Source organism: Vagococcus lutrae (assembly GCF_023299185.1).
Classification (GTDB): Bacteria; Bacillota; Bacilli; order Lactobacillales; family Vagococcaceae; genus Vagococcus_A; species Vagococcus_A lutrae.
This window is the reverse complement of the sequence record NZ_CP097017.1, coordinates 917501-975171: the sequence shown is the minus strand read 5'-3', so window position 1 is coordinate 975171 and position 57671 is coordinate 917501. Positions and strand designations below refer to the sequence as shown.

The 57671-nt window shown below is 38.4% G+C and carries 53 protein-coding genes, 1 rRNA gene and 1 pseudogene (1 of these 55 cut by a window edge); 28 read left to right on the top strand and 27 right to left on the bottom strand.

The window, feature by feature from the left end:
• Positions 1–34 precede the first annotated feature (34 nt).
• Entirely contained in the window at positions 35–304 is a 270-nt protein-coding gene (gene rpsN / locus M2919_RS04665; RefSeq protein WP_023606561.1) for a 30S ribosomal protein S14, read from the top strand.
• Positions 305–318: 14 nt separating this feature from the next.
• Positions 319–450: a putative metal homeostasis protein gene (locus tag M2919_RS04660; RefSeq protein WP_222317209.1), complete on the top strand. Its 132-nt coding sequence runs from the start codon at positions 319–321 to the stop codon at positions 448–450.
• 43 nt (positions 451–493) lie between these two features.
• On the opposite strand, the gene M2919_RS04655 is transcribed toward M2919_RS04660, so the two are convergent.
• Positions 494–1540, bottom strand: coding sequence for an MATE family efflux transporter (locus M2919_RS04655; RefSeq protein WP_222317210.1), 1047 nt, complete (start codon positions 1538–1540; stop codon positions 494–496).
• A gap of 341 nt (positions 1541–1881) precedes the next feature.
• Here M2919_RS04655 and M2919_RS04650 point away from each other — a divergent pair, with 341 nt between their 5' ends.
• The 5 genes from M2919_RS04650 (at position 1882) to M2919_RS04630 (ending at position 8426) form a co-directional block, all read left to right on the top strand.
• Entirely contained in the window at positions 1882–3672 is a 1791-nt protein-coding gene (locus tag M2919_RS04650; RefSeq protein ID WP_248849419.1) for a sigma-54-dependent Fis family transcriptional regulator, read from the top strand.
• 163 nt (positions 3673–3835) lie between these two features.
• On the top strand, positions 3836–5173 hold the full coding sequence (lpdA, locus tag M2919_RS04645; protein WP_248849418.1) for a dihydrolipoyl dehydrogenase: 1338 nt from the start codon (positions 3836–3838) through the stop codon (positions 5171–5173).
• Positions 5174–5185: 12 nt separating this feature from the next.
• A complete protein-coding gene (locus M2919_RS04640) occupies positions 5186–6151 on the top strand; it encodes a thiamine pyrophosphate-dependent dehydrogenase E1 component subunit alpha (protein WP_248849417.1) in 966 nt (321 codons plus the stop codon).
• A 30-nt stretch (positions 6152–6181) separates the two neighbouring features.
• The gene (locus tag M2919_RS04635) at positions 6182–7204 is read left to right on the top strand and encodes an alpha-ketoacid dehydrogenase subunit beta (RefSeq protein ID WP_126762696.1); all 1023 of its coding nucleotides are present in this window, start codon (positions 6182–6184) and stop codon (positions 7202–7204) included.
• Positions 7205–7220: 16 nt separating this feature from the next.
• A complete protein-coding gene (locus M2919_RS04630; protein WP_222317213.1) occupies positions 7221–8426 on the top strand; it encodes a dihydrolipoamide acetyltransferase family protein in 1206 nt (401 codons plus the stop codon).
• 63 nt (positions 8427–8489) lie between these two features.
• Here the strand turns inward: M2919_RS04630 and M2919_RS04625 are convergent, their stop codons facing one another.
• Positions 8490–10100, bottom strand: a complete 1611-nt coding sequence (locus tag M2919_RS04625; RefSeq protein ID WP_248849416.1) for an amidohydrolase — start codon at positions 10098–10100, stop codon at positions 8490–8492.
• Positions 10101–10103: 3 nt separating this feature from the next.
• Positions 10104–11498, bottom strand: coding sequence for an APC family permease (locus M2919_RS04620; protein ID WP_248849415.1), 1395 nt, complete (start codon positions 11496–11498; stop codon positions 10104–10106).
• 421 nt (positions 11499–11919) lie between these two features.
• Here M2919_RS04620 and M2919_RS04615 point away from each other — a divergent pair, with 421 nt between their 5' ends.
• The 3 genes from M2919_RS04615 (at position 11920) to M2919_RS10105 (ending at position 13183) form a co-directional block, all read left to right on the top strand.
• Positions 11920–12648 (top strand): hypothetical protein, encoded by a 729-nt coding sequence (locus tag M2919_RS04615; RefSeq protein ID WP_152514069.1) that lies wholly within the window; start codon positions 11920–11922, stop codon positions 12646–12648.
• A gap of 159 nt (positions 12649–12807) precedes the next feature.
• Positions 12808–13017: a helix-turn-helix domain-containing protein gene (locus M2919_RS04610; protein ID WP_248849414.1), complete on the top strand. Its 210-nt coding sequence runs from the start codon at positions 12808–12810 to the stop codon at positions 13015–13017.
• A complete protein-coding gene (locus M2919_RS10105) occupies positions 13010–13183 on the top strand; it encodes a hypothetical protein (protein WP_420857193.1) in 174 nt (57 codons plus the stop codon). The genes M2919_RS04610 and M2919_RS10105 overlap by 8 nt, the downstream gene beginning before the upstream one ends.
• Before the next feature lie 40 nt (positions 13184–13223).
• On the opposite strand, the gene M2919_RS04605 is transcribed toward M2919_RS10105, so the two are convergent.
• From M2919_RS04605 to M2919_RS04590, 4 genes are all read right to left on the bottom strand, one after another.
• On the bottom strand, positions 13224–14087 hold the full coding sequence (locus M2919_RS04605) for an IS3 family transposase (protein WP_248849478.1): 864 nt from the start codon (positions 14085–14087) through the stop codon (positions 13224–13226).
• Between the two features lie 11 nt (positions 14088–14098).
• Complete coding sequence (locus M2919_RS04600) at positions 14099–14365, bottom strand: transposase (protein WP_248849413.1); 267 nt, start codon at positions 14363–14365, stop codon at positions 14099–14101.
• Positions 14366–14631: 266 nt separating this feature from the next.
• Complete coding sequence (locus M2919_RS04595) at positions 14632–15849, bottom strand: tyrosine-type recombinase/integrase (RefSeq protein ID WP_001291561.1); 1218 nt, start codon at positions 15847–15849, stop codon at positions 14632–14634.
• A gap of 81 nt (positions 15850–15930) precedes the next feature.
• Positions 15931–16134 carry an excisionase gene (locus M2919_RS04590; RefSeq protein ID WP_000814511.1) on the bottom strand — a complete coding sequence of 68 codons (204 nt, stop codon included), beginning with the start codon at positions 16132–16134 and terminating at the stop codon, positions 15931–15933.
• Between the two features lie 268 nt (positions 16135–16402).
• On the opposite strand from M2919_RS04590, the gene M2919_RS10065 reads away from it, so the two are divergent.
• Entirely contained in the window at positions 16403–16531 is a 129-nt protein-coding gene (locus M2919_RS10065; protein ID WP_000301356.1) for a hypothetical protein, read from the top strand.
• Between the two features lie 63 nt (positions 16532–16594).
• Here M2919_RS10065 and M2919_RS04580 read toward each other — a convergent pair whose 3' ends face one another.
• Positions 16595–16825 carry a helix-turn-helix domain-containing protein gene (locus tag M2919_RS04580; RefSeq protein ID WP_000857133.1) on the bottom strand — a complete coding sequence of 77 codons (231 nt, stop codon included), beginning with the start codon at positions 16823–16825 and terminating at the stop codon, positions 16595–16597.
• A complete protein-coding gene (locus M2919_RS04575) occupies positions 16822–17244 on the bottom strand; it encodes a sigma-70 family RNA polymerase sigma factor (protein ID WP_000804885.1) in 423 nt (140 codons plus the stop codon). The genes M2919_RS04580 and M2919_RS04575 overlap by 4 nt, the downstream gene beginning before the upstream one ends.
• Positions 17245–17748: 504 nt before the next feature.
• On the opposite strand from M2919_RS04575, the gene M2919_RS04570 reads away from it, so the two are divergent.
• On the top strand, positions 17749–18102 hold the full coding sequence (locus M2919_RS04570; RefSeq protein WP_001227347.1) for a helix-turn-helix transcriptional regulator: 354 nt from the start codon (positions 17749–17751) through the stop codon (positions 18100–18102).
• Between the two features lie 59 nt (positions 18103–18161).
• Here the strand turns inward: M2919_RS04570 and M2919_RS04565 are convergent, their stop codons facing one another.
• The 14 genes and pseudogenes from M2919_RS04565 to M2919_RS04495 form a co-directional block, all read right to left on the bottom strand.
• Entirely contained in the window at positions 18162–18329 is a 168-nt protein-coding gene (locus M2919_RS04565) for a cysteine-rich KTR domain-containing protein (protein ID WP_000336323.1), read from the bottom strand.
• A gap of 118 nt (positions 18330–18447) precedes the next feature.
• A complete protein-coding gene (tet(M), locus tag M2919_RS04560) occupies positions 18448–20367 on the bottom strand; it encodes a tetracycline resistance ribosomal protection protein Tet(M) (RefSeq protein ID WP_000691746.1) in 1920 nt (639 codons plus the stop codon).
• A gap of 15 nt (positions 20368–20382) precedes the next feature.
• Positions 20383–20430: pseudogene (locus M2919_RS10100) on the bottom strand (hypothetical protein); the annotation flags it as partial.
• A gap of 313 nt (positions 20431–20743) precedes the next feature.
• The gene (locus tag M2919_RS04550) at positions 20744–21676 is read right to left on the bottom strand and encodes a conjugal transfer protein (protein WP_001224318.1); all 933 of its coding nucleotides are present in this window, start codon (positions 21674–21676) and stop codon (positions 20744–20746) included.
• Positions 21673–22674, bottom strand: a complete 1002-nt coding sequence (locus tag M2919_RS04545; protein WP_000769868.1) for a bifunctional lytic transglycosylase/C40 family peptidase — start codon at positions 22672–22674, stop codon at positions 21673–21675. The genes M2919_RS04550 and M2919_RS04545 overlap by 4 nt, the downstream gene beginning before the upstream one ends.
• The gene (locus M2919_RS04540) at positions 22671–24848 is read right to left on the bottom strand and encodes a CD3337/EF1877 family mobilome membrane protein (protein ID WP_000804748.1); all 2178 of its coding nucleotides are present in this window, start codon (positions 24846–24848) and stop codon (positions 22671–22673) included. Before M2919_RS04540 ends, M2919_RS04545 begins: the two co-directional genes overlap by 4 nt.
• 2 nt (positions 24849–24850) lie before the next feature.
• Positions 24851–27298 (bottom strand): conjugal transfer ATPase TcpF, encoded by a 2448-nt coding sequence (tcpF, locus tag M2919_RS04535; protein ID WP_000331160.1) that lies wholly within the window; start codon positions 27296–27298, stop codon positions 24851–24853.
• Positions 27282–27674 (bottom strand): conjugal transfer protein, encoded by a 393-nt coding sequence (locus M2919_RS04530; RefSeq protein ID WP_000723888.1) that lies wholly within the window; start codon positions 27672–27674, stop codon positions 27282–27284. Before M2919_RS04530 ends, tcpF begins: the two co-directional genes overlap by 17 nt.
• A gap of 88 nt (positions 27675–27762) precedes the next feature.
• Positions 27763–28260, bottom strand: coding sequence for an antirestriction protein ArdA (locus M2919_RS04525; RefSeq protein ID WP_248849412.1), 498 nt, complete (start codon positions 28258–28260; stop codon positions 27763–27765).
• A gap of 116 nt (positions 28261–28376) precedes the next feature.
• Positions 28377–28598: a hypothetical protein gene (locus tag M2919_RS04520; protein ID WP_001009056.1), complete on the bottom strand. Its 222-nt coding sequence runs from the start codon at positions 28596–28598 to the stop codon at positions 28377–28379.
• Positions 28599–28640: 42 nt separating this feature from the next.
• A complete protein-coding gene (gene mobT / locus M2919_RS04515) occupies positions 28641–29846 on the bottom strand; it encodes a MobT family relaxase (RefSeq protein WP_248849411.1) in 1206 nt (401 codons plus the stop codon).
• Between the two features lie 176 nt (positions 29847–30022).
• Positions 30023–31408, bottom strand: coding sequence for an FtsK/SpoIIIE domain-containing protein (locus tag M2919_RS04505; RefSeq protein ID WP_000813488.1), 1386 nt, complete (start codon positions 31406–31408; stop codon positions 30023–30025).
• 28 nt (positions 31409–31436) lie between these two features.
• A complete protein-coding gene (locus M2919_RS04500; protein ID WP_000985015.1) occupies positions 31437–31823 on the bottom strand; it encodes a YdcP family protein in 387 nt (128 codons plus the stop codon).
• 15 nt (positions 31824–31838) lie between these two features.
• Positions 31839–32153, bottom strand: coding sequence for a YdcP family protein (locus M2919_RS04495; protein ID WP_000420682.1), 315 nt, complete (start codon positions 32151–32153; stop codon positions 31839–31841).
• 792 nt (positions 32154–32945) lie between these two features.
• Here M2919_RS04495 and M2919_RS04490 point away from each other — a divergent pair.
• From M2919_RS04490 to M2919_RS04480, 3 genes are read left to right on the top strand one after another with little or no spacing between them, the layout of a single operon-like run.
• Positions 32946–34418, top strand: coding sequence for a DUF5677 domain-containing protein (locus M2919_RS04490; RefSeq protein ID WP_248849410.1), 1473 nt, complete (start codon positions 32946–32948; stop codon positions 34416–34418).
• Positions 34408–35496 carry a hypothetical protein gene (locus tag M2919_RS04485; protein WP_248849409.1) on the top strand — a complete coding sequence of 363 codons (1089 nt, stop codon included), beginning with the start codon at positions 34408–34410 and terminating at the stop codon, positions 35494–35496. Before M2919_RS04490 ends, M2919_RS04485 begins: the two co-directional genes overlap by 11 nt.
• A 25-nt stretch (positions 35497–35521) precedes the next feature.
• On the top strand, positions 35522–36403 hold the full coding sequence (locus M2919_RS04480) for a hypothetical protein (protein WP_248849408.1): 882 nt from the start codon (positions 35522–35524) through the stop codon (positions 36401–36403).
• Positions 36404–36521: 118 nt separating this feature from the next.
• Here M2919_RS04480 and guaA read toward each other — a convergent pair whose 3' ends face one another.
• From guaA to M2919_RS04465, 3 genes are all read right to left on the bottom strand, one after another.
• Positions 36522–38081 (bottom strand): glutamine-hydrolyzing GMP synthase, encoded by a 1560-nt coding sequence (gene guaA / locus M2919_RS04475; protein ID WP_248849407.1) that lies wholly within the window; start codon positions 38079–38081, stop codon positions 36522–36524.
• Positions 38082–38097: 16 nt separating this feature from the next.
• Positions 38098–39021 carry a type I pantothenate kinase gene (gene coaA / locus M2919_RS04470; RefSeq protein ID WP_023606548.1) on the bottom strand — a complete coding sequence of 308 codons (924 nt, stop codon included), beginning with the start codon at positions 39019–39021 and terminating at the stop codon, positions 38098–38100.
• A 95-nt stretch (positions 39022–39116) separates the two neighbouring features.
• Positions 39117–39647 (bottom strand): acyl-CoA thioesterase, encoded by a 531-nt coding sequence (locus M2919_RS04465; RefSeq protein WP_023606547.1) that lies wholly within the window; start codon positions 39645–39647, stop codon positions 39117–39119.
• 97 nt (positions 39648–39744) lie between these two features.
• Between M2919_RS04465 and M2919_RS04460 the strand changes: the two genes are divergently transcribed.
• The 6 genes from M2919_RS04460 to frr all read left to right on the top strand — a co-directional run bounded on the left by M2919_RS04460 (position 39745) and on the right by frr (position 44298).
• Positions 39745–40311: a DUF459 domain-containing protein gene (locus tag M2919_RS04460; RefSeq protein ID WP_222317215.1), complete on the top strand. Its 567-nt coding sequence runs from the start codon at positions 39745–39747 to the stop codon at positions 40309–40311.
• 1 nt (position 40312) lies between these two features.
• Positions 40313–40918, top strand: coding sequence for a class I SAM-dependent methyltransferase (locus M2919_RS04455; protein ID WP_248849406.1), 606 nt, complete (start codon positions 40313–40315; stop codon positions 40916–40918).
• A 179-nt stretch (positions 40919–41097) separates the two neighbouring features.
• Positions 41098–41877 (top strand): 30S ribosomal protein S2, encoded by a 780-nt coding sequence (gene rpsB, locus M2919_RS04450; RefSeq protein ID WP_023606544.1) that lies wholly within the window; start codon positions 41098–41100, stop codon positions 41875–41877.
• A gap of 125 nt (positions 41878–42002) precedes the next feature.
• Complete coding sequence (tsf, locus tag M2919_RS04445) at positions 42003–42881, top strand: translation elongation factor Ts (RefSeq protein ID WP_126762686.1); 879 nt, start codon at positions 42003–42005, stop codon at positions 42879–42881.
• A 134-nt stretch (positions 42882–43015) separates the two neighbouring features.
• Positions 43016–43738: a UMP kinase gene (gene pyrH, locus M2919_RS04440; protein ID WP_023606542.1), complete on the top strand. Its 723-nt coding sequence runs from the start codon at positions 43016–43018 to the stop codon at positions 43736–43738.
• Positions 43739–43740: 2 nt separating this feature from the next.
• Complete coding sequence (gene frr / locus M2919_RS04435) at positions 43741–44298, top strand: ribosome recycling factor (protein WP_023606541.1); 558 nt, start codon at positions 43741–43743, stop codon at positions 44296–44298.
• Positions 44299–44320: 22 nt separating this feature from the next.
• Here frr and M2919_RS04430 read toward each other — a convergent pair whose 3' ends face one another.
• Positions 44321–45901: a ClC family H(+)/Cl(-) exchange transporter gene (locus M2919_RS04430; protein ID WP_248849405.1), complete on the bottom strand. Its 1581-nt coding sequence runs from the start codon at positions 45899–45901 to the stop codon at positions 44321–44323.
• A gap of 216 nt (positions 45902–46117) precedes the next feature.
• On the opposite strand from M2919_RS04430, the gene M2919_RS04425 reads away from it, so the two are divergent.
• The 7 genes from M2919_RS04425 to M2919_RS04395 all read left to right on the top strand — a co-directional run.
• Positions 46118–46933, top strand: a complete 816-nt coding sequence (locus M2919_RS04425; RefSeq protein ID WP_126762682.1) for an isoprenyl transferase — start codon at positions 46118–46120, stop codon at positions 46931–46933.
• Entirely contained in the window at positions 46930–47736 is an 807-nt protein-coding gene (locus tag M2919_RS04420) for a phosphatidate cytidylyltransferase (protein ID WP_248849404.1), read from the top strand. Before M2919_RS04425 ends, M2919_RS04420 begins: the two co-directional genes overlap by 4 nt.
• Positions 47737–47813: 77 nt before the next feature.
• A complete protein-coding gene (rseP, locus tag M2919_RS04415; protein ID WP_248849403.1) occupies positions 47814–49106 on the top strand; it encodes an RIP metalloprotease RseP in 1293 nt (430 codons plus the stop codon).
• 29 nt (positions 49107–49135) lie between these two features.
• The gene (locus tag M2919_RS04410) at positions 49136–50839 is read left to right on the top strand and encodes a proline--tRNA ligase (RefSeq protein WP_126762676.1); all 1704 of its coding nucleotides are present in this window, start codon (positions 49136–49138) and stop codon (positions 50837–50839) included.
• 94 nt (positions 50840–50933) lie between these two features.
• A complete protein-coding gene (locus tag M2919_RS04405) occupies positions 50934–55271 on the top strand; it encodes a PolC-type DNA polymerase III (RefSeq protein WP_248849402.1) in 4338 nt (1445 codons plus the stop codon).
• 100 nt (positions 55272–55371) lie between these two features.
• Positions 55372–55815 carry a Fur family transcriptional regulator gene (locus tag M2919_RS04400; protein ID WP_023606534.1) on the top strand — a complete coding sequence of 148 codons (444 nt, stop codon included), beginning with the start codon at positions 55372–55374 and terminating at the stop codon, positions 55813–55815.
• Between the two features lie 479 nt (positions 55816–56294).
• Positions 56295–57671: ribosomal RNA gene (locus tag M2919_RS04395) — 16S ribosomal RNA — on the top strand (it continues 183 nt past the right edge of the window).

Below are 57671 nucleotides of genomic sequence, written 5' to 3'. Positions count from 1 at the left end.
TAACCGTTACGCTTTATAAAAAGAAAGGATTATTATGGCAAAAAAATCGAAAATAGCAAAATATCAACGTCAAGAACAACTGATTGCATCCTATGCTGAGAAACGCAAAGCGTTAAAAGCAGCAGGAGATTATGAAGGATTAAGAAAACTTCCACGAGATTCTAATCCGAATCGTTTGAGAAAAAGAGATACGATTGATGGTCGCCCTAGAGGATATATGGGCAAGTTTGGCCTATCACGCATTCGTTTTAGAGAAGAGGCGTTGAAAGGTCATATACCGGGCATAAAAAAAGCAAGCTGGTAGAAAGGATTAACAATATGGAGAAGCAAGATATTTCAAGTGCTTATCGTCGTTTAAAAAGTCCTAATATCAAGACGAGAAAGCGAGCACTTAAGATTATAAAAGCACATAAAGCTAAACGGAATATGATGAATCGTTCAGCTTCGTAAAAAAAGCCCTCATTTTTGAGGGCTTTTTTTAACCGTTACCTGTTTACATTTCATTTTCGTAGCGTGAATCTTTAACAAAGTTAGCACCTAGTAAACCGCCGTATGAAGCAATAACTAAGCTAATAACCATGGCGATAAAGCCCCAAATAGAAGCTTTTGCTGTGGCATTGGTTGCATCATCAGCTGTTTCACGAGCGTCTTTAATAGTTTCATCTAAATCTTGTTTAGCTTGTTTAATGTTTTCACCAGCATTTTTAAGTTGAGTTTGTGTTTCATCTACCGCTTTGTTTAAGCCATCCGTAATATTTTTGGTAGCTTGTTCCGCTTCGGCTTGGGATAAGTCTGTATTAGCCGCAACTTCATTAGCAATAGCTTGTTCATCAATCGCATCACCAATTGTTTGGGCACGGTCTTCTAACTTGTTAGACAAATCATCAATGATTTTGTCTGAGTTTTCTGGGTGAAGTGCTAGTTCTTTTCCAGCTGCTGTAACATCATCTGTGGCAGCTGAAAGCTCATTTTTCAAATAATCAGGTTGTAACTCAGGGATTTGCGTGTCTTTTAAAACATCGTTAACGTTTTGTTCTAATTCCTTAGTATCAACGTCTCCCATACCATCTGTTATTTTATCAAATGATTTTGATATCGCATCTGCTGAGCCAGAAGCGACAGTTTCAACACCGCTACCAATAGCTGAAGTAACATTTCCTAACATAGATCCGACAGCTGAGAAAGCCCCCACTGTTAAATAAGAAAATAATAATATCATTACGATAACACTAGATCCCCATGTTAAAAAGCCATGAACTAAGCCAACACGTCTTGCGGTTACACCTGAAATAAAGCCAGCTCCTAGAAAAGATAAGGCAAGCGTAATAATTGTCCAAATCATTAAGCCAGTACCTACGCCATCTAATGGATTATTAGAGGTTGGATCGGCTACTCCAAAACCAATAGCAGAACCTATAAGTGAAAGAGTAAAGAACAATGCGATGAATGTCACCACACCTGCAATCACGGAACCCCAAGACAAGTTGTAACCAGCTTCTCGTTCGTCAGCACCTAAATAACTTCTAAAATTTTGTCTCATTTGTTTTCCTCCTTGTGTTCTTTTTGTCTTACAATTTAACTGTAACAATTGTTATTTTATTATGCAAATCATACGTTTTGTGTAAAGTTTATCAATATAACGTATCTTTAATGAATAATAGAATGATTTTTTGTGCCTGAAAAATAGCATCACTGTTGTAAAAGGTATGGCGAGGGGGCATAGGAGCTGATGAGTGTAAAAAGATTATGTGAAGAAAAAAACTTGTGAAAATAACAATGAGTAATCTCTCATAAAAACATTATTGTTTATGTAAGCGTATTCCTTAACTTGTGAAAAAGTGTTATACTAAAGAAAATAACCCCTTTAGGAAGGTGCTTGAAATGTTGACTACAAAAGACATGTGGCAGTCATTTATCCTCTCAAATGAGTCCACGCAACTGAACTTACCTGAACATATTGTCGAATCGTGGCGCTATTGTACAACGAACAAAGTAAACCCTTATCAAGATAAAGGAATTCAACGTGTTAGTTTAGAAAGGCTTAAAGAAACGAAAAGTGAATTGCAACGTGTCATTCGGTTGGTAGAAAGTGAAATCGCACGTCTCCAGCATTTTTTTGATGTAAAAAAGCCCTTATTCATTTTAACGGATAAAAATGGCGTCGTGATTTGGCGCGAAGGACATACCGAAACTCGTCACTCAGCCAATGATATTCATTTTTTAGAGGGAAATATTTGGACGGAAAAAGCAGTAGGGACTAATGCGATAGGTATTGCTTTGCGAACATTACAAGGTGTGACTGTCGAGCGTTTTGAGCATTTTTCAAAAGCTTCACACCCTTTTACCTGTACGTCTACGCCTATTTTAAACGATGAAGGAAATGTTATTGCATGTCTAAATATCTCTACCAATGAACAGTTACAGGAGACCACTTACACGTTAATGGCATTACAAATGATTGCCCAAAACGTACAAGACCAGCTAACAATCGATTACTATACTGAACAGAAACACTATTTAATGCAGTTGTTATCAGAGCCGTTTGAGCAAGGGGTACTTTGTAATAAACACGGTCAAGTAATAGCGGTATCTAAGGAGTTCAGTGTGGATGAAAAACACTGGCAAGGAAAGGATATTTCTCGATTTATGACCAAACATCCAGAAACATATCAGAAAATGGACGTTAGAGAGGGGCGAGAAGTGGTAGGGTATTTTTATCACTATCGCTCTTCAGGGATTACGACATCATATGTTTCATTTGGGATTGAATCGAAAAATAGTGCCTATCAGACATTTTTAAAGCAGTTATTGAGGGCAGCGGACTCTGATTTGCCGATACACATATATGGTGAGACGGGAACAGGGAAAGAAGTTTCTGCTAAGACGATTCATTACAATAGTCGCCGAAAAGATGAAAAGATGTTAGCCATTAATTGTGGGGCTTTAAGTGAGAACTTATTAGAGAGTGAGCTGTTCGGATATGCACCCGGCTCATTTACTGGTGCACAAGCAAAAGGTCATCAAGGAAAATTTGAACAAGTAAAGGGTGGAACGCTGTTTTTAGATGAGATTGATAGTATGTCACCACGCATGCAAGTTTCTTTGTTACGTGTATTAGAAGAAAAAAGAATCATGCCAATAGGTGGGACAGAAGAAGTGGCTGTCGATTTTCGATTAGTAACGGCTAGTAACCGTGATTTAAAAGAACAAGTAATAGCTGGAAAATTTCGTGAAGACTTATTTTATCGTCTATATGTTATTCCACTTTCTCTGCCACCACTCAGAGAACGACAAGAGGATATCAGTGTATTAACACATCATTACTGCGTTCAGCATCAATGGTATCCAAAGTGGATTGAGGGAGTATTGGACATTGCTAAAGAATATGAATGGACAGGGAATATTCGCGAATTTCACAATTTTTTAGATCGCTTATCTCTGTTTTATGAAACAACGCCACCAAATCGCCAACAAGTACATGAGTTGATTGCAATGGGAGCACTTGTACTTGAAAAACCTAAAAACCATTCAGAAAGTGAACCTGCTCAGATAGAACGCGCGCTAGAAAAGCATCACTATCACATGACACGGACAGCTGAAGCATTAAATATTGCTAGAAGTACACTTTATCGCAAAATAGATAAGTATCAAATTGAGATACCAAAAGACTAGGGAAACCTAGTCTTTTTTTGTTGCATGTTGTTGCAACAAACTGTTGCAATAATGTCGCACGCTAAAATGTGTGAAAAGATAAAACGTGTAAAAGTGAGCGTTTTCTTAATTGGCATGGTATTTGCATATAGTAAGGCAAGAACAGATTAAGGAAGGTGATGGAATGAAGCAGTATGATTTGATCGTGATAGGCGCAGGCCCTGGAGGCTATGTGGCAGCGATTGAAGCAAGTCAGTTAGGCAAAAAAGTAGCAGTTGTAGAGCGAAAAGCAATTGGTGGTACCTGTTTAAATGTAGGATGTATTCCTTCTAAAGCTTATCTCAAACATGCGAGCTGGATGGAAGAAATGCAAACGGCACGACAGTTTGGCATCAACGCAAAAGAAATAGACGTTGATTTTTCAAAACTAGTTAAACGAAAAGACGATGTTGTAGTGCAACTTCAAACAGGGATTCACTCACTTTTTAAACAACATGGGATTGACTTTTACGAAGGGGAAGCAGAAATTCCACAGACGAATCAAGTTCAAGTGGGAGAGCAAGTTTTACAGGCGTCGTACATCTTATTAGCGACTGGAAGTCGTCCGTTTGTTCCACCGATAAAAGGGCTAGATGAGACTTCTTATCTTACGACGGATACATTCTTTGAGTTAAAAGAACAGCCAGACAACCTTATCATTATCGGAGGAGGAGTGATAGGGGTGGAATTAGCTTTTGCTATGGCACCTCTGGGAACATCGGTCACGATAGTAGAAGTAGCAGATGATATTTTAATGACAGAAGACGATGAAGCGAGAACATTGATTAAAAAACGGTTGAAAGAATTATCTGTCTCCGTCATCACAAAAGCGACAATCAAAGAGGTTAAAGAAAAGACCCTTTATTTATCAGATGAGTCCCTCAACTTTGATGAGTTATTAGTGGTGACAGGTCGCCAAGCGAATTTGGAATTAGTGCATCAACTACACCTAGAAATGACGGAACGTGATAAATATGTAAAAGTCAATCACTATTATCAAACGTCAAATCCATCAATCTATGCGGTTGGCGATATGGTAGATAGCTATATGCTAGCACATGCAGCTAGCAAAGAAGGAATAAAAGCCGTCCGTCATATGTTTGGCAAAAAAGAACGACGTCTACTGCGTGAACAAATACCACGTTGTGTGTATACCCATCCTGAAATTGCAAGTTTTGGATTAAACGAACAAGAAGCAACCGCAGCTGGCTATGATGTAAAGGTCGGTAAAATACCGTATGCAGCCAATGGTCGGGCGATTGCCGGACAAGAAACGACAGGCTACATTAAAATTATTTCTGAACGACGTTACGATGAAATTTTAGGAGCCGTCATTGTTGGATCAAATGCAACCGAGCTTATCCACACAATCTTAGCTGTAAAAGAATCAGAAGGAACCTTAGCAGAAATTGAAAAGATGACATTTGCACATCCTACCTTGTCTGAGATGATGGGCGAATTAGGAAATCAAATGATCGAATAAGGAGGAACAACAATGGAAAAAATGACGAAACAAAAAGCAGAATGGATTTACAAAGCAATGCATGATATTCGTAACTTCGAAGATGAAGTGCATCGCATCTTTACTTCAGGTGAAATACCAGGATTTGTTCACTTGTACGCGGGTCAAGAAGCTGTCGCAACGGGAGTCTGTGCTCATTTAACAGATAGCGACTATATTACCAGTACACATAGAGGACACGGACACTGTATTGCTAAAGGCTGTGACTTAAATGGAATGATGGCCGAAATATTTGGAAAAGAGACAGGTCTTTGTAAAGGAAAAGGCGGCTCCATGCACATCGCAGATATTGATAAAGGGATGTTGGGAGCGAACGGCATGGTCGGTGGAGGATTTCCAATTGCTGTCGGTGCCGGCTTAAGAAATAAATATTTAAAGACGGATGATGTCGCTATTTGTTTCTTTGGGGATGGTGCTTCTAATGAGGGGACGTTCCATGAAGGGATTAACATGGCAGCGATTTGGGACTTGCCAGTCGTCTTTGTCTGTGAGAATAACTCATTTGCTGAAGCAACACCTATGACGTATTCATGTGGGTCAAAAACCATTGCTGAACGAAGTGTCGCTTATGGTATACCTGGCGTGCGTGTCAACGGTAAAGACTTAGTAGAAGTATATGAAGCAGCAGGCGAAGCAATCGCACGTGCGCGTCGAGGCGAAGGACCGACATTAATCGAATGTGTGACTTATCGTAATTACGGGCACTTTGAAGGAGATGAACAAAAATATAAAGCAAAAGAAGGCGATGAGAAAGAATTCGCTGATTTTGAAAATATTATTCACTTTAGAGAAGTAGCCATTAAAAATAAATGGTTAACAGAGAAGAAAGCGAAAGAAATTGAAGAGCAATCTCGTCAAGATACCGAAGCAGCTGTTCAGTTTGCTCGAGAAAGCTCTGTGCCAAAACCTGAAGCATTATTTGAAGATGTTTCGATTTAATACCTATTATAAAGATAAGGAGTGACCAAAATGAGTAGAAGAATAACCTTTATGCAAGCAGTTAATGAAGGCCTTGATATGGCAATGGAAAAAGACGAGCGTGTCATTTTATTAGGGGAAGATATTGCAGGTGGTACGACAATTGAACATTTAGAAGGAAGCGGTGCTTGGGGTGGTGTTTTCGGCGTCACGAAAGGTCTGGTTGAAAAACACGGGTTTGATCGTGTCATCGATACACCTATTTCAGAAATGGGGTACATGGGAGCGGCAGTAGGAGCGGCTGCAACAGGTTTACGTCCCGTTCCAGAGTTAATGTTTAACGATTTCTTAGGTTTCTGTTTTGATACGCTGTTATCTCAAGGATCAAAAATGCGATACATGTTTGGCGGGAAAGCTACTATACCGATGACCGTGCGCACGTGTCACGGAGCGGGAGCGTCAGCCGCTGCTCAACACTCAGGTTCTTATTACGGTATGTTTGGTTCTATTCCAGGATTAAAAGTAGTCGTTCCTTCAAATCCGTACGACGCGAAAGGCTTGTTACTTGCTGCCATAGAAGATGATAATATTGTTATTTTTTCAGAAGATAAGACACTTTACGGTATTAAAGATGAAGTACCGGAAGATTACTACACGGTCGAGATTGGTAAGGCAAAAGTAAAACGAGAAGGAAACGACCTTACTATCGTCACAATTGGCAAGATGCTATATGTAGCATTAGAAGTTGCGGAAGAATTAGAAAAATCAGGCGTTTCAGTTGAAGTTATAGACTTAATCACAGTCGCACCTTGGGATCAGGAGACGGTTATCAACTCAGTGAAGAAAACAGGCCGCTTAATTGTCATTGACGAAGCTAATCCACATAATAATACGGCAACAGACATTGCATCTGTGGTTGGAGATAAAGCATTTGACTACCTAGATGGACCGATTAAATGTGTGTGCGCACCTAACACACCTGTTCCATTTGCTGCAAACTTAGAAGCACTGTATTTACCAAGTAAAGAACGTGTATTAGAAGAAGCCAACGAACTAATAGAAGACTTAAAATAAAAGGTAGGTGATAGATATGGCAGAAGCAATTTTAATGCCGACATTAGGATTAACAATGACCGAAGGAACGGTTGATAAATGGTATAAAGCGGTTGGCGATTCAGTGGAAAAAGGAGAAGCGTTAGTTTCAATTAGCTCAGAAAAATTGACGCATGATGTGGAAGCGTCTGAAGATGGGTATTTGATTGCCATTACAGTAGAAGAAGGTGGCGAAGTACCGTGTCAGGCGGCAATTGGTTATATTGGTGAAAAAGGGGAGTCTGTTCCTACAGGGGAAGAAGAACAGACAGTAGAACAGCCAGAACCTGAAACACCAAAAACGATATCAGAAACAGAGAACAACAATCCACCATCAACTCGTCAAACAGGAGAGCGTCTCTTTGTTACACCATTAGCTAGAAGAATTGCCGAAGAAAAAGGTTATGAGTTGTCAGAAATCGTTGGAACAGGTGGTAATGGCCGTATTACACGCCGCGACGTTGAGCGACATCAACCAGCCGTGAAAGCCGCCACCAGTGCTCCTGTTACTGAAGTGGGAGAAGGATTACAAGGTATGCGTAAAGTTATTGCTAAACGCATGCATCATAGTTTACAACAAAGTGCACAATTAACTTTGCACCGTAAAGCGAATATTTCGTCACTCTTAGCTTTTAGAAAAGAGATGAAAGTAAAAACGGGTGAACAAGTCAAACGCAGTACATTTAGCCTTAATACTCTACTAATTAAAGCGATTAGCTTAGCTTTACAAGACTATCCTGAAATGAATGCTTGGTATGATCAAACCACACATACACTACATGACGCGATACATATAGGCGTAGCGGTAGCAGTGGAAGATGGCTTAGTAGTGCCTGTCATTCAAAACGTTCAACAACAATCACTTTCACAATTGGGAGAATCCTTTACAACAGTGACATCACAAGCATTGGATGGAACGTTGCCAGGTGACTTATATAGTGGTTCTACCTTCACGATAACGAACTTGGGACAAGCAGGTATTGAGTATTTTACCCCTATTTTAAATACACCTGAAGTCGGAATCTTAGGTATTGGTGCAACCACTAGTCGTTTAGTTTTAACAGAACAAAAAGAAGTAGCAGAAATTCAAGAATTACCTTTAAGCTTGACGATTGACCATCAAGTCATTGACGGAGCGCCAGCCGCGGCATTCTTAGGAAAAGTTTGTGACTACTTAGAAAATCCTTATATGTTATTAGTATAGTGTGAGAATAAAGAAAAAGAGCGACCGAAATGGGCGCTCTTTTTTTGTGTGTCAAAATGCTATCTAATCGCGTTTGTAAGCAACTTCGCCACCAATTATTGTCATGCGTGGTTTAATATCTTTAATTTCATCAGACGGTATGGTAAAGATGTCTTCATCGAGTACCGTAAAGTCAGCGAGAAAACCAGGTGCAATGCGTCCTTTATCCTTTTCCATAAATTCTAAATAACTAGAGCCAATCGTGTATGCGTCGATAGCAGTATAAATATCGACACACTCTTGCGGATAGAACCCACCTTTTGGTTCACCATTTTGATTTTTTCGCGTAACTGCAGCGTAAATGGTAGGGAATGGATTTAAGTCCTCAACTGGAGCATCTGTTCCATAGCCAATTGGAGCACCTAAGTCATCTAAAGTTTTAAAGGCATAGGATGTTTCAGCAAGTGCTTTTTCAACACGGTCTTCGAGAATAGTCATATCGTAATCTAAGAAGATAGGTTGGAAAAACACAGCAATATCTTTATCAGCAATCTTCTTTAAAAGCTCACGATCAGTAATTTGGCAATGAATTAAGCCATGGCGCAGCTCGTTGCGACCATTAACAAAGCCTTCTTGATACGCCGCAACGGTTTCTGCAATGGCTTGATCGCCAATAACATGCGTCACAACTTGCAATCCTCGTTCACTGGCTAGCTTAACCAACTCTACTTGTAAGTCATAGTCTAACGCGCAAACACCATGATTATCAGGTTCATCCAAGTAACCATCACGCATCATGGCCGTTTTGGCTCCCAAACTTCCGTCTTTAAACATCTTTATAGGTCCCAATGTGAGATAGCCTTTCTCATATATTGGCTCTAACGCTTCTACGTGAACAATGTGGTCCATCTCTTCTGCCGAGTACGCACACATTTGATGACGAAAACGTACCTTTGTTAAGTTATTTTCATAAATAGTGCGAATAGAGTCAAAATCTCCGTAAGTATTAGGGGCGGCTATATCATTAGATTGCACACTAGTTAAACCGACACTGGCTGCATAGTTTAACGCTTTTGACATGAAAGAAACTTTTTGTTCTGTTGTATAGTTAGGAATGATTTCTTCAATCCATTGAACGGCATTTTCAGTTAGAATACCGTTAGGTTGCCCTTTTTCATCTAATTCGATTGTTCCACCGCGTGGGGCAGGCGTATCTTTGGTTACGTTTTTCATCTCAAGCGCTTTAGAATTGACTGCACAGATATGACCGCATACACGTTCTAAAATAATTGGAATATCAGTAGAAATACGGTCGACATCGTGCACGTTTAAAATTCGTTTTTCTCCCGATGTAAATAAGTCTTGATTCCATCCCATTGTTCGAATCCCATTTTGACTCAGTTCAGGATTATCTTCGATAAATGTTTTCGTGACGGTAATAATTTCTTCGATAGATTGACAAGCAGATAAGTCTACTTGCAAATAAGCCGCTCCCACACATGAGATATGACAGTGTGAATCGTTTAAGCCGGGTAAAATAGTTTTTCCGGCTAAATCAACCATTTCATCATAGCTTTCATCTTTTAATGAAGCATCAGAACCCACTGCGATAATCCGATCATCTTCAATCAAAACGGCTTCGGCAAATGTTTCACGTTCTAAATAGAATTTTCCTCCAGTAAGTAATTTACGCATACGTTAAACCTTCTTTCTTTTTAGTTGACGGTCAAAATAGAGATAGACGGCTAATCCGATAATCTGAACGACCATCCCTAATACTGCATTTTCAATATCTTCTGTAAACGTGTTTACAAGTAGACCGATAAATAAGATAGCGGTAAGTAGCACTGTCCACGGATAGCCAGCTACTTTGTATGGACGGTCTAAATTAGGGTAACGTTTCCGCATGACCCATACGGCGAGTATTGTTAGTAAGTTATACAGCATCGCTGTAAAAACAACTAAAGACGTAAGTTGATCTAAATTACGAGCAAACACAAGAATAATAGAAAGTATCATTTGTGCTAACATTGCCGCAGTCGGAACTTTATATTTTGGATGCAACCGTGCAAAAGAAGGAAAGAAGTGCCCTTCTAAAGCCATAGCGTAGTACATACGAGGTTGAGCGATAATCAGGCCATTAAGTCCGCCAAACATGGCTAAAATCATACCAAGCGAAACAATAATCCCTCCCCATTTTCCTAGCACACTTATTGCCGCTTCGGTACCTAGATAGAGGTTGCCATTTTCAATGTGTTGGACAATGACATCATAAGGTAAAACTTTGTAAATAGCGTAGTTAAATAATGTATATAAAACAGTAATACCACCAATCCCAATAATAATAGCTTTGGGTAAATTCTTTTGTGGATTTTTCATTTCCTCAGTCATCGAGTTAAGATTGGTCCATCCTTCGTACGCCCATAGACTAGCTACCGTTGCAAAAGCAATCATTGGTATTAAGCTGAAAAATGACTGACTTGTTTGACCGGGTGGGCTTAGAGACAAGTTGGGTTGTTCCTTACCTAAGAAAAGTGCCGCAAACAAGATGATTAAAATTGGAATGAGTTTGGCAATCATTGATATATTTTGTAAAAATGCTCCTTGCTTAATGCCAAATAAATTATAAATCGTTAGTAAAACAATTAAGACAGTGGCAATGACTTTTACTTGCATGTCAGAGATATCCCAAAAACTTCTCATCGCTGTTGGTAAAGCAATCGCAATTGCCGCGATTGAACCAGGACCGCCAATAATCCAATCAGTAAAACCACGTAAGAAACCAACGGCGGGATGATAAGCTTCAGTTAAATAAACTGTCGAACCACCTGCCCGTGGCATACTGACACCTAACTCTGCATAGCACAGACCGGCTAGTAACGTGATAACGCCACCTACAATCCAAGCAAGCAAAGCCAAGCCTAAACTCATCCCAGTCCGTTCTAAAACATAAGAGCCTAAATAAAAAATACCAGAACCAATCATGATTCCTCCGATAATACTAACACCACCAAAAACACCAATTTCACGATTAAATGGCGTTTCAGTTGTCGATAAGTTTTGCAAATGCCTATCCTGTTCCATCTTCATCATCCCTTCATAAACCATTAAAGTTTAATTTCATACTATTTGAATAACAACGAGACTATTATTTCTTGAATAAATAAGTAAGGATGTTTTCGTTTGTCTTTTTGTTATTTTATACTCTTCAAAAGGATTTAAAAATAACAAAAACATTTATAAAACGAACGAAAACGATAATTATGCATGTAAAGTTATGAAATTAAAGCTTTTTACTATCATAAATTCTTTGTTTAAAAAATGCAATATAAATTTTAAGAACATCTTCATAATAGAGGGCTGAAAATGATAACTAAGTATTTTATAGTTGTTGAGATTTTTTACGTGTGTATATTAGACTTTTTAAATACATTTGTTTGTTTAAGATATTGATAATGGTAGAAGTATAGTAAACTTGTGATAGATAAAATTAAAGGCAGGGAGTTGTAGCATGGTGAGTAATAGTATTATTTTTGTTGGATCAAGAGAGCGACCTAGGGATAATCGGTACTATTCTAAGGATAATTGGGGAATGTATCGCCAACCTTATAAAAAGGATTCTCAAAATCAATTAACATCTAGAGATTGTTTGTATCTAGATATCTGTGCTTGTGGTAGAAAAGGATTGTCTAATAAAAATATTCATAAAGAATCTAAAAAATTAGAGGTAAAATATCCAGGAGCTACATTGAAGATCGAAACAATTATAAAAGTATTGCAGGCGTATCGTTTATGTTTTGACGATAATACACTTCAATCGGAAAAAGAAGTGAGGATAAAAAAGAATTTAGAAAGCAATTTAAAACGGTTAAGAGTAAACGCTAAGGTTATAACATCCATTATGAATTATGAAAATAATAAAAAAGATTTTATTAAGCGAGGTGGAGCAGACTTTACTATTAAAAGTAATATAGAGAATAAAACATCAAAAATTAATCAGGAATTTTATCAAAAGTTGCACGATTATTTAATTGAAAGTATGGACTATAAAAAAACAATGCCCGAGGAGCTAAATAAAGAATTTACGAAAAGAAAACGTAGTGAAGAATATCTTGAACAACTCTTAAAGGCATATAAAGAAAAGAAACTATCACCTGAAAAAACTTTAGCCGTTATAAATGCTCAAAATAGCTTGGGTATTTTTAAAAAGGATATAAAAGGATTAAATCAATTATGGAAATAGCTTAAATGATACCGCTTAACTTTTAAACAGGTTAAACAAAAATGGAATAGATATTTCATTTACACATAATTATTGACACAATATTATAAAATTAATTTATTAAAAATATACGTATAGTATATAATAACTATATATAGTTTTTGTTAGGAGTTGATAAAAATGTGTAATGTAAAAAGAAATATTGGAGAAAAAATAAAATCTGCAAGACTTCAACAGAATCTTACAAGGGAAGTTGTATGTAATGATGAGTCTGAAATTACTATAAGACAACTAGCAAGAATTGAGTCAGGTGAATCATTACCAACATTACCCAAATTAAGGTTTTTAGCAAAAAAGTTAAATATATATATCTATAAGCTATTTGATTGATGACAATAGTCTTGAGAATCCCAAAGAATACTCTGTATTAAAGAATAAAATTATCAAGCAAACAATATATAATAATAATAGACTCGAAATAATCAATAGTTACTTCGATCAAATTTATGAAAAGTTTTATGATATTCTTAGTGAAGAAGAACAGCCAGTGAGTTAGTCAAGAAAAGTTGACTCGAGAAATTCTATTTTTTCTGTGTCTATTTTTGTGTCTTCGTTGACAAATTATGATTTAAAATATATTGAATAGGAGAAATTCCCCCTAATGATGTGTGGGGACGAATCACCATATAATAGTATTCAATATATTCACGTATAATTCGCTCTCCTTGGACCAACGAATGACACGTATGCCATTTTAATTCCTCTCGTTTCAAGCTACTAAAAAAAGACTCTATAACGGCATTGTCCCAACAATTCCCCTTACGGGACATACTTTGAATCCATTGATTCGCTTGGATTTTATTCACAACTTCTTTGCTCGTAAATTGACTACCTTGATCACTATGAAAAAGGATGGATTCAAAAGGGAAATTATTATTTACTTGATCAATTACATTGATTACTAGGGAAGTATCGCAGTTTAATCCTACTTTATAACCGACAATTGCTCTTGTAGCTAACTCAAGAGCTGCGCATAAATAAATCTTTTTTCCGTTGTGAAGCTTCCACTCCGTAATATCACAAACGATTCTCGGCTGTTCTTGTGTATCTTCTGATACCTCAAAACATCTATCTAACTTATTTTCAAAAGATTTATGAGGCTTATTTCTTCGTTTATAAGTTTTGACTGTTCTAGAAATAAGCCCATGTGCTTTTAAAACGGATTTAACAAAACCAAGAGAGACTTTAACTCCTTGATTGGTTAAATAATTATAAAGTTGTTGGGCTCCCATTTTTTGATTGCATTTAAAAAAGGTCTCAATAATTAGCTTTCTAAGGGTTCTGTATTTATTTTGCCGAGGAGTAGATTGATGTTTAATAAAACGATAGTATCCCTGACGGGATACTTGTAATCTCTGGCATAACCACTTGATACCAAATTCTTGATGATGTTGTCGAATAAATGAAAATCTTAAATGTTTTGGTTCTTGGCAAAGAAGGCGGTCGCTTTTTTTAAGAAATCATTTTCCTTTTTGAGTAATTTATTTTCCTTTTCCAGTTCTCGTTGTCTTTTTTCTAAATCAGCTTGCGTATTTGATTGTAGAGCTTCGTAAGCATCAATCCATCTTTTGATGATACCTTGACTCAAATTAAATTCCTTAGTTACACTTGCTTTTGTTCTGGCTTCTTTAACCACTAAATTAACACAATGTTGTTTGAAAGATTCTTCATATCTCATTGGAATAATCACCTCTACTAAATTTTAGTTAGTTTTCTATTCCCGTGTCAACTTTTAGTGTACTAGGTCAAAATACTAACTCTTTTTCTCTTAAACAAAGTATAAATTTCTAATTATCTTTTTATATTTTCTTAAATGCTCGTAAAGCCTTATTCTATGTGCTTTCGAGTATTTTTACTGTAGGAAGATACTTCACGTTTCTTTGCATATTTCCTCATGTCTTAGCTGTCAGAAGTGGTAAATAAGTAGTAAATTCATTTGTACTACTAAGCAACAAGACGCTCCTGTTGCTTCTCTTTATTCAAGCGTTTCATTTCTGCCATTGCAGAATCGAATGTTGCATGTGCGTAATAGTTCAGCGTCATGGCTATATTAGCATGTCCCATAATGTACTGTAATGCCTTTGGATTCATTCCTGCATTTGCATAGTTGGTACAGAATGTATGTCGCAAACTATGTGGAGTGATGTGTGGCAATTTATCCTCGTTATACTTATTGTATTTCTTAACAAGACCTTTCATCATGCCGTTGTAATCACTTGCCACTTTTGGATAGTTCTTTCTATTAAGAAAGAGGAAATCACTATATCCATCAATCTCAACACGCTTATCATTCTTTCGATTCGCTAACACTCGCTTAAATGCTTGATAGGCTTCTTCAACCATAGGAACTTGACGTTCGCCACTTTTGGTCTTTGGTGTTTCAATGTAGTACCCAATTTCAGTATCTCTCAATAGCTGATGGTCTATATTGACAAGACGATTCTCAAAATCTAAATCTGGAAGTGTCAAACCACCAAACTCTGAAATACGAAGACCTGTTTTTAAGAGTATCAGAATTTCATCATAATTTTTGCTGTAGGTTTTATCAGCTTTTGCAAAGGCTAACAGTTTTTCTTCCTGTTCTTCTGTTAGTACGGTCTTAGGGACAGTATCATCATCAAGAACTGCTTTCAGTTGAAAGTCAAATGGATTCTTCCGAACACAATCATCTTGTATAGCAATATAGAATGAAGCCTTTAAAGAACGTTTGTAGTTATTGATGGTTTGATAAGCATAACCATTTTCACTCATTCTAATAGCCCATTCTTTAGCGTCTGATGGCTTAATACTGTCAATACTTCTTACACCTAACTTGTCTTTCTTCAAAATATCCATAAGATATTTGCGTCCAGTTTCAGTGTTTTTTCTAACCTTTGGTCTTTGAGCGTTCTGTTTTGCGTAAAGCTGGCAGAGTGTCATTTTCTTTCCTACAACATCAATACCATCATGAATGTCTTTCTGTAACTCTGCGATTTTCTCTCTAAGTGAGATACAATCACGCTTTCCTGCTGGTACTCGGTCTGTAGCCACAAGTTTCCACGAGTAAACAAATTGCGGTTCTCCAAATGAATCTATATATTTGTATAAGTATCTTCCGTCTTTTCGTTGGCTCTCTCCAGTCTTTAAGATTCGACCTTTATTGTCACGTCTTTTTTCTGACATGGCATTTGCTCCTTTCCTTTATGGAAAGAGCCTTGATACGACTTAATACTATTTTATCATATACAAGACCCTTTGGCGACGCTAGATTGCGTCCAATGTATCTATAATTTTTTCAAATTGTTTTCGTTTAATCTGAATACGATTGCCATTCATAATCAGCCAATTTGCATTTTTATTTTCCTCTGCCAAGCGTCGTAGCTTGTTTTCGCCAATACGAAAATATTTTGACGCTTCTTCAATGGTTAGGGTATAACGTTCCCAAATAGGAATGTCAGTCTGCTTCATAAAATCCTCCTTTCCAAATCACTTATTTGGATTTCATAAAAGTTGTTTTACCAGCAATCGAACAGCTTTAGCAAAGCTCACGGGAGTTCCACCCCTGCATGGTTCTCATGTAGCCATACTCATTGCCTGCGACGGTTTTATCACGCTCGGACTATTGACTGTATGGGAGTATCATTATCACGATAAGAATGTCGTTGCAGGCAATCCTGCTAAAGATTGCTTCTCGGATCACTAACATGAATCGCTCGCTATCTTTATAAGATAGGTCATGGCGGTTAGTTCCGTTGGCTCTTTTCTTATCGAAACGTATTCGATTACTTTTATTCAGTTTTCAAAGAACAATGGCTCGTTAGCCTATCAAAACACATTGAAAGCTCAATATGCTTTGGTGGAATAACAAACCTCCCTGTTCGGGAAGCGTGGAATGGTTTAGCACGCTTCCACGAAAGGAGAGAGGATATTACTTAATTTCAAATGACAAAATCTTTGTAATCAGTCTGGTTTCCATTCTTCCACGTAAGACTTCATCAACGACCATACTTTGATTGCCATATTCATCTTTCATAAGTCGTAGGGAACGCTTCGTTATGTACCCTCTGTAATGATGTAGAATCTGGTTAATCGCTTCGGTATCGCCATCTGTTGCCTTTACAATGAGAGGAAAGGGAATCATAGGATATTGTGTTTTCATTCTTCAAATTCCTCCATAAACTTTTTAATTAAGGCTAGTCCACTGGTTCTATGCCGATAGACAGTAGAACGGTTCAATTTCAACAGGTCTGCAATTTCTGAATCGCTCATGTCCATAAAGTAAAACAGCAGTAGAATTTCACGTTTCTTGTCTGGCAACTCACGTAATGCTTCACTCAACAAATCATTTTCAACGCCTACTGATAACCCATTGAGTGTAAAAATCTGAAAGTCAGTTGAATAGTTATCTGTTGTCGCAAACTGGCTAACAAGATAATCGCCAACATCCGAAAAGGACACCTCACGCTTTGCAATCCTTGAAAGATAAAGCATATAATTCTTTCGCTCGTCTTCCATAGCACGTTTACAGATATAGTCAAACTGATTTTCTATTGTGGTCTGAAAAGAAGATGGTTTCATGTTTCTCACCCCCTTTCTGTCTAGGAAAGGAAGTGAGCCTTGCTCGTTTATCTCCTTTCACTCTTAGTCCCAATGTGAAAGGGGGATTTGTTGCATTACTGATAAATAAACTTTGTAAAAAAGTTCTGAATAGCCAAAAAAGCATATAAACAGATTTATTTCTCTGTTTACATGCTTCTGTTATTCTATCTATATGATTTATAAAACCACATTGGTGGACGTACTTATCTATTGCAGATAGACGACTTTTTTTGACAAGAACCCAATGTAAGGAAATTTATTGTATATGATGTACTTCATGGCGACGTTGACCTCCAACAAACCGCCATTTGGAAGTAATATACAATATTTTAACAGCGTAAATAGCACTACCATATAACGGTTTTTTTTATTGGCGTTTAGTAGTGCTTTTTATTAAATATAAACCTATAAACCATATAACACGTTTTTCTATACCTGTTTTTAATTCAGTAGGAACAATAAAATGTATAGAGGTGGTCTACTATGCGTAAAAAAGAAGATAAATATGATTTTAGAGCCTTTGGTTTAGCCATTAAAGAAGCTCGATTGAAACGAGGTTTAACTCGTGAACAAGTGGGAGCATTGATTGAAATTGACCCACGGTACTTAACTAATATTGAAAATAAAGGGCAACACCCCAGCATACAAGTTCTTTATGACCTTGTATCGTTACTTCATGTTTCCGTTGATGAATTTTTCTTACCTGCTAATAACTTGGTAAAAAGCACCCGACGATTACAGATAGAGAAATACATGGATAGCTTTACAGACAAAGAACTATCCTTAATGGAATCTTTAGCCAGCGGTATCAACGAAGCAAGAAACATCGAAGACTAATTAAAAGAATCCATACATAACGGAAAGAGCCGATAAAATGAGATTGTATTAATCTCATTTTATCGGCTCTGCGTCTTTGCGTCTGGCTCTGTAATCACAGTTACTTTGAACTGCTTTATTTCAATTAAATTTTCTTGTCTGCATTTCGGACAATAGAGGGGGAATTTTTTTAATTCAGTATCTTCCCTTATCTTTAATCGTGTTTTATTTCCACATACAGGACACAATATCCACTTGTAGTTTATAATAACTATCTCCTCCTTTACACTTTAATTCAAATCTTTATTAAAAAATATTTCATCTTATTTAACAAGAAACCATATTTATATAACAACATAAAATACACTAAGTTATTTTATTGAACATATATCGTACTTTATCTATCCGACTATTTGGACGACGGGGCTGGCAAACAGGTTCACCGGTAGTAACATGGTACCCTTTTAACTCTGTTAAACAAACACTACGTCCATTTGTAAAGAAAGTTAAATCACTACGATATTCTTGAATACACCGAGCAGGGATTTCTCCACTAAGAATGACCTCATTATTTTTCAATTGAGTGTCTACGATGTTCGCACAATATTTAGGAGCATCGTTGTATGCTCGTGAAAGATATTCCTGTGGCGCATAAATTTTAAAACTAAGATATGGCTCTAACAATTCTGTTCCAGCTTTTTTTAAGACTTGTTCCAATACAATAGGAGCAAGCATCCGAAAATCTGCTGGGGTACTAACAGGGCTATAGTATAAGCCATACTTAAAACAGATTTTACAGTCCGTCACATTCCAACCATACAATCCTTGTTCACAGCCATAGCGTATCCCCTCCATAACTGCATTTTGAAACGATTGATTTAAGTATCCAAGAGAAACCGAGCTCTCATACTGCACTCCGCTCCCTAATGGAAGCGGTGATACAGATAAACCAATGGAAGCCCAGAAAGGATTTGGCGGCACTTCGATGTGAATGGTATATTCTGCATTTTTTAACGGTCTCTCCATATAAATGACTGTAGGCTCTTTTAGTTCTATCTCCACATGATACTTTTCTTGCAACAGTGCACTAATCACTTCCATTTGTACTTTCCCTAAGAAAGAAAGTATAATTTCATGTGTCGTAGAATCCACGTAATATCGTAGAAGCGGATCACTATCTGAGATTTCCAAAAGGGCATCAAGCAACATTTCCCTTTGTTGAGGTTTGCTCGGTTCAACAGTCGTTTGCAGCAGAGGGAGGGGATTTTCAATTCTCTCTCTCTGTGGCAATAGCTTTGTATCTCCAAGAACACTATTTAACTTCAAAAACTCATTCTGCAAAATAACAATTTCCCCGGAATAAGCCTTATCGATTTTACATAATTCACCATTTATTGAAGTATACATTTCTGTAATTTTTATTTTTTCCTTTTCCGATATTCTAACCGAATCTCGCAAATGCAGTACGCCACTATAAAGACGTATATATGCAAGACGTTGTCTTTTTTTTGTATATTCAATTTTGAAAACATTTCCGCAAAGTTCAGACTGACCTCGATGTGTTGATGAATAAAATTTATTCGTAATCACTTCTATAAGGTTATCAATCCCTATATTGTTTTTTGCACTTCCGTGATAAACAGGGAACAGGGAACAATTCTGAAATCTTATGCTTTCCTCTTGTTCGAGTTCCAATGCTTCTAATGATTTACCGGACATATATTTCTCTAAAAGGTCATCGTTTCCCTCTATTACCGTATCCCATTGTTCAGATTCGGTAAAGTTCGTCACACACATATTAGGATACAGTTCTACCTTCTGTTTGATTACAATTTCGGCAGAAAGTTTCTCTTTAATATCCTGATAAACCGTTGATAAATCAATTCCATTTTGGTCAATCTTATTGATAAAAAAGATTGTGGGAATCCCCATTTTCCTAAGTGCATGAAATAATATACGAGTTTGTGCTTGTACGCCATCTTTTGCAGAAATCAGTAGAATTGCCCCATCTAAAACTGATAATGAACGATATACTTCTGCTAAGAAATCCATATGTCCTGGCGTGTCTATGATGTTCACCTTCGTATTTTCCCACTGAAAAGAGGTTATTCCTGTCTGAATTGTAATTCCTCTCTGACGTTCTAAAAGCGTATTATCCGTCCTCGTTGTACCTTTGTCCACGCTTCCTAATTCTGTAATCGCTCCACTGTTATATAATAAGCTTTCTGTTAAGGTAGTTTTTCCCGCATCAACATGAGCTAAAACTCCAATATTAATAATTTTCATGTGATTTTCCTCCATTCAAAAGCCCAAAAGGGCATAAAAATCCCAGTGATAAATACTCTTATCACTGGGATTTTTATGCATAACCATAGGCATACAAAGCATACAGATATTCTCCGGATACTTTAGAATCACATGATAAAGGTATTCTTAAACTGGGTACAAAAAACTAAGCCCTCCTAAAAAAGGACATCCAATTATTTGTTCCCACTATCAAATTGACAGTTTATTTAAGAATACCTTGCCGCATATTTATTAACTCCTTTTAAATAGATACTTAAATAATAGCACGTAAGAGCATATTTGTAAAGGAATCTCCAATTTTTTATCAAAGAGAGTACGTGATTACAAAATAGCTGTAATAATGTACCAATATTTGTTATTCTATAATCTTCCAATTACTCCCGTTCTTTTCAAGTACCAAATCAAATTGAGATACCTGCGTTGCTTTGGTCTGCTGGTCGATATACTCCACTGTCAGCGATACCGTGACTTGATTATCCTTACGATTGTGAATAGGATTTACCAGTTCTTGAAAGATGTACTCTTTTCCGATTGGTTTTAATATCCCGTCATTCACATAGTAGGAAAGTTCACTGGCTGTCGCTGTAGGATAGAGCTTGAAGAACGTCGTTAAAAACTCATTGATTTCATTGGTTGTAATGGAATCAACCGTCCCCTCACTTTCAATGGCTTTTGGTTTATAACTTGATTTCTTAGGTATGTTGGTAATGGTCGGATTCTTAACCAGTACCATATTTCCAGAACCATCTACATAGACACTCACTATATAAGCAGAGTGGACGGTCTTTGTATTTTCTCCCTCTGTAATGAGCTGGTCTACACTGTAGGTTACATTAAACTCATTGTCGCCAGTTGGCTCTACCGTCCATATCTGAAATCCTCTTACAGAAGACGATACAGGAATATCTTTGCGTACTGTATCAACATTGAGAGCTTGAAGTTCATCTGTCAGATAGCCTTTTAGACTTTCCATTCGATTATCAATGGACTTATCGGATTGCTCCCATGAATAGTAGACTTTCGCAAAGTTCTCTACAAAATTTTCTACATGATGAGTATCAACGTATTCCTTTTCTATGATAGTTGTTTCGTGAATAGTATGAGTATCTATAGCTGTAAAGTGCTTGAATATCGCAAAGCTGAAACTAAGCCCTAAAAGTACCCACAAGGCAATCACAACCTTTTTATGAGGATTGACCTTATAGACACGAGGTTTCTTTTCCTTTGGTATCTGTTTTTCTTTATTCTGATTTTTTCTAAATTTCATCATTAAATCTTCCTTTCTCATTGTTTGATTCGTCCTGCTCCCACTAAATGCTGTTGCCAGTAGGGGCTTGTTAAGTCGGCATAACCGATTGGGTCGCCTGCATGAAACATACGGTTATTGCCAAGGTATATCCCAACATGAGTAATATAAGAGCCAGCGTTATAGGTAGAATGAAAGAAAACCAAATCGCCAGCTTGTGCTTCCGATAGTGGGATATGCTGGGTCACATCATATTGCTGTTGTGCGGTTCGTGGTAAGTTAATTCCAGCTTTTCCATACGTCCATTGTGTCAGTCCGCTACAATCAAAAGAAGTAGTCGGGGAAGCTCCACCGTAAACGTATCGCCAGCCCTCATATTTCAGTGCTTCGTCCATGATGGCTTGTACCGTATCATCATCAAACTCTGTTGTGACAAGATACTGCGTTACCAGTTGCACATAAAACATATTGCCATAGTTGTATCGCCAGCCCCCATTGATAGGTATGGCTATGGGATTGGGGTAAGACACTTTTTCGCCACCTGAATACTCTTTTGAGAAACTTTGAGCCAGTTCAAAGGTATATTTATTTCCACGATTAGCCACATACCCTAAGAAACCACCACCATAATTGTAGGACTGGATAACCGATTCTAAATCTACACTGAGCCTTTCGCTACTGGCTAATAATTCACTGAAATACTTCACACCTTGCTTAATGGATTCTTCTGTACTCAATGAATTAGGTGGAAGACCGAGGGATTCCGAGGACTGCATAACATCTTCCGCAGTACCGCCCGATTCCACCTGTATAATCGCAAGAAGTATGTTGACATATTCTTCAACGCCATATTCTTTGGCATATTTTTCTACCATAGGCTTATGAGCCAGCACTTCTGCGGAAACATTCACACCTCCATAATGAATATTGGAAATTCCGCTGTCCTGTTCATCTGAAAATAAAATGGCAACAAACAGAAGCAGTGAGAAGACCATCAAGAATAATCCAGAACCACCAATCACTAAAGTTTTCAACTTCATGGTTTCTTACCGACTTTCTTAATGGTGGCGGTTTTGATTGGTGGTCTACTTCTTGTATTTTGTAGTGGTACTCTTTGAACAGTAGACGGACGTTCTTTTGTGATTGGACGTTGTGAAGTTCTATCTGCTGTAGTGGTTGAAGTTGCTGGCTTTTGAACGGTTTTTTCTTGAACGGTATTGCCTTGGCGTTCCACTTTTGGACTTGAAAAATCGGACTTAACTGCTGGACGCTCTTGTTTGGCTTGTTGAGATTCCTTATATGAAGTCTGAATATTAGACTGTTTTGAGGTCTGTTCATCATGATATTGTTCTTGTCTTGTAGTCGGTCTTTCATGAACAGAAGAAGCAGGCTGTTTTTTCTGTTTGACCTGTTCCATTTCAGAGCGACGCTTCGCAATGGTTTTTCGCCTTTGTTCCTGCTGTTCCTTGCGTCCACTGGCTCTGTCCGCTTTGGTTTGAGAAATACTACTGGTTAAATCACGGACATTCTCTTTTACTTTGGATTTTCCTTGATATACTGCATATCTTGCATTGGTCGGCAAATCTTTAACCTGTTCTTTCAAACCACTAGCAGTGTCTACCATTCTGTCTTTGGTATCAGCTACTGTACCGATGGTTTGACCGATACGTTTTCCAAGTGTTGATTTTTCCTTTCCGTCTGGTCGGGAGTGATCTGCTTGTGTCCTTGCAGAACTCCCCGAACCCGACTGTCCTTTTTTACCTGTAACAATGGCAGACCCAGCCCCTAGAGTAGTCATGGAACGTCCAAGTTTCCGCTGTAGACGGTGCATGTGAGCGTGCATAAGCATACGAGGTTTTCTCATCACACGACTTCCCACACTTTGAGAATCGTTACTCTGTAGAGAAAACATACTCATTAAATCGCCCAGCTTGAAGTAGATTCCTGCAAAGGTCACAATCTGTAGAAAAGCAATCAAAAAGAACGGATAACCAGCCGATAAGGTATAGAGCATGGTTGAAATACTAAATGCTGTCGTAATAATCAATGTGATTCCAGCTCGTGTCAAAATGGTATTAAAGAGCTTTGTTATGGCTCGTTTTGACATACCATCAAATGATGGAATCATGCTTAAAATAAAGCTCACAGGCAGAAACATAGCATAGATGATAAAAAGTACCTGCGAGAAAATCATGATTCCTGTTAATAGGAATACAAATATGGAAATCCCAATATTGAAGACAAATAGGAAGAAGACTGTACCTAAACGGTTAATGGTCTTTGTAATGGTTAGATTGGTATTGCTTCTGTCTTCAATTTCTTCCGCAACAATTTTTTCTCTGTCTTCGCCATTGTTGGAATCTGGGCTGGTGGAGAGCAGGCTTTCCACACGGTCAATACCGATACTTTCAATGTCTGAACTGTTGTATTGAAGCAGTAGCCACGGTTGCTGAACCTGTATGGAAAACAGGCTATCTCTGATTAAGTCCACGCTGTCCTTGCCTTGACTATCGGAATGGGGCATGACAATCTTCGTGCCAAGTGATAAACTGGCATTACTGATGTCTGATGAAAAGTCATTGATTTTTTTAATGTAGTCGGGAGCGTAGGCAATAAAGGAAGCCGATAGGATAAACACCAGCACAAAATTCATAATGGCATGAATTGCCTTTGTGGTTTCTCTCTTTATCAGTCCCGTATAGGCAACATAAACCCCAAGAACCAAAATCAAGAGTAAGAGGAATCCAACATAGAAACCCTCTGTTGAAAATCCGTTTGCACTCACACCAGCTAAGGTCTGCATATTCTTACCAATGGAATCTGCTGTAGCGGAAATGAAGTCTAAGGAATAGGCTTCCTGTACTAAGTAACCTGTCGCATTGGAAACATACAAACTGATTGTCCAAATAAAATTGGTAATGGCATATAGTCCATACATGACCTGTTTTCCAATCCCGTCCGACCAGTTCCACGGAAGCCAGCCCCAGCTATTATCCACATAAAAATCCAGTTGATAGTTTTCAAGTGGGTATCGGCTGTATTCATTTGCCACATTGACCGTATCATCTACCAAGCCCGCAGCTTGAACCACCGTTCCCAGCATGGCTAAAAGAAAAATGGCAATCACAAGTGTGAAAGCCACTGTCATTGCCACTTTACCTAGACGTTTCAGCGTCCAGTTTGATTTTATTCTGTTTACTATTGATGGTTTCACATTTACACCTCTTTTCGCACAGGTGGTCTGGTATCAAAGGCATGGAGCAGTTCTTCAAATACAGGGTGGAACTGTATCACACCGACACGACCATATAAATCACTGATAAGGCATTGCCCGTTTTCCAAATCACGCAATCGCTTCTGATTGTTTTCGTCCTCTGGGTCTACACCAAAAAAGGCTAAGGTCTTTTTAATCTCGTTAAGGTCAGTGGAACGAAATGCAAATTTTAAGCCGAGGTTATTTTTCAGTTTTTCATCTAAGAGGTCGTCTGTATTTTGGGTCACGAAATATACCCCAGCGTTCATAGCACGACCAGCCCGAACCAGCTTCATAGATAGTGTTTTTCCTTGTGCTACCTGTAAAAAGCTCCATGCTTCGTCTAAATCTACAATCTTGAAAATGCTTCGGTCTGTATGGATAAAGTCTAAAGCAAAGGTACTAATGACAATCAGCATAGCAACGGATAAAAGCTCCATAGTGGTATATTCCTCAAAGGAAGTTTCCTTGTCGGGAAGTACCAAGTCCGCAACCTGTATAATGTTCAGTTGTTTTTCTAAGCTGATAGACTGCTCCACATAACCATTACTGAATAATAAATGTGCAAAGTCATAGTCTGTAAAACTTTCGATATGGTCGGCTATACTGGTACTTAGTGGCGTATTCTCAACCCGTAATTCCTCAATCACTTTCATCAACCCTCGTACTTCACTATTGGTTACTGCACGAATGGCTTTTCTAAGGATTGGGAAGCGTTCCCCATCACGAGAGGAAATCCCCGTAAGGAATGTCAGAATATCAATAGCCAGTGATTCAGAATCTTTGGGATTTTTCATAATCACATAAGGGTCAAGTAAGCCTTTGTTTTTCTCATCAGAAGTCAGAGTGACGATATTGATTTCATGGGAAATCTCTGGCAAGGTTTCTTTCCATCTGCCACGTTCTGCTTTTGGGTCTACAATCACTGCTTGTGCCCCATAAAGCACCGCATAATAGACGATAAGGTTATTCGCAAAGGATTTACCACCACCCAGCGAACCAACAAAAGCCGACGCTAACGCATTGGTTACTGAACCCTTAACCCCTTGACTGGCAAGAGCAGGTTTCAGATAGACATTGCGTCCAGTATCTAAGCTGTAGCCAACATAAATCCCCTCATTTTCCCCCAGCATTTGAGTAGCACCAAAACCTAAACCAGCGAGGAAATCAGAGGTCACGTATTGAATATAATCATTCATATAACGCTTGCTGGCAGGTAAAAATTCTTCATGTAAGCCGAGCATATCCCCAAATGGTCGTACCAGTTTTACGCTTAAATCGTCATAAAAATCTTTCACTTCATTACAACGACGTTTGAGTTCGTCAAGATCATTTGCTGATACCCTTACCACATAAGACAGCTTGTACATAGATTCCTTGCTTTGGTCTAAATTGGTTTCCAGCTCATTCACACTTTCCAGAGCTTCCGCCACATTGGAGCTGGTTTCATTATCACTTTGCCAAGCGTGGTTATCCAAGTCTTTCAGTTCTTTCTTTTTATTGCGGACAGTAGATAGGGCTTTACGATTCGCTACAATTTCCACATTCATTGACGTATCAATCGGGAATGTAAATTGCTGTTGCTGGTAGTAGAAGATTTCAGAGGACGGGAAGTCCAGTTCTCCGACAATGCTGTTAATGGTAAAGTAAGCTACATAGACGGTTTCATCTTCCTGCTGGATTTTCAAATATCGCTGTTTTTCTTCCACCAAACAGCGAGTAGGCTTAATCAAGTCATAGTATTTAATCAGCGTTTCATTATCCAGCTTTTTCTTTGATAGATGGTACTCATACTCTTCATAGGCAGTGCCTGTCTGTCCGTAAAGGTGTTCAATCAGATAGCCGAAGTCGTCCTTATCTAACCTGCGGATTTTGAAACGACGAGAGATTTTATTTTCTAAGAGCTTTTCCATCTTCTGAAAACGCAGGATTTCATCATTACTCATACTAACAAAATCGCCCATCAGCTTATGGTTCACATCATAGACAAAATCAGACAAAGCATTTTTTGCTTCAACGGTAAGACTTTTCATAGAAAACTCCTGATCGTTGAGAAGCAACTTAAAGCCGATAAAGAAACGGTAGTTCACTTGATTTTCGCCAATCATGGATATTAAAGCGTCTGTCTGTTGGTCGATTTTGTCATAGGCAACCGCTTTGAGCTTGCCAGTGACTTCATTTTTGGAACGCTCTTGTGCAGAACGTATGCTGGATTCTGTACTGATTTGTAAAGCATGAATTTTGCCATCACGATTTTGTGCGATAAGCTGTCTGAAAGAATCATGCACTTGTATTTTCTGTTCTGGACTTAGAAATGAGTAATTGTAAGGAACAAGCTCATAGTAAGCATAACATTCCCCGTCTTTATTCCAGACGAGATTGTTTTCAATGTATTTAATTGGATATGCCATAAAATTCACTCCTAACTGCTGTAATGGCTTCTTGTGGCTGGTTTCTGCCAAGCGTTACTTTTTTTCCTGCATAGGTCAGCTTTGGTCGCAGTGCATAAGCAATGACAGACTTCAAAAATCCATAAGGCTTTTTACCATCAAAAGTTTTTGTAGACATAAACCATGTGAAAGCCACAGGAATCCCAAAGTATTTGAGAAATGCTCCCTCTATCATGGAAAGAGGGGGCAAGTTGCCAAGTATCATCACTGCAAAGAGTGACACGACAAACCATGTCATTTGCGTAAAGGTTATGGGAAACGGAAGTCTAAAATCATTGATAGAATACAGTACCTTTTCCACAGACCAGATACTGGTATAGCTTCGTATTTTCTTCATGTAATCAATCCTTTCATAAAAAATAGGGGTAGCTGATTGAGCCACCCCGTAAAATAGAAAATCTGCCAGTAGTAATGTACCGACAGATTTAATAGACGATTTCAAAAATCCCATGATTGGTTGAGATAAACGTTCCTGAAAGGTCTAAATCCCGACCATAGGCTTGATAATCAATATAGTTTTGAAGACTAGCTGGTACTTCGCCTAAAGCACCCGTTTCTTCAATGTAGTAGCGTGCCACGTCATACATATCATCACAATCGGAATGAATGATAATATCCTCTTGATGTTCGCTTAGTTCTTCAATGCTTGAAAAATGAGTGAGCAGAGCAGATAGCTCCGATTGTAATTCTTCGGGTAATTCCGATACCATTTCCCATAGTCGATTGAGTTTGCCAATGGAAGTGTGTTCGTCAACCGTAAAGGGTAACTCGTAGTCATGAATGGCGTATTCCTCATATTCATCATTCAAGCCGATTTTCTCTTTGACTTCCTCAAAGTCAATGGGAAAGGTAAACCACGCACCGACCAATTCGCCCTCATTGTATTTGCCTAAATTCGCAATATAGACTTGCATATCGTCCATATATTCACGTCCTTTCTTTGTAGAGATTCAAAAATCCCTACCGCACTTCGTTTGGTGTACCATTCCTTTGCGGAACATAAGAAAACCACTTATATTCCACAAAAGAACGGTTTTATTTAAGCACCAATAATGCGATTGAATAGCTCTAGTAAAATGTCTTTTACTCCAGCAGCGTTGAAGACTAAGCCAACCGCAATAATCGCAATAATTAAAAAGCCAATCAGTTTGCTAAACTCACGCTTGAAGCCAAGATACAAGCCAATCACAACGATTGCTAAAAGCACCAGTGATTGAGCGTTTGATAGAAACCAGTTATAAAGGTTTTGTCCAAAATTCATAAAAATGTTCTCCTCTCTATATTCAATGAATTTGTATTTGAGTTATTTTTTTGTTGTTATCACGTCCTGTTCTTTTACTGACTGTTGCTTCAAAATCTGCTTGTGTCGGTCTGTCAGTTTCGCATGGTCGAGAATGTCTTTTACAACCTGCGTCTGGTTGATTTCATCAAGTTTAATCGCAACCTTTAAGGTCGGGGCAACTTGATGAGATAGCCAGTTCAGCGTCCTTTGGAAGGAGTAAGGCTCTGGTTTTGTGGTTAGTTTTAATCGTTCACGATTGTTCCCAATAAACCAAGCCCATTCTTCATTCAGTTTCCAATCAGAACGAGGTTTGGAATCGTCTTTATCTACAAAACGGATATACCGATTGATAATTTTAAAGGCGGTATGCTCTGGATTGTCATAGACGAGTAAATCACGGACTGCATAATAGGCACGCTCATTTTTCAATCGAATCTCAAAACGGTTTTTTACTTCTGCGTCTTCAATGGGAATATCATTTTTCTTGTACTGCTCGTAGACCTTTTCATAGATACAGAAATAAACTTCACTTTGTAATGAACCGATATAGAGGGTGTTTCCCATACATTCCTTTTCCTCTTTGCGTACCAGTTCGCCACTGCGATAGCTTTTAAAACTGCGGAAGACGGAGATACATTCTTCCTGTTGGCACTTTTCAGTGAGTACAGGGATATTTAAAATCCCTGTCTTATCGTTAATGGCAAGGTCAAGGCGTTTCATCACACCGCCAGCCACCAAAACGTCCATAAAGAACTCATACCAGCTTCTTTGTTGTGCCAGAAGATAGCTTTCAAATTGTCTGCACCCACGACCTTTCAATTCCACCAGAACTCCTTTGTCCAGTTCATGGGAGCAAAGGACGAATATGTCGCCTAAAGCATAATGCTCTGAATAAGAATAGAAACCATAGTCCTCATGAAGAAAATAGGACAGTTTCAGTTGTAAGATGTTTTCGACCACCTGCTGTACGTCTGTTGTCGGAAAGCGAATTCTTACATAATCAAACAGCATTTCAAGGGGAGCGTCGGGATTGAAGCGTTCCAGAGCTTCCCAAAGGGACTGCTGTAAATCCTCTGATGGCTTGACTTTTCCTGTTTCAATATCGCTTAGATACTGCCTTGTAATACCAGTCGCAACAGCTAAACGGTTTTGAGATAGTCCATAAGCCAAGCGTTTTTCTTTTAAATGCTGTAACCAAGTTTGTTCATTCAGTAAAAATCCCTCCAATCAAAAAGGCGTATGTCAACTTTTAAAGCCCATTTGACATACGCTGAAATTTTGTAAATCCCTTGTAACCAAAGGATTTTCTAATGTTTTTTGACTGTTTCCTGTCGATTTGTACCCCCCTGTTAGATACGGGGGGTTAAGTGCTGGCGTGGCTATTGCCACACCAGCCAGCAAGATCAGTCCACACCTGCGACTTCCGCTTCGCACGTCGCCTGCGTGGACTGTCTGCTGTTGGATAACTTTTTAATTTCCTCCAAGAAATCATATCCTTTTGGTACAAGGGGAGTATAAAACTCTGATATGACACTTGTTCCTACATCAACATAGCCACGACCTTTGATTCGCTTTAAGAAGAAATCCTTTTGTACGTCACTGCCAAACATCATGCCATAGCCCATTTCAGACATACGACCTAAAGCCACTCTGAAATTAAACTGATCACGGATTCCGTCGCCTAAATATTTTGCGTCTGGACGTTGACAAGCCAGTATTAGAAAGAAGCCAGCTTGACGACCTAACATGACAATCTGTTTCAGCTTATTCATAACTGCGGTGTTTTCTTTTGTTCCCAGCATTTCCATGAAAGCGACGTATTCATCAAAGATTAAGAAGTGTGCCGGGAGACCTAAGTAAGCATAATTTTTGCCAGTCTTATAGTTCTTCATCTGCTTCATTTCCTCACTACGTTTCATCATTTCTTCATAGAATGTTTCAATGCAAGAAAGCAAGTCTTCTTTTCTATAGTAGACATTTGCCATCACAGAACCTAAGTCCGCAAGATCAGCATTTTTCGGGTCAAGAATATACAGTTTTGAATCTGTATGAAGCAAGGCTTCAATCAGTGTCAGTATAAAGTAAGTTTTACCGCCACCTGTACCACCAGCAATCAACATATGAGGGAGCTTATCATATTCCCACCATACGTTTTTCATTAAGCGAAGTTTACCATCTTTAGCTTCTACTTCATCAATAGAAATACGACTGGCTATGGTGTCATAGAGCAAAGTATATTCCACATAGGAATCCTTTAACTCTTTATCCGTCAGCTCACAGTACAAGCCACTCTCTAATTTCTTTTCCAAGTGTAAGAGTTGGTCTTGATATTTTCCCAGCGTGATTTCCACCCGTATCTGTATCAAGCCATTTTTAAGTCGATAATACATTTTAGGGAAGTAGGTTATCTTTTCCTTTGTACGACCAGCACTATCTTTAAAGAAACCCTCTGTTTTGACCTGTTCAGATTCATACCACTTGTTTTCAAGTATCATCTTTGCCAGTTTTTGACGGTGGTAAAGTTGTTTAACCGTATCATAGCGAACCCGTTTGAATACAAACGCTACCAGCAAGCAGATAAGAATTGCGACACTGAAACTGATAATTAAATAGGGAATGTCAATCTTATCTGCTTGTGATAGGTTAAAATCCTGCCAGTTGATCTGCTGGATTGTCTTCACATGAAACAGTCCGACAACCAGCAGGAAAACAGGCAGGAGTGACGCTATCGTAAAATGAAAGACTAAATCTTTACCAGATGGGCGAATCCTTTTACCACGCTGTTTCATGCGAAAAAGTCTCCTTTCTACCTAGCGACTATTTGTCTTGTGTCGGTTCTTTCTTTGCTTGTGGTTGAGCTTTGAATGAACTAGAATCCTTTGTCAGCACAATATCGTCTGCCTTGATATACCAGTCAACATCTGCTCCTTGATAGGTGGCAGTAGCAACGGTGTCCGCAATGGGATTGATAAGTTCCACCCGTGCGTTATAATCAAACTCTTTCAAAGGCACGCTGGCAGGAATACTTACTTGAATCATGCGTCCTTGTCCTTTGGATTTTAAGTCATAGGTACGTTCCTTGATTTCATCTGAAACCGACCCGTCTTCATTTTGGATTCTCACTTCACGACGTAGAGCAGAGAATTTCAATTCTCCAAAAGTCGTGTCTTTATCTAATACAATGCCATTTGCTAATCTCATCATTTTTCCTCTCTTTCTTTATTCTTTTATCATGTCGTCAGCATGTAAAAGGTAATTTGTAAAACCACGAGTGCCGATTTTGTAGCCCTCTGCGGTAATACGTGGATTGACTAACTTCACACGTTCCTCAAAGCCGAAATGTTTTTCGCCAGCTTCAGCAGGAAGCACCACCACAATATCATCTGCTCTTTGAACATCAGAATAGAGATTATAGCTTCTTGATAAGACAGTTAGCCGTCCGTTGATTCTTCGCTGAACGACTTTATCCTCGCCAGCAAATTCTAAATTGCCGAATGTTTTTTCCATGTTGGGAATCACAAATTTAAGTTCCATATTTTTACCTATCCTTTCTTTTTTATTGGCTGAATGAATGTTTGATGGTCTTAAAGAGTGGGGAACGACCTTTTGATTCTTGATTTTTTGTTTTCATAAGTTCACTTCCTTTCAAAATCGGGTAAAAAAATAGACACCTCATTTTTTGAAGTGTCTACCTATTAAATATTCAAATTTTATTGGAAGTATCTTTATATCTTCACTTTTCAAGGATAAATCGTCGTATCAAAGCTCATTCATAAGTAGTAAATTAGTAGTAAATTGAGTGGTTTTGACCTTGATAAAGTGTGATAAGTCCAGTTTTTATGCGGATAACTAGATTTTTATGCTATTTTTATATTAAAAAAATTTGAAGTATTGAATTCTAAAAATGATGATAATTTTTTCATAAGTAATTCTCCTATAATTTTTTTGCAAGGGCCATCGCTTGATTTTATAATCTCATAAACATTGTTATTTAACAATGTTTGTTTTAAAAAATAACATTGTGTTATCAGTGTTTGTTATAATTATAATTTAGTTATTTTATATGACGTTAAAGCAAAGTTGGTTGTATAAAAGTTACTAATGAGAAAGAAATTTTAAAGAGAAAAGTAATTAAATAATTTGAGTTATTCACTGAATCTTACAATACGAAAACGTAAGTTATTTTTAATCGTAGAAATCAATAAGAATCTGTACTAAAATTATTGTAGGAGATAATTTTATATCTATGTCAACTGAAATCTTTTGAAAAAAATAGTTTTTCATTAGTTATCAAATTATAAAAAATGAAACGGTTGGTGATATTTTATGAGAAATAGTAAATTGACAGAACATCATTTAAAAAAAGGGAAATTTGTTACACCTTTTAATGAGATAATGAGTACTGTTTCAAAAAAAGATTCTTGGAGTTACGGCAGAGTTCCAGAATATTTTTGGTTAGGATTAATAATTGATGGCGGAGAAAGAACAGAGCAGTTAGAGAAGTGTATGAAATTATTGATGAGACTTAAAGAATTAGATAAAGATTATGAAATAGATTTGCCAAAAATATCTTTGATTCTTAGGTTAGATAAGCAAAATCAAGCTATCTTTTTTTCGTATATGGAGGAACTTGGTATATTGCATTATCTTAGACCATTGTCTCTTGTTTTGAGTGGGAAATCAGATGTTTTTGATTATTATATAAATGGATATTTAGAATCTATTCTGAGTAGAACTGAAACTTTGAATAGTATGTTAGCGAAAATAAGTAGTCATCAAGCAGATTTATCGACGGATATTAGATACCTAATTATCTATAGTATGTCTATTTCCGAGAAATTGTATTTTTCGGTAGATGATAGTTTACCTGAGAGGTTAACGGATTATCCTTACTATTCTCATAGTGATAGTGAAATGAATTTTTTGAGACCTAGTATAAGAGCGTTAGAAGGCGGATTAGTAAATGCAGATGAAGAAAATAAAAATAATATGTTTGCGGAAGAGTTTTGGGGAAAAGTTAGTTTGTTAACTGAATGTAAGGAGTGTTATATATCGATGCTTGAAAATAAATTGATAGACTTAGATAAATATAAAATATATGTTCATGATATTTTAGAATACTATAATGAAATATTTAAAAATACTATGGTGTTAGATACGAAAATGTTAACATTAATAGGAATTGCTACTTATTCATATAAAAGAATATTAGAGTTAGTAGATCACGATTTAGAGCATACAATTTCAGGTAGAACAATTGTACGTTCCTTAGCTGAAAATTTAATGATGACAAAATATTTATTAAAAGAAGAGCCAAATCATGAGGATATTTGGAATGAGTTTCAATATTACGGTATTGGGCAATATAAGTTGATTTTTGAAAGATATGCTGAGAACAATCCTGAACTAGAAACAAATCATGTTGAATTTGAGTATATTGACGCATTGGTATCAGAGTTTACCAATAAAGAGTTTATTGATATGGATACTAATTATTTTGGTAAAGGTAATATTAAGACTAAGTTTGAATCTGTAGAGGAAGGCAATCTATGGAGGTATGCCTATGATTACGATTCTCAATTTGAACATGGATTGTGGGGAGCGATTAGAGAAAGTTCAATATTAAAATGTAATGCCCCAGGTCATATGTATCATGGAGTTCCGGATATTGAAAATAAGCAAAAATTAAAATCAGTTGCCAACGATTGTGTGAAGATAATGAATAAACACATTGATGTTTTGAATCAAATTTATGAATTACCAGATTTCTTAAGAAAAGAGGATTACTATGACCAATAAAATAATTGAAGAATTAGAAACTATTCAACAAGATTATTTAGAGATATTGAAAAGAGTAGTTGCAAGTTCAGAAAAAACTTTTTCTAGAGAGACTATAGATGAGATTAACATTTTTTGGTTTAAAAATCGAAATATTATTATTTTAGCTGGTAGATATCTATTCAAAGACAAAGATACCTTCTGTTTTACTGGGGCAACTAACTTCGATATAGATGATAGGGAACAGGATTCTTTTTTCTTGTTGGGAGATCATCATGTATTTGATGATCCTTTAGCATCGTACATCAATGAATTAAGTATGTTTGATGAAGTCTCAACAAGCCTACAATATGAGTTTATGAGTCAGAAAATTATAGAAACAATGAAAGATAATATAAAACTGATTGAAAATTACAGGAATCTATTGTGGGTTATTCCGATTAGGTTTGTATCCGAATTGGTGTATCAACATAATGATAAGCTTCATGGAATGACAGAAAGGTTATTTTGTCAGTTATTCGATGGTGTAGACAATCTGAAAGAGTATAGAAATAAAGTAGTTACAGTGAATGATATCGAAAAATACATTGATGAAAGTAAAATAGCAAATATCATTCTATATGATGAAGATGATGTGTCAAATTGTTGGAGTGATAGAATTAAAGGATATAGAAAGGAAAATGAAGAATTTGTCCCTCCTGAATACAATGATGGAACGATTTTTTTTCTAGCAGTGTATGGATATTTTAGGCAAGCTTTGGCAATAATAGATATATCAAATAATTTTGAAGTAATACCATTCATTAGGTCAAGGACTCCCTTTAATTACTTTGTATTTCTAAGTGAGCTGATTGATTGTAATTTATCAGAGGAACAAAAAAATCCTAGAGGTGCTGAGATTGAGTTAAAGAGCGTACTATCACATTTATTATATTTGGAATATACACCTATACTCGATTTTAAAAAAATCCATCAAAAGTCAATGGATATGAATTTTGGTAAGAAATTATATGCTGAATCATATACATTATATGCTGATAAGAATATTGTAAAGATTAGAGGGGTGATTAGGAGTTACTTGGAAGAATTAAAAGAATAAGTGATTATAAAATTGGAGGATAAAAATGAATGAAATCCAAAAATGTGCGTTGTGTGGTTCCGATAAAAAACTTGAATTGAGCCATATAGTTCCTAAAATGGTGGCAAGGCACTTAAAGAAAACGTCAGTTGGAGGCGTCAGAAATACTGCTAATCCAAATAGAATAGTTCAAGATAGTGAGAAGCATTATATGTTATGCGCTGATTGTGAAAGAAGATTTTCTAGAACTGAAACTTATTTTGCAAATAATATTTTTTATAAGTTTCAAAGAAATTCTGTCAAAGTATTTCCTTATAGTACTGATTTCTTTTATTTTGTCACGTCGGTAAGTTGGAGGAGTTTGTATTTAGACATTATCGATTTTACAGAAAATGAAATTGTTGGTTCTGAGACTCTAAATTTTCTTAGACATATGGAAAAAGTAATGTCTGATTATTTATTAGCAAAAAGGGATAATATTGGGGAAATTGAAAATCACGTATTCTTTTTTGATGATATTGAGGAAATAAAGAACGACGAAAAAAATATTGCTAAATTGAGACCGCATATGGTTATTAATAGAGGAATAACAAGTTATACTTTTTGTAATGAGGCCAATGGAACATTTGGAACGATTACTGTTATGATGGGAATCATTCTTGTTACTCTATATAAAAAGGGAGAATTAGAATATTGGGAGAACACAGAAATTTATAAGCAAGGAGGTGAAATAAAAGCTGAAAATCAAATTGTTGAAAGTGTTGTCGGACAAGAGATAACACATATACTAGAAACGGCTAATGAAGCAATGAGTAAATTAAGTCCCAAACAACAAGAACGTATCTCACAAATTGATAAAACTGATATAAAGGCTCCGATTTTTGAAGAGTGGATTAAAGATTATAGATTATCAAATAAACCCTGCTAAGAATTTTCTTGGCAGGGTTTTTGGCAGGGAACCATATTAAATTAAGTCACTTTTGTCAGTTTTACATATCCGTAAATGCTGTTAAATAGGCATTCCCCATTCATATTATGTTAGCTCTTTATTCCCACTCTACTGTTGCAGGTGGCTTGCTTGTAATATCATACACGATACGGTTAACGTGAGGGACTTCGTTAACAATACGAACTGAGATTTTTTGTAGTAAATCCCAATCGATACGAGCAAAGTCAGCAGTCATGCCGTCAATAGAAGTGATAGCACGTATACCAACAGTGTAGTCATATGTACGACCGTCACCCATGACCCCAACAGAACGAATACCTGGTAGGACGGTAAAGTATTGCCAAATATCACGGTCAAGACCTGCTTTAGCAATTTCTTCACGTAAAATGGCGTCACTTTCGCGCACAATTTCTAATTTTTCTTCCGTGATTTCCCCTAATACACGAATACCAAGACCTGGTCCTGGGAATGGTTGACGCCAAACGATGTGGTCAGGCATGCCTAGTTCAGTACCTAAAGCACGAACTTCATCTTTAAACAAAGTATTTAAAGGCTCGATCAGTTGAAACTCCATATCTTCAGGTAAACCACCAACATTGTGATGAGACTTAATCACTTCTGCCGTATCCGTTCCACTTTCAATAACATCAGTATAAAGAGTTCCTTGTGCTAAAAATTCGATACCATCTAGTTTAGCTGCTTCATCGTCAAAAACATAGATGAATTCGTTACCGATGATTTTACGTTTTTGTTCAGGATCAGAAACGCCAGCTAGTTTGTCTAAGAATCGTTTTTGAGCGTTAACGCGGATGATATTTAAACCAAATTTACCACTTAACATATCCATAACTTGGTCGCCTTCATCTTTACGTAACAAGCCGTGGTCGACAAAGATACACGTTAATTGGTCGCCGATTGCTTTTTGTAAAAGAACGCCAACAACACTTGAATCGACACCGCCAGAAAGGGCAAGGAGTACTTTTTTATCGCCGACTGTTTCACGAATTTTAGCAATTTCGATATCAATGAAGCTTTCCATTGACCAATCACCTTTACAGCCACAAACGTCAAAAGCAAAGTTTTTTAGTAAGTCATTACCATATTCAGAGTGACGAACTTCCGGGTGGAATTGAACGCCATAGAATTGACGCGCTGTATCAGCCATTGCTGCAATTGGGCAGTCAGAGCTTGTTGCAGTCACTTCAAAACCTTCAGGAACTTCTGTGACTAAGTCGCCATGACTCATCCAGACTTGTTGGTTTGTTGGTAACTCTGAGAATAAGCCAGCTTTGTTTTCTTTGACATCAATAAAAGCTTGGCCGTATTCGCGTTTAGAAGCGGCTTCTACTTTTCCATTGAATTGAGCGGTCATTAGTTGCATACCGTAGCAAATGCCTAAAACAGGCACACCTAAGTCAAAAATAGCAGGGTCAACTTTAAAGGCATCTTCTGCGTAGACGCTATTGGGACCACCTGAGAAGATAATCCCTTTAGGGTTCATCGCTTTGATTTCTGCGGCTGTTGTTTTGTGGCTAAGTAATTCTGAAAAAACACCAAACTCACGAATTCGTCGTGTAATGAGTTGGTTATATTGGCTTCCGAAATCTAAGACAATAATTTTTTCAAGAGATGCAATATCTTTTGTCACATTTTTCACCTTTTTCTATAAAATTTTAATATTTACGTAAGAATACTTCAGCGATTTGATGATGTTCTTCTTTACGGAGAATAACATCAGCTCGGCTGCGGGTTGGAAGGATATATTCTTCCAAGTTTTTTAAGTTCACGGTCTTCCAGACACGTTGGGCCATTTCAAAGGCTTCTTCTCTAGGTCCCATAGCATACGGGTAGTAGAAGTTTCCAGGATTACGAAAGGCAGTATCTAAGAGAGAACCGAAACGGTCTAAATACCATGTTTCGATTAACGCAGGGTCGGCATCGACGTAGACTGAGAAGTCAAAGAAGTCACTCACATAAATCTGTTCGTTTGCCGGTAGTTGTAACGTGTTAATCCCTTCGACAATTAAAATGTCTGGTTCAACAATCGTTTCAATCTGGTCGGGAACGATATCGTAGCTTTCATGTGAATAGACGGGAATGTCGATACGTTCTTTGCCACTTTTCACCGCATCTAAAAAGTCAATCAAGCGTTCCATATCATAGCTTTCCGGGAATCCTTTGCGGCTCATGATACCACGTTCTTCTAAGACGGCGTTAGGATATAAGAAGCCGTCGGTCGTGATTAAACGGACATTACGTCGTTTAAAAAGACGTGACAACATCATTTGTAATAAGCGAGCGGTCGTGCTTTTTCCAACGGCCACACTACCTGCTACGCCGATAACGTAAGGAGGGACACCTTGATATGATTGAATAAATAATCCTTTACTGACTTGTAAAGATTCATATTCTTTCATATAGACACGAATTAAATGTGTCAGTGGCAAATAAATATCTTGTACGTCTTGTAAAGATATTTGGTCGTTTAAACTCTTGATTTCTTGTAATTCCTCTTCCGTGAGTGGGGGAATACCGTTGCGGTAAAGCTCCTGCCATTCTTCCCGAGAAAAACGGTGAAACTTTTTGGATGTGTTCATGAGAAGTAAGCCTCCAAGTTTACGAATTATGATATTAAATCAATGATACTATCTTATCATAAGCTGCTTGAGTTTTCTTCATTTTTCTTGAATTTTTACATCCAAGGTGGGTCGAGTGAAATCTCTTTGGCAAATGCTTCGCGTAATTTTAAATCGCGCATGCGGTTTTCTTTGCGAGTGAGATAGTCTTTGCTGACAGCAATTTCTTCGGCTGTTTCAGGTTGAACGCGTGGTAATGTGTACCCTTCTGGTAAATCCCCAGCTGCGACAAATGTCATAAAGCATGTTGCAGCGATAAAGCGGCGACCTGTTGGCAAGTCTTCGCCAGTTACTTTGACAAATACTTCCATTGAAGTGCGACCTGTTCCAGAAACAAAAGACTCGAGGCAAACAGATTGATTGGCATAAAGGGGTTCGAAAAAGTCGAGACGGTCAGTGGAAGCAGTCACGACGGGTTTGCGGGATAAGCGCGCAGCAGAAATGGCTGCACAGTTATCAATAAAGCCCATAAGTTTTCCGCCAAATAGTGTTTGATGATAATTTAAATCGGGTGGTAAAATAAGATGTGTTTGGACAACCCGTGTGTCTTTACAATGTAAGACTTCGGGTAATGATTCGTTTGACATGTTAAAAGATCTCCTATCGTGCTATGATGATTAAAATAATGCGTTATGATTATAACACAAGTAACGTAGTATGTGAAAAAGAGAGGAGCGAAAAGTGATGATAAAGATGGTTTTATTTGGAGATAGTATTACAGCCGGCTATACGAAAAAAGAAATCACAGCGAAATTAACGTGTCGAATGTCGGAATATTTTCCAAAGGCAGATATTATCAATGCAGGGATTCCCGGTGAAACGACAGAAGATGGCTTGAAACGGATTGAGGCGCATGTTTTAAAATATAAACCTGACATCGTCGTGATTTTTTTTGGAGCCAATGATGCCGCTCGTCATAAGTTTGTCTCGCTCGATCGCTATCAAAGAAATTTAGAAGAGATGATTCAATTAATCGGTCAAGAAAAAGTGGTGCTAGTTTCGCCGCCGTATACCAATCAGTTGCTTCGTCATACTGACCGTCCATTAGAACGTTTAATGCTGTATCGTGACGTGACAAAAAAACTAGCAAAGAAGTATCACTTGCCTTATGTAAATATGATGGCGAGTATGATGGCTGCACCTGACCCGAACGTTTATTTACAAAAAGATGGTTTACATTTTTCAAATAAAGGGTATGATTTACTAGCGAAAGAAATGGCTCGGGCGATTAAAGAAAGTAAAGGAGTTTGACATGACAAATCATTATTATACGAATGACCCTCAGAGTGCTCATGATTATCAGGAATGGACGTTTGAGTTGCGTGGTCATGTTTTAAAATTTACAACGGATAGCGGTGTGTTTTCTCGTGACCGTGTCGATTATGGTAGTGTCGTGTTGTTAGAGCATTTTGAAACAACACTGTTACCCGAAGGACCAATCTTAGATGTTGGTTGTGGCTATGGTCCGATTGGCTTAACGCTAGCGAAAGAAACAGGACGTTTGGTAGAAATGGTAGACGTGAATGACCGTGCGCTAGAGTTGGCGCAACGCAATGCTCGTATCAATGGCATAGACAAGGTAGAAATTTATCATTCACATGCGTATGAATCTGTAAAAGAAAATGGTTTCGCAGCAATCGTAACAAATCCTCCAATTCGCGCGGGGAAAAAGGTCGTCCATGAGATTTTAAGTGAGAGTTATCAGTATTTAACTACAGGTGGAACGTTGACGTGCGTCATTCAAAAGAAACAAGGAGCGCCAAGTGCCATGAAAAAGTTAGAAGAAGTATTTGGAAATGTCGAGGTAGTCGCCAAAGATAAAGGCTACTATATCTTACGTAGTATCAAAGAAGCTTAATTTGGTACAAAGGACTTGCGTCGTTATCGTTCTTGTTGTATACTTATAAAGGTTCTGTAAAAATACAGGGCTAATACCACATCTACAATGATTTTCGGAGTGGTGCTAACACCTTGTTAGTTCTCTGTGAAAGAAGAGTTGTAGAGAGGAAAATAAAACCAAAATGGAGGAAACACAACATGGCAGTAATCTCAATGAAACAATTGCTAGAATCAGGTGTACACTTTGGACACCAAACACGTCGCTGGAACCCTAAGATGAAAAAATACATCTTCACTGAAAGAAACGGTATTTATATCATCGACTTACAAAAAACAGTTCGCTTAGTAGACGATGCTTACAACTATATGAAAGACATCGCAGCTAACGACGGCGTGGCATTATTCGTCGGTACAAAAAAACAAGCACAAGAAGCAATCAAAGAAGAAGCAGAACGTGCTGGTCAATACTACGTTAACCATCGTTGGTTAGGTGGAACATTGACTAACTGGGATACTATCCAAAAACGTATCGCACGTCTAAAAGAAATCACAAAAATGGAAGAAGAAGGCGTATTTGAAGTTCTTCCTAAAAAAGAAGTAGCGGGCTTAAACAAAGAACGTGAACGTTTAGAAAAATTCTTAGGCGGTATCGCTGATATGCCAAGAATTCCAGATGTTATCTTTATTGTAGACCCTCGTAAAGAGCGTATTGCAGTACAAGAAGCACGTAAACTTAATATTCCTATCGTAGCGATGGTTGATACTAACTGTGATCCAGATGAGATCGATGTAGTTATCCCATCTAACGATGACGCGATTCGCGCGGTAAAATTAATTGCTGGTAAAATGGCAGACGCATTCATCGAAGGCCGTCAAGGTGAAGATGAAGTAGTCGAAGAAACATTTGCAGCAGAAGCAACAGATGCTGATTCTTTAGAAGAAATCGTAGAAGTTGTAGAAGGCGACAACGCTGAATAATTAAACGAAATTAAATGTGTCTCAAAGGCTATGTATCAGTTGGCGAAAGAAGTAGCCCGCTCTACCCTTTGAGACTTTTTTTAAAGAGAGAATAGAGAATACAGATTAAATAGGAGGCAATAGTAATGGCACAAAAAATTACAGCAGCAATGGTTAAAGAGTTACGCGACAAAACAGGCGTTGGTATGATGGACGCTAAACGCGCTTTAGTAGAAGTAGATGGCGATATGGAAAAAGCGATTGACCATTTACGTGAAACAGGTATGGCAAAAGCAGCTAAGAAAGGCGACCGTATTGCAGCAGAAGGTTTAGCAAACGTCTATGTAGCTGGAAATGTTGCAGCAGCTGTTGAAATCAACTCAGAAACAGACTTCGTTGCAAAAAATGATCAATTTAAAGATTTAGTTGTTAAAATTGCTAAACTTGTAGCAGAAAACAAACCTGCTAACATGGAAGAAGCGTTAGCAATTGAAACAGATAAAGGAACTGTTGAAAAAGAAATCATGGAAGCAACTACTGTTATTGGTGAGAAAATTGCATTCCGTCGTTTCCATTTAGTTGAAAAAACAGATGAACAATCATTTGGTGCTTATGTGCATGCAGGTGGTTCAATTGTAGCAATCACAGTAGTAGATGGCGATAACGAAGATGTTGCTAAAGACGTTGCTATGCACGTTGCAGCGATCAACCCTCGTTACTTAACAAGTGCTGAAGTACCAGCAGAAGAATTAGACCGTGAGCGTTCAGTTTTAACTGAGCAAGCATTAAACGAAGGCAAACCTGAAAAAATCGTGGAAAAAATGGTTGAAGGTCGTATGCATAAATTCTTAGCAGAAATCTGTTTAGTGGACCAACCATTTGTTAAAGATCCAGACATGACTGTAGCGAAATACGTTGCGTCTAAAAATACAGAAATTAAAAACTTTGTTCGCTTTGAAGTGGGCGAAGGTTTAGAAAAACGCGAAGAAAACTTTGCTGACGAAGTTAAGAGCCAAATGAAATAAGCTATCTCAATGATAGAAAGGGACGCACCTTGTTGTAACAAGGGCGCTCCCTTTTTTTAGGCAAAATAGTCTAAGAAGCTTTGACAGATAGAATATGTTAAACTGAAGAGAGCACGAAAATGGAGGGAAAGTGGATGTCTAATCCTAAATATCAACGCGTTGTATTAAAAGTAAGTGGTGAAGCTTTAGCAGGAGATGCTGGTTTCGGTATTCAACCACCAACAATTGAAGAAATCTGTGAAGAGATTAAAGAAGTACATGATTTAGGTATCGAAGTCGCAATTGTTGTTGGCGGTGGTAATATTTGGCGTGGTAACGTTGGAGCTGAGATGGGAATGGAACGTGCCCAAGCTGATTATATGGGAATGTTAGCAACAGTGATGAATGCTCTTGCGTTGCAAGATGTATTAGAAAATGTTGGCGTACCAACGCGCGTTCAAACGTCAATTGAAATGCGTCAAATTGCTGAACCTTATATTCGTCGTCGTGCCGTACGTCACCTTGAAAAAGGACGTGTCGTTATTTTTGCAGGAGGAACGGGTAACCCATACTTCTCAACAGATACAACAGCAGCACTTCGAGCGGCTGAAATTAATGCAGACGTGATATTAATGGCTAAAAACAATGTGGATGGAGTTTATTCTGCCGATCCAAAACATGAAAAAACAGCCACAAAATTTGATGAATTAACACACTTAGATGTTATTTCAAAAGGGTTAGCTGTGATGGATTCAACAGCAAGCTCATTAAGTATGGATAATGACATTCCATTAGTCGTCTTTAACTTGAATGAACGAGGCAATATTAAACGCGTTTGTCTTGGAGAAAATATTGGAACAACTGTAAGGGGGAAATAAGAATGGCACAAGAAGTATTAACAGCAGCAGCTGACCGTATGAAAAAATCGGAAGAAAGTTTACAACGTGAACTTGGTTATATTCGTGCGGGTCGTGCAAATGCAAGTATTTTAGACCGTGTAGAAGTGATGTACTACGGTGCACCAACACCTTTAAATCAACTCGCTCAAATTTCTATTCCAGAAGCGCGCGTATTGATGATTACACCTTTTGATAAAAACTCACTTGAAGATGTTGAAAAAGCTATTTTAGCAAGTGATGTTGGCATTAGTCCGGCAAATGACGGTAACGTGATTCGCTTGGTTATTCCTCAATTAACAGAAGAGCGTCGTAAAGAATTAGCAAAAGAAGTCGGCAAATATGCTGAAAATGCGAAAGTAGCAGTTCGTAATATCCGTCGTGACGCGATTGACGAATTGAAAAAGTTAGAAAAAGATAAAGAAATCTCTGAAGATGAGTTACGTACGTTAGAGAAAAAAGTTCAAGATATTACAGATAAAAGTACTGCACGTATCGATGAAATTACGGCAGCAAAAGAAGAAGAATTACTAGAAGTTTAAAAAGAAAAACGTTAGATGTGGTTTAATCCACAACTAACGTTTTTTTATTAGTCGCAAGCGTGCGCGACTCGATAATTTGACGAACTTCTTTATTACCTAAATCATAGCTTAAAATATACAAAATATCGCCAGATGTCACAATTGTATCTCCTGAAGGGATGAGTTCTCTTTCGCCTCGACGGATGCTAGCGACTAGGCATCCGCTCGGTAAGGTAGCGTCCATTAATGGACGACCATCCAGAAAACTTCCAACTTGAACGGGAAAAGCGAGTAACTCTTTAGTGCCTTTTGTTAATGGCACAGCTTTGGTATCGAGTCGTTCTAAAAGAGCTTCGTAAATGGGTTCGCCACCTAGTAAGTCTAAAGTGATGTATGCGACTAAAGCCACAATAGAAAGCGTCATTAATTGTTGAAAATTACCTGTCATCTCTGTAATTAAAATAATAGCGGTCAGAGGTGCTTTCCCTACGGCTGTAAAAAAGCCAGCCATACCTAGAATAATAAAATTAATCTTAAAGTCAGCGGGGAGCCAAGTTTCTGGTAACGCTGCAACATACAGTGTGCCAAGTATAGCGCCTAAAGACAGTACAGGTAAGAAAATACCTCCGGGTAAACCGGAACCGTAAGAAATCATTGAAAAAATAAAACGTAGAAGAAAAATACCGAGTAAAAGTTGAAAAGAATAACTTTGCGTTTCTAATAAACTAATGACTTGGCTTCCGCCTCCTAATAGGTGTGGAAAGAAAAAGCCAATAGGAATCACGCAGATGAAAGGGACAACTCCCCAGTAGTGACTTGGAAGATGTCTTAATTTTTTGTAAAAGCGTGGCATGGCAAGTAAAACGAGTTGGTATATATAGCCTATGACACCTAAAAGTATACCTAATCCAACTAGCCAAGGATAGAAACGTAAGGGTATTTTTTCTAATGCACCAAAATGTAGAATAGGTGAAAGGCCAAAAAATGTTTGTGAGACAAAGTTTGCTGAGACAGTAGCTGAAAAAGCAGATAAAAGAACAATGGGTGAAAAATGATGATGAATCTCTTCTAGTACAAAAACGAGTCCAGCTAAAGGAGCGTTAAATGCCGCAGCTAAACCTGCTCCAGCTCCACTTGAAATCAATATTTTTTTCGAAGTGGCATTGCCATTCAACCAACTATTCACTCCATCTCCAACAGCTGCTCCTAGTTGAATAGAAGGACCTTCGCGACCAAGAAACAGACCAGAACTAATGCTGAGTAAGCCTGCAATCGTTTTGCGCCATAAGACTGACCACCAGTTCATCGTCAGGACACCGGCAACTTGGCCTTCGACTTGAGGGATGCCGCTTCCTTTAATCGAAGGTTCTTGTTTTACGAGTCTACCGATAAAAATAGCGACTATCAGCGATAAACCAAGCCAGGGGATTAGCCACAGCGGATGTTCTGTAGCAAAATGATAAAAACGAATCACTTGATGAGTAAGAGCGTGTATCCCCAAGCGAAACAGACTGACGACCAGTCCGGCAAGTAAGCCAACAAGCACACCTTTTCCAATAAAAGTTAAACGATGTCGATCTAAGTAAGTCGTTAAAAAGGACTCACTTTTTCCCTTTTCTTTCATAATATTCTCTCCTTTGAAAATAACCTCTCTATCTATCATATAGATAAAAACGAAAACTTTCAAAAAGATTTTGAAAAACTCTGTAAAAAAATGTGAAATCAAGAGACAAAGTGTTAAGAAACAGCAAAAAAAGAGTGTATTCTATAGTTTTGATAGGTTTTTAAGGGTAATTTTGCTACAATAATAACGATAGACTCATAGAAAGGATGGGAGACTATGTTTCGACTATTCCCGCAAAAAAATAAATATACTAAAACAGATTCCACTGTGGCTTTTCAAGCCAATGGACCTGTGCCAAAACATTTAGCGATTATCATGGACGGTAACGGTCGTTGGGCTGAAAATCGACGCTTGCCACGTGTCGCAGGGCATCGAGAAGGTATGAACACGGTAAAGAAGATTACGAAAAAAGCAAGTCAGTTAGGAATAAAGGCATTAACGTTGTACGCTTTTTCAACAGAAAATTGGAAACGACCAGATGACGAGGTTAATTTCTTAATGCAGTTGCCTGTTGATTTTTTCGATGAATTTGTACCTGAATTGGTAGCAGAAGATGTCCAAGTACAAGTAATGGGAGATGTAATGGGGCTGCCTGCGCATACTCAAGGTGCAGTTAAGCGTGCTATTGAAGCAACAGCTCACTGTCGGGGAATGATTTTAAATTTCGCGTTAAATTACGGAAGCAGGTCTGAAATTTTACAAGCAGTTAACCGCCTACTTGTCGAAGCAAAAGAAGGACGTTTAGAAGGAACTGTAACAGAAGAACAATTTTCTGAGCAATTGATGACAGCAGCTTTAGGAAGTGAATTGCAAGATCCTGATTTACTAATTCGTACAAGTGGTGAAGAACGTATTAGTAATTTTTTATTATGGCAAATTGCTTATAGCGAGTTATATTTTTCGCCAGCTTATTGGCCTGATTTTGATGGAGAACATTTAGAGGAAGCGTTAGCTACTTATCAACAGCGCAACCGCCGCTTTGGTGGTCTCTCTACGCCATCAGTGGAAGAAATAAAGGAGGAAATAGAATGAAACAACGTGTGATTACAGCGGTTATTGCCCTGTTAGTTTTTATTCCCATTATTTGGTACGGAGGAGTTGTTTTCCAATTTGCCGTAGCACTATTAGCAGCGGTTGCGATATACGAACTGTTTCGTATGCGAGGACTTAAAATTAATAGTTTTGAAGGAGTTATTTCAATTATAGGTGTCTTGTTTTTAGTGTTACCGATTGATGACTGGTTTTTCTTTTTACCTGCCACGGCAGATAACTTTTATTTATTTTACTTATCAGTAATGGTGTTGCTAAGCGCCTCTGTTTTTTCAAAAAACACGTATACATTTGAAGATGCGGCTTTTCCAGTTTTAGCAACACTCTATGTGGGTATTGGTTTCAAGAGTTTTTTATTAGCACGTGGACTGGGACAAGATTTCAGTGTACTAATATATGGTTTAGCTACCGTTTGGAGTACGGATATCGGGGCCTATATGATTGGACGTAAAGTTGGGAAAAACAAATTAGCCCCGCATGTCTCTCCTAATAAAACAATAGAAGGATCTTTGGGTGGCATCCTCTGTGCGTTAGCAGCGTCACTTATCGTCTTTTTAATCTACCCAGCCAAAACTTATTTTGGGCATTCTGTATGGGCTTTATTGCCGATGACCGTCGTTTTATCAGTAGCGGGTCAGTTGGGAGATTTAGTTGAATCAGCGTTAAAACGTTTCTATGGTGTTAAAGATTCTGGCAAGATTTTACCTGGACACGGCGGTATTTTAGACCGATTTGATAGCTTACTATTCGTGTTTCCTTTGATGAAGCTGTTCGGTATTATCTAAAAATCATATCTTGGTTTGTTTGAACGTCTTGTGATAGAATAGAAACAGTTTATTAATAGTAGAACAGGAGCGTGTGCATGAAAGCTTTACTTGTTTTTATCTTAGTATTTGGCTTAATCGTGACCATTCATGAGTTGGGACACTTTCTTTTCGCCAAATGGTCAGGCATTCTCGTTAGAGAGTTTTCTATCGGGATGGGGCCAAAAGTCTTTGCTCATCAAGCAAAAGATGGAACAACCTACACGTTACGTCTTTTACCAGTTGGCGGTTACGTTCGCATGGCTGGGATGGGAGAAGAAGAGGCTGATTTAACTGCTGGCCAAACAATCGGCTTAGTGCTTAATGAGCAGCAACGTGTAGTTAAAATTAACACGAGTGAAAAAGTGCAATTGCCTAACGCATTGCCCATGGAGTTAGTGAAAGCTGATTTAGAAGATGAATTAATGATAGTTGGGAATGTTTACTATGCAGGTGGTCGAGAACAACGTACCTATCAAGTAGAACATGATGCGACGATTATCGAGGCAGATGGAACGGAAGTGCGTATTGCACCACTAGATGTTCAGTTTCAATCGGCTAAGCTATACCAACGTCTGTTAACGAACTTCGCCGGTCCATTATTTAACTTCATTCTAACCTTTGCTTTGTTTTTTATTATGTTGAATATGCAAGGTGGTATTTATGAAGCAGAGTTAGATTCTGGTAAAATTGGTGGCATTCAAACTGAAAGTTTAGCTGACGAGATAGGCTTGAAAGCTGGAGATGAAATCGTGTCGATTGATAATCAACCGATTCGTGAGTTTACCGATATTTCAAAAGAGCTTGAAAAAGCTGAAAATAAAGAAATTCAAATGACTATCAAGCGTCAAAAGTCAGAAAAACAATTAACATTAACGCCTAAAGAAGTAACACAAGAAGATGGCACTAAGCGTGTCATGTTAGGAGTCGTGCCGGCAACGCGACTCGTTCCGCTAAATATTGGTGGAAAGTTAAAAGAAGCCGTTCATCAAACGACAGCTAGTGCATTATTAATCTTTCGAGCATTAAAAGATTTAGTGTCCGACTTTAGTTTAAATAAACTAGGAGGCCCTGTGATGATTTTCCAAGCGTCTTCTCAGGTAGCCAATGAAAGCCTGTTAACAATTTTACGTTTTACTGCTATTTTAAGTGTCAACTTAGGTATTATGAACTTATTGCCGATTCCGATGTTAGATGGTGGGAAAATACTTTTCAACTTAATCGAAGGAATACGTCGCAAACCGTTAAACCCGGAATTAGAAGCACGTGTAACGTTTGTTGGGTTTGCGTTACTCATGTTATTAATGGTGTTAGTTACTTGGAATGATATATTACGCTTTTTTACGAAATAATTGAAATCAAAGGATAGAGGAGATTGAATATGAAACAGTCAAAAATGTTGATTCCAACATTAAGAGAAGTGCCAAATGAAGCAGAGGTGTTAAGTCACCAATTATTGTTACGCGCAGGGTATATTCGTCAAGTTTCTGCAGGTGTTTATAGTTACTTGCCTTTAGCAACACGTGTTTTAGAGAAAATCAAAACAATTTTACGCGAAGAGTTTGAAGAAATCGATGCGGTGGAAATGTTAATGCCGTCTATGTTGCCAGCTGAGTTATGGAAAGAATCAGGGCGTTACGAAACATACGGACCATTATTGATGAAGTTTAATGATCGTCATGGTCGTGATTATATCTTAGGGCCAACTCATGAAGAAGCCTTTACGGATTTGATTAAACAAGAAGTGACGTCTTATAAACGTCTACCACTATCACTATATCAAATTCAAACAAAATATCGCGATGAAAAACGTCCACGCTCTGGTTTGTTACGTGGCCGCGACTTCATTATGAAAGATGCTTACTCTTTCCATGATTCTGAAGAGAGTTTAGATGAAGGATACCGTGGTTATGAAAAAGCTTATACGCGCATCTTTGAACGTTGCGGTTTAGATTTCCGCGCCATTATTGGTGACGGTGGTGCGATGGGTGGTAGCGATTCGAAAGAATTTATGGCGATTTCTGATATTGGTGAAGATGTCATTTGCTATTCAAGTGAAAGTGACTATGCCGCGAACTTAGAAATGGCAACCTCTCTATATCAGCCTTCACAAGTACGTGAGTCTGTTTTAGAACTTGAAAAAGTAGCAACACCTAATGTTGAGACGATTGAACAAGTCGCTGAATTCCTAGAAGTTGATCCAAAACGTATTATTAAATCTGTGCTCTTTATGGCGGATGAAAAACCGGTGCTTGTTTTAGTACGTGGTGATCATGAAGTCAACGATATCAAGTTGAAAAACTATTTAGGCGCAGACTTTTTAGAACCAGCTGAAAATGAAGAAGCTATACGTTACTTTGGCGCAGACTTTGGTTCGATTGGTCCTATATCTGTTCCAGAAGACGTGAAAGTTTTAGCTGATTTATACATTCAAGATGTTCAAAACGGTGTTTGCGGTGCGAATGAATCAGGTTATCACTATATCAATGTTAACTTAGACCGTGATTTTAAAGTTGAAACATTCGAAGATTTACGCTTTGTTCAAGAAGGCGACCCATCTCCTGATGGTGAAGGCGTAATTAAATTCACGAAAGGAATTGAGATTGGTCACATTTTCAAATTAGGAACACGTTATAGTGAAAGTATGGGAGCTAATGTTTTAGATAAAAATGGCCGTGAGATTCCAGTGATTATGGGATGTTACGGTATCGGGGTTAGTCGTTTAATGTCTGCTATCGTAGAGCAATATGCCGATGAGAATGGCATGAACTGGCCAAAAGGCTTAGCGCCATTTGATTTACATCTCGTTCCAATCAACTTAAATGACGAAGCGCAAGCGGCATTAACGAGTGAAGTTGAAGACACCATGAAAAAAGCTGGTTATCAAGTGTTAATTGACGACCGCAAAGAACGTGCAGGGGTGAAATTTGCCGATTCAGATTTGATTGGTCTGCCAGTACGTGTGACAATTGGTAAAAAAGCAGCGGAAGGTATCGTTGAAGTTAAAATTCGTGCGACAGGCGAGACCGTTGAAGTACGAAAAGAAGAATTAATTGAAACGCTGAATATTTTAATGAACGCGTAGTGTTAGCTAAAGGAAGTTAGAAGAGGAGACAAGTGATGCGAGTATACAGCCTTACTTGTCTCTTTTTATGGAAAAGAAGTAGGAGGGACCAACCTTGTCGTTAAATGCTCAAGAGCTATTTGAAAAATTAATGGAACAAGCACGACTCACATCATATGTGCAGGAGCAACCGATTTTACAATCAGGAAAAGTTGAAAAAGTGAAAGTCTATAAGCATGAGCGACGTTGGCATTTTCATTTACAATTTGAACAGCTATTACCTTTTGCCGTATATGAAACGATGACGCAAGCGTTAGCGAAAGCTTTTGCTGAAATTGCGCACGTCGATTGGACGATACATGTCGAAAATCCAGTGTGTGATGAAGCGCTGATTCGTGCATACTGGCAAACGGCTTTACAAAGAAGTGAATGTAATGAAGCAATTGTAAATGGGACACTTTCATCACAATTACCCCATTATCAAAATAATCAGTTGAGTGTGTTGATTGAAAATGATGGGATATTAAATTACTTAACAGACAATTATTTACCGGCTGTTAGTCGTGCGTATCGTCAACTAGGTTTTCCTAAGTTGCCAATTACGCCAGTCTTACATCAAGAAAAAGCAGAAGAAAACCGCCAAGCATTTGCCGAACGTCAGCGAGTACAGCAAGAAGCAATTATGGCGAAAGCTAATGAAGCACTATTAAAACACGAACAACAAAAACAGGAGAAAAAGCAAGCTGTGCCTGTTTTAGAAGGCCCAATTCAAATGGGACGTCCGATTCAAATGGAAGAGCCGATTACGCCAATGGTGACCATCTTAGAAGAAGAACGTCGTGTCACGCTTGAAGGCTATGTCTTTGATATTGAAGTCCGTGACTTACGTTCTGGACGTCAGATTCTCATCTTAAAAATGACAGATTATTCGTCATCGTTTATCGTTAAAAAGTTTTCTAACGGCGAGAAAGATGAAGCAGTATTTGCAGCGTTGAAAAAAGGCATGTGGCTAAAAGTTCGCGGAAGTATTCAAGAGGACACCTTCATGCGTGATTTAGTAATGAATGCGCAAGATTTGGTAGAAGTGAAAAAGTCCGTTCGTAAAGATACAGCACCTGCCGACCAAAAGCGGGTTGAATTTCACGCGCATACGAATATGAGTACGATGGATGGAATTGTCAGCGCCAGTGACTTAGTCGCAAGAGCAGGGGAATGGGGCATGCCGGCAATTGCGATTACTGACCATAGTGGTGCGCAATCTTTTCCTGACGCTCATCACGCTGGTCAAAAACACGGTGTGAAGATTTTATATGGCGTCGAGGCGAATGTTATTGATGACGGCGTTCCTATTGCATACAATGTTGACGACCGTTTGTTAAGTGACGCCACATATGTCGTGTTTGACGTCGAAACAACCGGTTTATCGGCGGTTTATGATACGATTATTGAATTAGCCGGCGTCAAAATGCAAAAAGGGAACATCATCGAAACTTTTGAAGAGTTCATCGACCCAGGACATCCTTTATCTCAGACAACGATTAGTTTGACAGGGATTACTGATGATATGGTACGAGGCTCTAAGTCTGAAGAAGAAGTACTCCGACAATTTCGTGAGTTTTGTGGCGATGCGATTTTGGTCGCGCATAATGCGAGTTTTGATATGGGGTTCTTAAATACAAGTTATGGTAAGTATGAAATACCTGAAGCGCCTAACCCAGTGATTGATACGCTAGAACTGTCACGCTTTCTTCATCCCGCATGGAAAAGTCACCGTTTGAATACATTAGCGAAAAAGTACGGTGTTAATTTAGAACAACATCACCGTGCCATTTATGACTCGGAAACGACCAGTCACTTATGCTGGATATTTTTGAAGAAAGCAGCAGATGAACATGGTATTTTAAAACATTCGGAGTTAAACGAGCATGTCGGAGAAGGGGATGCTTATAAGCGTGCGCGTCCATTTCATGCCACGATTATGGCACAGACTCAAGCGGGTTTAAAAAATCTCTTTAAACTAATTTCCGCTTCGAATATCGATTATTTTTATCGTGTCCCTAGAATACCCCGCTCATTACTGAATCAATTAAGAGAAGGACTATTGATAGGGTCAGCTTGTAGTAATGGTGAAATTTTTGAAGCGATGATGCAAAAAGGCTATGATGAGGCTTTATCACGTGCGAAGTTTTATGATTATATTGAAATCATGCCCAAACCTGTCTATGCCCCATTAATGGAGCAAGAAATGATAAAAAGTGAGCACGACTTAGAAGAAATCCTTACGAACTTAGTTAAGATAGGGGACGAATTAGGAAAACCTGTGATTGCGACGGGGAATGTTCACTATTTAGATGAAACAGATAAAATCTATCGGGAAGTACTGATTAATTCAATGGGCGGTGCTAATCCGTTAAATCGGTTTAAATTACCAGATGTGCAATTTAGAACGACTGACGAAATGTTAGAGGCATTTTCTTTCTTAGGCGAAGACGTTGCTCAACGAGTAGTAGTGACGGAAACACAAAAACTTGCCAATCGATTTGAAGAAGTCACACCTGTCAAGACCGATTTGTATACACCCAAAATTGAAGGGTCTGAACAAGAAATTACAGATCTGAGTTACAATGAAGCTCGCCGCTTATATGGTGAAGACTTACCAGAGATAGTCGAGAAACGACTAAAGAAAGAGCTAGACAGTATTATTGGAAACGGCTTTTCCGTTATCTATTTGATTTCTCAAAAACTGGTTCATAAAAGTCTACAAGATGGCTACTTAGTTGGATCACGTGGGTCGGTTGGTTCAAGTTTTGTCGCAACCATGACGGGGATTACCGAAGTTAACCCTCTAGCTCCGCACTACCGATGTGCAAAATGTCAGTACTCAGAATTTTTCGAAGACGGTTCAGTCGGTTCAGGGTTTGACTTACCTGAAAAAGATTGTCCAAAATGTGGAGCACGTTTGTTTAAAGATGGTCATGATATTCCGTTTGAAACGTTTTTAGGGTTTCATGGAGATAAAGTACCGGATATTGATTTAAACTTTTCCGGGACGTATCAACCACAGGCACATGATTATACAAAAGTGCTATTTGGGGAAGAGTACGTCTATCGAGCAGGAACCATCGGAACCGTTGCGGATAAAACAGCTTTCGGCTTTGCTAAAGGATACGAACGCGACCATAACTTAACACTCCGTAGTGCCGAAATTGATCGTTTGGCTAAGGGGTCGACAGGTGTTAAAAGAACCACCGGTCAACATCCGGGTGGGATAATTGTTATACCTGATTATATGGATGTTTATGATTTTACTCCGATACAGTATCCAGCAGATGATCAAGATTCGGAATGGAAAACGACCCACTTTGACTTCCACTCGATTCATGACAATGTCTTAAAACTAGACATTCTCGGTCATGATGATCCTACAGTGATTCGTATGTTGCAAGATTTATCAGGTATTGATCCAACCACGATTCCAACGGATGACCCGGAAGTAATGAAGATTTTTTCAGGACCGGAAGTATTAGGTGTGACCCCAGATCAAATAAACTCTAAAACCGGTTCGCTAGGTATTCCAGAATTTGGAACAAAGTTTGTTAGAGGAATGCTGGAGCAAACGCATCCAACAACCTTTGCTGAATTGCTACAAATATCTGGACTATCACACGGAACAGATGTCTGGTTAGGAAATGCTGAAGAGCTTATTCGTCAAGGAACAACGACTTTATCCGAAGTTATCGGGTGTCGTGATGATATCATGGTGTACCTCATTCATAACGGCTTGGAAGATGGGTTGGCATTTAAAATTATGGAAAGCGTCCGAAAAGGGAAAGGTATACCCGATGAATGGCAAAAAGAAATGCGAGAAGTCGGTATTCCAGAGTGGTATATCGATTCATGTTTAAAAATTAAATATATGTTCCCGAAAGCTCATGCTGCCGCTTATGTTTTGATGGCGTTGCGCGTTGCTTACTTTAAAGTCCACTTCCCAATTCTTTACTATGCTGCTTATTTTTCCGTTCGTGCAAACGACTTTGATTTAGTCGCCATGGCAAACGGAAAAGAGGCTGTGAAAGAAAAAATGAAAGAAATTACTCACAAAGGAATGGACGCCTCTGCGAAAGAAAAAAACCTCCTAACTGTTTTGGAGTTGTGCAATGAGATGTTAGAACGTGGATTTGAATTTAAAATGGTAGATTTGTATAAATCAGACGCTAATGACTTTGTTATAGAAGGAAATACGTTAATCGCACCATTTCGAGCAGTACCGAGTTTAGGAGATAACGTTGCGAAACAAATAATGGCCGCACGAGAAGAACGAGAATTTCTCTCTAAAGAGGATTTAGCAACGAGAGGAAAAGTGTCTAAGACGGTGATTGAATATCTGGATGAAAATGGAGTTTTAAAAGGACTTCCAGATGAAAACCAACTATCTTTATTCGATATGCTATAAGCCTAGAAAATTTCTAGGCTTATTTTTTTGGTTTTGCTATTGGAAAAAAATAGTAGATTGGTGTATATTATATAGAAGAATGAAAGGAGGAGAGACTTCAATGGAAAATCATAAAGTAATGGAAGCTGTTGCAGAGTTAAAACATAATGACATTCGTATTACACCACAACGGTATGCAATTTTAGAGTATTTAATTGAAAGTCATGCTCATCCAACAGCTGATGAGATATACCAAGCATTAGTCGATCGCTTTCCTAATATGAGTGTTGCGACAGTCTACAATAACTTACGCTTATTCACAAAAATTGGATTTGTCCAAGAAATGGCATATGGAGATGCATCTAGTCGCTTTGACTTTGCAAGCAAGCCGCATTATCATGCCATATGCGAAGAATGTGGAAAAATTGTCGATACCTACTATCCAGGGTTAGAGGACGTCGAAGTAGCGACTGAGCAACTAACAGGTTTTAAGATACACGAACACCGAATGGAGCTATATGGTGTCTGTCCAGAATGTCAGGCCAAAAAAAGCCAATTAATGTAAAATAAGACTTGCTTTTTAAATTTAAAGTTGCTATAGTAATTAATGCCGATAACGAATGATAAACATGTTTTAAAAATATGTTGACATTTATATGAGGCGATGATATGATATAAAAGTTGTCGCTTTTAAAAGCGACGGCAAAAAAATAAATAATATTTTTTCGAAAGATAGTTGACGGATTCAACTAATCGTGATATTATTTAGAAGTTGTCACAAACGACAACGAAAAAAACAAGCAAAAAATAATTTCGAAAAGTTGTTGACACAGTCAACTAACTGTGATATTATTTAGAAGTTGTCACAAACGGCAACGAAGTAGACCTTTGAAAACTGAACAAAGTAAGACGAACCAAATGTGTAGGGCGTTTTTACAAGTGTAAAAACAAACACAATTTTACAGTTTTTTATAAAAACTGATAGTGAAGTCAATTCGCTAGCAAACAACAAATGAGCTAAACATCTTCGGATGTTATCATACTTTTAATGAGAGTTTGATCCTGGCTCAGGACGAACGCTGGCGGCGTGCCTAATACATGCAAGTCGAACGCTTCTTTTTCACCGGGTGCTTGCACCCACCGAGAAAGAGGAGTGGCGGACGGGTGAGTAACACGTGGGCAACCTGCCCATCAGAGGGGGATAACACTTGGAAACAGGTGCTAATACCGCATAATTCTTTTTGTCGCCTGACAGAAAGATAAAAGACGCTTTCGGGTGTCACTGATGGATGGGCCCGCGCTGCATTAGCTAGTTGGTGGGGTAACGGCTCACCAAGGCCATGATGCATAGCCGACCTGAGAGGGTGATCGGCCACACTGGGACTGAGACACGGCCCAGACTCCTACGGGAGGCAGCAGTAGGGAATCTTCGGCAATGGACGAAAGTCTGACCGAGCAACGCCGCGTGAGTGAAGAAGGTTTTCGGATCGTAAAACTCTGTTGTTAGAGAAGAACAAGTGAGAGAGTAACTGTTCTCACCTTGACGGTATCTAACCAGAAAGCCACGGCTAACTACGTGCCAGCAGCCGCGGTAATACGTAGGTGGCAAGCGTTGTCCGGATTTATTGGGCGTAAAGCGAGCGCAGGCGGTTCCTTAAGTCTGATGTGAAAGCCCCCGGCTCAACCGGGGAAGGTCATTGGAAACTGGGGAACTTGAGTGCAGAAGAGGAGAGTGGAATTCCATGTGTAGCGGTGAAATGCGTAGATATATGGAGGAACACCAGTGGCGAAGGCGACTCTCTGGTCTGTAACTGACGCTGAGGCTCGAAAGCGTGGGGAGCAAACAGGATTAGATACCCTGGTAGTCCACGCCGTAAACGATGAGTGCTAAGTGTTGGAGGGTTTCCGCCCTTCAGTGCTGCAGTAAACGCATTAAGCACTCCGCCTGGGGAGTACGGCCGCAAGGCTGAAACTCAAAGGAATTGACGGGGGCCCGCACAAGCGGTGGAGCATGTGGTTTAATTCGAAGCAACGCGAAGAACCTTACCAGGTCTTGACATCCTTTGACCACTCTAGAGATAGAGCTTTCCCTTCGGGGACAAAGTGACAGGTGGTGCATGGTTGTCGTCAGCTCGTGTCGTGAGATGTTGGGTTAAGTCCCGCAACGAGCGCAACCCTTATTGTTAGTTGCCATCATTCAGTTGGGCACTCTAGCGAGACTGCCGGTGACAAACCGGAGGAAGGTGGGGATGACGTCAAATCATCATGCCCCTTATGACCTGGGCTACACACGTGCTACAATGGACAGTACAATGAGTTGCGAGACCGCGAGGTTTAGCTAATCTCTTAAAGCTGTTCTCAGTTCGGATTGCAGGCTGCAACTCGCCTGCATGAAGCCGGAATCGCTAGTAATCGCGGATC

Bases quoted from the DNA above. Each gene is read 5' to 3' on its own strand.
- rpsN (WP_023606561.1), top strand. From the start codon at position 35: ATGGCAAAAAAATCGAAAATAGCAAAATATCAACGTCAAGAACAACTG.
- M2919_RS04660 (WP_222317209.1), top strand. From the start codon at position 319: ATGGAGAAGCAAGATATTTCAAGTGCTTATCGTCGTTTAAAAAGTCCT.
- M2919_RS04655 (WP_222317210.1), bottom strand. From the start codon at position 1,540: ATGAGACAAAATTTTAGAAGTTATTTAGGTGCTGACGAACGAGAAGCT.
- M2919_RS04650 (WP_248849419.1), top strand. From the start codon at position 1,882: ATGTTGACTACAAAAGACATGTGGCAGTCATTTATCCTCTCAAATGAG.
- lpdA (WP_248849418.1), top strand. From the start codon at position 3,836: ATGAAGCAGTATGATTTGATCGTGATAGGCGCAGGCCCTGGAGGCTAT.
- M2919_RS04640 (WP_248849417.1), top strand. From the start codon at position 5,186: ATGGAAAAAATGACGAAACAAAAAGCAGAATGGATTTACAAAGCAATG.
- M2919_RS04635 (WP_126762696.1), top strand. From the start codon at position 6,182: ATGAGTAGAAGAATAACCTTTATGCAAGCAGTTAATGAAGGCCTTGAT.
- M2919_RS04630 (WP_222317213.1), top strand. From the start codon at position 7,221: ATGGCAGAAGCAATTTTAATGCCGACATTAGGATTAACAATGACCGAA.
- M2919_RS04625 (WP_248849416.1), bottom strand. From the start codon at position 10,100: ATGCGTAAATTACTTACTGGAGGAAAATTCTATTTAGAACGTGAAACA.
- M2919_RS04620 (WP_248849415.1), bottom strand. From the start codon at position 11,498: ATGATGAAGATGGAACAGGATAGGCATTTGCAAAACTTATCGACAACT.
- M2919_RS04610 (WP_248849414.1), top strand. From the start codon at position 12,808: ATGTGTAATGTAAAAAGAAATATTGGAGAAAAAATAAAATCTGCAAGA.
- M2919_RS04600 (WP_248849413.1), bottom strand. From the start codon at position 14,365: ATGAGATATGAAGAATCTTTCAAACAACATTGTGTTAATTTAGTGGTT.
- M2919_RS04595 (WP_001291561.1), bottom strand. From the start codon at position 15,849: ATGTCAGAAAAAAGACGTGACAATAAAGGTCGAATCTTAAAGACTGGA.
- M2919_RS04590 (WP_000814511.1), bottom strand. From the start codon at position 16,134: ATGAAGCAGACTGACATTCCTATTTGGGAACGTTATACCCTAACCATT.
- M2919_RS10065 (WP_000301356.1), top strand. From the start codon at position 16,403: ATGGCGGTTAGTTCCGTTGGCTCTTTTCTTATCGAAACGTATTCGATT.
- M2919_RS04580 (WP_000857133.1), bottom strand. From the start codon at position 16,825: ATGAAAACACAATATCCTATGATTCCCTTTCCTCTCATTGTAAAGGCA.
- M2919_RS04575 (WP_000804885.1), bottom strand. From the start codon at position 17,244: ATGAAACCATCTTCTTTTCAGACCACAATAGAAAATCAGTTTGACTAT.
- M2919_RS04570 (WP_001227347.1), top strand. From the start codon at position 17,749: ATGCGTAAAAAAGAAGATAAATATGATTTTAGAGCCTTTGGTTTAGCC.
- M2919_RS04550 (WP_001224318.1), bottom strand. From the start codon at position 21,676: ATGAGAAAGGAAGATTTAATGATGAAATTTAGAAAAAATCAGAATAAA.
- M2919_RS04545 (WP_000769868.1), bottom strand. From the start codon at position 22,674: ATGAAGTTGAAAACTTTAGTGATTGGTGGTTCTGGATTATTCTTGATG.
- tcpF (WP_000331160.1), bottom strand. From the start codon at position 27,298: ATGGCATATCCAATTAAATACATTGAAAACAATCTCGTCTGGAATAAA.
- M2919_RS04530 (WP_000723888.1), bottom strand. From the start codon at position 27,674: ATGAAGAAAATACGAAGCTATACCAGTATCTGGTCTGTGGAAAAGGTA.
- M2919_RS04525 (WP_248849412.1), bottom strand. From the start codon at position 28,260: ATGGACGATATGCAAGTCTATATTGCGAATTTAGGCAAATACAATGAG.
- M2919_RS04520 (WP_001009056.1), bottom strand. From the start codon at position 28,598: ATGAATTTTGGACAAAACCTTTATAACTGGTTTCTATCAAACGCTCAA.
- M2919_RS04505 (WP_000813488.1), bottom strand. From the start codon at position 31,408: ATGAAACAGCGTGGTAAAAGGATTCGCCCATCTGGTAAAGATTTAGTC.
- M2919_RS04500 (WP_000985015.1), bottom strand. From the start codon at position 31,823: ATGATGAGATTAGCAAATGGCATTGTATTAGATAAAGACACGACTTTT.
- M2919_RS04495 (WP_000420682.1), bottom strand. From the start codon at position 32,153: ATGGAACTTAAATTTGTGATTCCCAACATGGAAAAAACATTCGGCAAT.
- M2919_RS04490 (WP_248849410.1), top strand. From the start codon at position 32,946: ATGAGAAATAGTAAATTGACAGAACATCATTTAAAAAAAGGGAAATTT.
- M2919_RS04485 (WP_248849409.1), top strand. From the start codon at position 34,408: ATGACCAATAAAATAATTGAAGAATTAGAAACTATTCAACAAGATTAT.
- M2919_RS04480 (WP_248849408.1), top strand. From the start codon at position 35,522: ATGAATGAAATCCAAAAATGTGCGTTGTGTGGTTCCGATAAAAAACTT.
- coaA (WP_023606548.1), bottom strand. From the start codon at position 39,021: ATGAACACATCCAAAAAGTTTCACCGTTTTTCTCGGGAAGAATGGCAG.
- M2919_RS04465 (WP_023606547.1), bottom strand. From the start codon at position 39,647: ATGTCAAACGAATCATTACCCGAAGTCTTACATTGTAAAGACACACGG.
- M2919_RS04460 (WP_222317215.1), top strand. From the start codon at position 39,745: ATGATAAAGATGGTTTTATTTGGAGATAGTATTACAGCCGGCTATACG.
- M2919_RS04455 (WP_248849406.1), top strand. From the start codon at position 40,313: ATGACAAATCATTATTATACGAATGACCCTCAGAGTGCTCATGATTAT.
- rpsB (WP_023606544.1), top strand. From the start codon at position 41,098: ATGGCAGTAATCTCAATGAAACAATTGCTAGAATCAGGTGTACACTTT.
- tsf (WP_126762686.1), top strand. From the start codon at position 42,003: ATGGCACAAAAAATTACAGCAGCAATGGTTAAAGAGTTACGCGACAAA.
- pyrH (WP_023606542.1), top strand. From the start codon at position 43,016: ATGTCTAATCCTAAATATCAACGCGTTGTATTAAAAGTAAGTGGTGAA.
- frr (WP_023606541.1), top strand. From the start codon at position 43,741: ATGGCACAAGAAGTATTAACAGCAGCAGCTGACCGTATGAAAAAATCG.
- M2919_RS04430 (WP_248849405.1), bottom strand. From the start codon at position 45,901: ATGAAAGAAAAGGGAAAAAGTGAGTCCTTTTTAACGACTTACTTAGAT.
- M2919_RS04425 (WP_126762682.1), top strand. From the start codon at position 46,118: ATGTTTCGACTATTCCCGCAAAAAAATAAATATACTAAAACAGATTCC.
- M2919_RS04420 (WP_248849404.1), top strand. From the start codon at position 46,930: ATGAAACAACGTGTGATTACAGCGGTTATTGCCCTGTTAGTTTTTATT.
- rseP (WP_248849403.1), top strand. From the start codon at position 47,814: ATGAAAGCTTTACTTGTTTTTATCTTAGTATTTGGCTTAATCGTGACC.
- M2919_RS04410 (WP_126762676.1), top strand. From the start codon at position 49,136: ATGAAACAGTCAAAAATGTTGATTCCAACATTAAGAGAAGTGCCAAAT.
- M2919_RS04400 (WP_023606534.1), top strand. From the start codon at position 55,372: ATGGAAAATCATAAAGTAATGGAAGCTGTTGCAGAGTTAAAACATAAT.